This is a genomic window from Nocardia sp. CDC160 (genome assembly GCF_035818795.1).
GTDB lineage: Bacteria > Actinomycetota > Actinomycetes > Mycobacteriales > Mycobacteriaceae > Nocardia.
In genome coordinates, this window is the sequence record NZ_JAYKYT010000005.1 from 693,635 (window position 1) to 751,305 (window position 57,671).

At 68.2% G+C, this 57,671-nt stretch carries 47 protein-coding genes (2 of these 47 running past the window's edge); 16 read left to right on the plus strand and 31 right to left on the minus strand.

Annotated elements, in window-relative coordinates:
- Window positions 1–261: the 5' portion of a MarR family winged helix-turn-helix transcriptional regulator gene (locus VMT40_RS31030; RefSeq protein ID WP_326362678.1), read on the minus strand. Its footprint begins 225 nt before the window's first position; only the first 261 of its 486 coding nucleotides appear in the window; the start codon lies at window positions 259–261; the stop codon falls past the left edge of the window.
- Between the two features lie 85 nt (window positions 262–346).
- On the opposite strand from VMT40_RS31030, the gene VMT40_RS31035 reads away from it, so the two are divergent.
- Both VMT40_RS31035 and VMT40_RS31040 read left to right on the plus strand, forming a co-directional pair.
- Window positions 347–2,113, plus strand: a complete 1,767-nt coding sequence (locus VMT40_RS31035; RefSeq protein ID WP_326362679.1) for an ABC transporter ATP-binding protein — start codon at window positions 347–349, stop codon at window positions 2,111–2,113.
- Window positions 2,114–2,168: 55 nt separating this feature from the next.
- Entirely contained in the window at window positions 2,169–2,756 is a 588-nt protein-coding gene (locus VMT40_RS31040) for a hypothetical protein (RefSeq protein WP_326362680.1), read from the plus strand.
- 3 nt (window positions 2,757–2,759) lie between these two features.
- On the opposite strand, the gene VMT40_RS31045 is transcribed toward VMT40_RS31040, so the two are convergent.
- Window positions 2,760–4,817: a CocE/NonD family hydrolase gene (locus tag VMT40_RS31045; protein WP_326362682.1), complete on the minus strand. Its 2,058-nt coding sequence runs from the start codon at window positions 4,815–4,817 to the stop codon at window positions 2,760–2,762.
- A gap of 105 nt (window positions 4,818–4,922) precedes the next feature.
- Here VMT40_RS31045 and VMT40_RS31050 point away from each other — a divergent pair, with 105 nt between their 5' ends.
- Window positions 4,923–5,714: an SDR family NAD(P)-dependent oxidoreductase gene (locus tag VMT40_RS31050; RefSeq protein WP_326362683.1), complete on the plus strand. Its 792-nt coding sequence runs from the start codon at window positions 4,923–4,925 to the stop codon at window positions 5,712–5,714.
- A 137-nt stretch (window positions 5,715–5,851) separates the two neighbouring features.
- Window positions 5,852–6,634: a VOC family protein gene (locus VMT40_RS31055; protein ID WP_326362684.1), complete on the plus strand. Its 783-nt coding sequence runs from the start codon at window positions 5,852–5,854 to the stop codon at window positions 6,632–6,634.
- A 61-nt stretch (window positions 6,635–6,695) separates the two neighbouring features.
- Here VMT40_RS31055 and VMT40_RS31060 read toward each other — a convergent pair whose 3' ends face one another.
- Window positions 6,696–7,835 carry a lipase family protein gene (locus VMT40_RS31060; RefSeq protein ID WP_326362686.1) on the minus strand — a complete coding sequence of 380 codons (1,140 nt, stop codon included), beginning with the start codon at window positions 7,833–7,835 and terminating at the stop codon, window positions 6,696–6,698.
- Window positions 7,836–7,957: 122 nt separating this feature from the next.
- Here VMT40_RS31060 and VMT40_RS31065 point away from each other — a divergent pair, with 122 nt between their 5' ends.
- Entirely contained in the window at window positions 7,958–8,602 is a 645-nt protein-coding gene (locus tag VMT40_RS31065; protein WP_326362688.1) for a TetR family transcriptional regulator, read from the plus strand.
- A 66-nt stretch (window positions 8,603–8,668) separates the two neighbouring features.
- Here the strand turns inward: VMT40_RS31065 and VMT40_RS31070 are convergent, their stop codons facing one another.
- Window positions 8,669–9,820 (minus strand): erythromycin esterase family protein, encoded by a 1,152-nt coding sequence (locus tag VMT40_RS31070; RefSeq protein ID WP_326362690.1) that lies wholly within the window; start codon window positions 9,818–9,820, stop codon window positions 8,669–8,671.
- 92 nt (window positions 9,821–9,912) lie between these two features.
- Between VMT40_RS31070 and VMT40_RS31075 the strand changes: the two genes are divergently transcribed.
- On the plus strand, window positions 9,913–10,620 hold the full coding sequence (locus tag VMT40_RS31075; RefSeq protein WP_326362692.1) for a TioE family transcriptional regulator: 708 nt from the start codon (window positions 9,913–9,915) through the stop codon (window positions 10,618–10,620).
- On the opposite strand, the gene car is transcribed toward VMT40_RS31075, so the two are convergent.
- A complete protein-coding gene (car, locus tag VMT40_RS31080) occupies window positions 10,617–14,147 on the minus strand; it encodes a carboxylic acid reductase (protein WP_326362694.1) in 3,531 nt (1,176 codons plus the stop codon). The two genes, VMT40_RS31075 and car, sit on opposite strands and share 4 nt — an antisense overlap.
- A gap of 202 nt (window positions 14,148–14,349) precedes the next feature.
- A complete protein-coding gene (locus tag VMT40_RS31085; RefSeq protein WP_326362695.1) occupies window positions 14,350–15,384 on the minus strand; it encodes an alpha/beta hydrolase in 1,035 nt (344 codons plus the stop codon).
- Window positions 15,385–15,661: 277 nt separating this feature from the next.
- Here VMT40_RS31085 and VMT40_RS31090 point away from each other — a divergent pair, with 277 nt between their 5' ends.
- Window positions 15,662–16,966 carry an MFS transporter gene (locus VMT40_RS31090; RefSeq protein ID WP_326362696.1) on the plus strand — a complete coding sequence of 435 codons (1,305 nt, stop codon included), beginning with the start codon at window positions 15,662–15,664 and terminating at the stop codon, window positions 16,964–16,966.
- A 38-nt stretch (window positions 16,967–17,004) separates the two neighbouring features.
- Window positions 17,005–18,057 carry a tryptophan--tRNA ligase gene (gene trpS / locus VMT40_RS31095; protein WP_326362697.1) on the plus strand — a complete coding sequence of 351 codons (1,053 nt, stop codon included), beginning with the start codon at window positions 17,005–17,007 and terminating at the stop codon, window positions 18,055–18,057.
- A 14-nt stretch (window positions 18,058–18,071) separates the two neighbouring features.
- On the opposite strand, the gene VMT40_RS31100 is transcribed toward trpS, so the two are convergent.
- The 5 genes from VMT40_RS31100 to VMT40_RS31120 all read right to left on the minus strand — a co-directional run bounded on the left by VMT40_RS31100 (window position 18,072) and on the right by VMT40_RS31120 (window position 23,196).
- Window positions 18,072–19,283, minus strand: coding sequence for a serine hydrolase domain-containing protein (locus VMT40_RS31100; protein ID WP_326362698.1), 1,212 nt, complete (start codon window positions 19,281–19,283; stop codon window positions 18,072–18,074).
- A 186-nt stretch (window positions 19,284–19,469) separates the two neighbouring features.
- A complete protein-coding gene (locus VMT40_RS31105) occupies window positions 19,470–19,742 on the minus strand; it encodes a hypothetical protein (RefSeq protein WP_326362699.1) in 273 nt (90 codons plus the stop codon).
- 131 nt (window positions 19,743–19,873) lie between these two features.
- Entirely contained in the window at window positions 19,874–22,258 is a 2,385-nt protein-coding gene (locus tag VMT40_RS31110) for an excinuclease ABC subunit UvrA (RefSeq protein WP_326362700.1), read from the minus strand.
- A 69-nt stretch (window positions 22,259–22,327) separates the two neighbouring features.
- Entirely contained in the window at window positions 22,328–22,741 is a 414-nt protein-coding gene (locus VMT40_RS31115) for a VOC family protein (protein WP_326362701.1), read from the minus strand.
- 5 nt (window positions 22,742–22,746) lie between these two features.
- Entirely contained in the window at window positions 22,747–23,196 is a 450-nt protein-coding gene (locus VMT40_RS31120) for a helix-turn-helix transcriptional regulator (protein ID WP_326362702.1), read from the minus strand.
- A 195-nt stretch (window positions 23,197–23,391) separates the two neighbouring features.
- Here VMT40_RS31120 and VMT40_RS31125 point away from each other — a divergent pair, with 195 nt between their 5' ends.
- Window positions 23,392–24,414: an alpha/beta hydrolase gene (locus VMT40_RS31125; protein WP_326362703.1), complete on the plus strand. Its 1,023-nt coding sequence runs from the start codon at window positions 23,392–23,394 to the stop codon at window positions 24,412–24,414.
- 78 nt (window positions 24,415–24,492) lie between these two features.
- Here the strand turns inward: VMT40_RS31125 and VMT40_RS31130 are convergent, their stop codons facing one another.
- The 7 genes from VMT40_RS31130 to VMT40_RS31160 form a co-directional block, all read right to left on the minus strand.
- A complete protein-coding gene (locus tag VMT40_RS31130; RefSeq protein ID WP_326362704.1) occupies window positions 24,493–25,377 on the minus strand; it encodes a GNAT family N-acetyltransferase in 885 nt (294 codons plus the stop codon).
- Between the two features lie 59 nt (window positions 25,378–25,436).
- Complete coding sequence (locus tag VMT40_RS31135; protein WP_326362705.1) at window positions 25,437–26,546, minus strand: PrsW family glutamic-type intramembrane protease; 1,110 nt, start codon at window positions 26,544–26,546, stop codon at window positions 25,437–25,439.
- Window positions 26,543–27,112 (minus strand): hypothetical protein, encoded by a 570-nt coding sequence (locus tag VMT40_RS31140; protein WP_326362706.1) that lies wholly within the window; start codon window positions 27,110–27,112, stop codon window positions 26,543–26,545. The genes VMT40_RS31135 and VMT40_RS31140 overlap by 4 nt, the downstream gene beginning before the upstream one ends.
- Before the next feature lie 169 nt (window positions 27,113–27,281).
- Window positions 27,282–28,364 carry a polyprenyl synthetase family protein gene (locus tag VMT40_RS31145; protein WP_326362708.1) on the minus strand — a complete coding sequence of 361 codons (1,083 nt, stop codon included), beginning with the start codon at window positions 28,362–28,364 and terminating at the stop codon, window positions 27,282–27,284.
- Complete coding sequence (gene ispG, locus VMT40_RS31150; RefSeq protein WP_326362709.1) at window positions 28,361–29,497, minus strand: flavodoxin-dependent (E)-4-hydroxy-3-methylbut-2-enyl-diphosphate synthase; 1,137 nt, start codon at window positions 29,495–29,497, stop codon at window positions 28,361–28,363. Before ispG ends, VMT40_RS31145 begins: the two co-directional genes overlap by 4 nt.
- Before the next feature lie 215 nt (window positions 29,498–29,712).
- On the minus strand, window positions 29,713–30,795 hold the full coding sequence (locus tag VMT40_RS31155; protein WP_326362710.1) for a polyprenyl synthetase family protein: 1,083 nt from the start codon (window positions 30,793–30,795) through the stop codon (window positions 29,713–29,715).
- 342 nt (window positions 30,796–31,137) lie between these two features.
- Window positions 31,138–31,992 carry a lysophospholipid acyltransferase family protein gene (locus VMT40_RS31160; protein WP_326362711.1) on the minus strand — a complete coding sequence of 285 codons (855 nt, stop codon included), beginning with the start codon at window positions 31,990–31,992 and terminating at the stop codon, window positions 31,138–31,140.
- 623 nt (window positions 31,993–32,615) lie between these two features.
- On the opposite strand from VMT40_RS31160, the gene VMT40_RS31165 reads away from it, so the two are divergent.
- Window positions 32,616–34,046, plus strand: coding sequence for a DUF1254 domain-containing protein (locus VMT40_RS31165; RefSeq protein WP_442790081.1), 1,431 nt, complete (start codon window positions 32,616–32,618; stop codon window positions 34,044–34,046).
- Window positions 34,047–34,154: 108 nt separating this feature from the next.
- On the opposite strand, the gene VMT40_RS31170 is transcribed toward VMT40_RS31165, so the two are convergent.
- Entirely contained in the window at window positions 34,155–34,922 is a 768-nt protein-coding gene (locus VMT40_RS31170; protein ID WP_326362713.1) for an ABC transporter permease, read from the minus strand.
- Complete coding sequence (locus VMT40_RS31175; RefSeq protein ID WP_326362714.1) at window positions 34,919–35,872, minus strand: ATP-binding cassette domain-containing protein; 954 nt, start codon at window positions 35,870–35,872, stop codon at window positions 34,919–34,921. Before VMT40_RS31175 ends, VMT40_RS31170 begins: the two co-directional genes overlap by 4 nt.
- Window positions 35,873–35,976: 104 nt before the next feature.
- On the opposite strand from VMT40_RS31175, the gene VMT40_RS31180 reads away from it, so the two are divergent.
- The gene (locus VMT40_RS31180; RefSeq protein ID WP_326362716.1) at window positions 35,977–36,708 is read left to right on the plus strand and encodes a TetR/AcrR family transcriptional regulator; all 732 of its coding nucleotides are present in this window, start codon (window positions 35,977–35,979) and stop codon (window positions 36,706–36,708) included.
- A 306-nt stretch (window positions 36,709–37,014) separates the two neighbouring features.
- Here the strand turns inward: VMT40_RS31180 and VMT40_RS31185 are convergent, their stop codons facing one another.
- Entirely contained in the window at window positions 37,015–38,256 is a 1,242-nt protein-coding gene (locus VMT40_RS31185) for an MFS transporter (RefSeq protein ID WP_326362717.1), read from the minus strand.
- 118 nt (window positions 38,257–38,374) lie between these two features.
- Here VMT40_RS31185 and VMT40_RS31190 point away from each other — a divergent pair, with 118 nt between their 5' ends.
- Both VMT40_RS31190 and VMT40_RS31195 read left to right on the plus strand, forming a co-directional pair.
- Window positions 38,375–39,262 carry a LysR family transcriptional regulator gene (locus VMT40_RS31190; RefSeq protein WP_326362719.1) on the plus strand — a complete coding sequence of 296 codons (888 nt, stop codon included), beginning with the start codon at window positions 38,375–38,377 and terminating at the stop codon, window positions 39,260–39,262.
- Window positions 39,263–39,332: 70 nt separating this feature from the next.
- The gene (locus VMT40_RS31195; RefSeq protein ID WP_326362720.1) at window positions 39,333–40,616 is read left to right on the plus strand and encodes a hypothetical protein; all 1,284 of its coding nucleotides are present in this window, start codon (window positions 39,333–39,335) and stop codon (window positions 40,614–40,616) included.
- Here the strand turns inward: VMT40_RS31195 and VMT40_RS31200 are convergent.
- Window positions 40,613–42,871 carry a bifunctional serine/threonine-protein kinase/ABC transporter substrate-binding protein gene (locus VMT40_RS31200; RefSeq protein WP_326362721.1) on the minus strand — a complete coding sequence of 753 codons (2,259 nt, stop codon included), beginning with the start codon at window positions 42,869–42,871 and terminating at the stop codon, window positions 40,613–40,615. The two genes, VMT40_RS31195 and VMT40_RS31200, sit on opposite strands and share 4 nt — an antisense overlap.
- A 225-nt stretch (window positions 42,872–43,096) precedes the next feature.
- Here VMT40_RS31200 and VMT40_RS31205 point away from each other — a divergent pair, with 225 nt between their 5' ends.
- Window positions 43,097–44,302, plus strand: coding sequence for a glycoside hydrolase family 76 protein (locus VMT40_RS31205; protein ID WP_326362723.1), 1,206 nt, complete (start codon window positions 43,097–43,099; stop codon window positions 44,300–44,302).
- Between the two features lie 29 nt (window positions 44,303–44,331).
- On the opposite strand, the gene VMT40_RS31210 is transcribed toward VMT40_RS31205, so the two are convergent.
- From VMT40_RS31210 to VMT40_RS31245, 8 genes are all read right to left on the minus strand, one after another.
- Entirely contained in the window at window positions 44,332–44,559 is a 228-nt protein-coding gene (locus VMT40_RS31210) for a hypothetical protein (RefSeq protein ID WP_326362724.1), read from the minus strand.
- A gap of 130 nt (window positions 44,560–44,689) precedes the next feature.
- Window positions 44,690–46,105, minus strand: a complete 1,416-nt coding sequence (der, locus tag VMT40_RS31215; RefSeq protein ID WP_326362726.1) for a ribosome biogenesis GTPase Der — start codon at window positions 46,103–46,105, stop codon at window positions 44,690–44,692.
- Window positions 46,102–46,770, minus strand: a complete 669-nt coding sequence (cmk, locus tag VMT40_RS31220) for a (d)CMP kinase (RefSeq protein WP_326362809.1) — start codon at window positions 46,768–46,770, stop codon at window positions 46,102–46,104. The genes der and cmk overlap by 4 nt, the downstream gene beginning before the upstream one ends.
- 62 nt (window positions 46,771–46,832) lie before the next feature.
- Complete coding sequence (locus tag VMT40_RS39440) at window positions 46,833–48,389, minus strand: pseudouridine synthase (RefSeq protein ID WP_442790082.1); 1,557 nt, start codon at window positions 48,387–48,389, stop codon at window positions 46,833–46,835.
- Between the two features lie 11 nt (window positions 48,390–48,400).
- Window positions 48,401–49,081: an SMC-Scp complex subunit ScpB gene (gene scpB, locus VMT40_RS31230; protein ID WP_326362810.1), complete on the minus strand. Its 681-nt coding sequence runs from the start codon at window positions 49,079–49,081 to the stop codon at window positions 48,401–48,403.
- 476 nt (window positions 49,082–49,557) lie between these two features.
- Window positions 49,558–50,430, minus strand: coding sequence for a segregation and condensation protein A (locus VMT40_RS31235; RefSeq protein ID WP_326362811.1), 873 nt, complete (start codon window positions 50,428–50,430; stop codon window positions 49,558–49,560).
- Window positions 50,431–50,753: 323 nt separating this feature from the next.
- Complete coding sequence (locus tag VMT40_RS31240) at window positions 50,754–51,650, minus strand: ParA family protein (protein WP_326362812.1); 897 nt, start codon at window positions 51,648–51,650, stop codon at window positions 50,754–50,756.
- A 347-nt stretch (window positions 51,651–51,997) separates the two neighbouring features.
- Window positions 51,998–52,885 (minus strand): alpha/beta fold hydrolase, encoded by an 888-nt coding sequence (locus tag VMT40_RS31245; protein WP_326362728.1) that lies wholly within the window; start codon window positions 52,883–52,885, stop codon window positions 51,998–52,000.
- Window positions 52,886–53,042: 157 nt separating this feature from the next.
- Between VMT40_RS31245 and VMT40_RS31250 the strand changes: the two genes are divergently transcribed.
- Window positions 53,043–54,947, plus strand: a complete 1,905-nt coding sequence (locus VMT40_RS31250) for a CocE/NonD family hydrolase (RefSeq protein ID WP_326362730.1) — start codon at window positions 53,043–53,045, stop codon at window positions 54,945–54,947.
- Here VMT40_RS31250 and VMT40_RS31255 read toward each other — a convergent pair.
- Window positions 54,919–56,829, minus strand: coding sequence for a CocE/NonD family hydrolase (locus tag VMT40_RS31255; RefSeq protein ID WP_326362732.1), 1,911 nt, complete (start codon window positions 56,827–56,829; stop codon window positions 54,919–54,921). The genes VMT40_RS31250 and VMT40_RS31255 overlap by 29 nt on opposite strands.
- A gap of 331 nt (window positions 56,830–57,160) precedes the next feature.
- On the opposite strand from VMT40_RS31255, the gene VMT40_RS31260 reads away from it, so the two are divergent.
- Window positions 57,161–57,671: the 5' end (the start) of a lipase family protein gene (locus VMT40_RS31260; protein WP_326362734.1), read on the plus strand. 809 nt of this gene lie beyond the right edge of the window; only the first 511 of its 1,320 coding nucleotides appear in the window; its start codon is at window positions 57,161–57,163; its stop codon lies off the right edge, out of view.

Here is a 57,671-nt window from a genome sequence, read left to right on the forward strand (position 1 = left end):
GGCCGAGCGCGGGACGATGCCGAGGTGTTCGGCGAGAACGGACATGCGGAGTGGGGCGTCGGCGTGTTCGTCGGCGCGGCCGATGATGCGGAGGGCGCGGGCCTGGGCCGGGGTGAGGCCGAGCGGGGCGAGGCGGGCGGACTGGGTGCGGCGCAGGCGTTTGGTCGCACGGAAGAAGAGATCCGCGAGGTCGTCGTCGCCGCGATTGCCCGGGGCCGCGGCGGGTGTTGCGCGGGGGTCGTCGTGGGTGCTGCTCGGCATGATTTGGAGCATAGCTCATTGTCCTCGGAACAATTATGAGTCAAACTCAGTTATAGCGCGTGACTCCGTTCGAAAGGAGGCGCTTATGGCTTCAGAGCGAGAACTTGGCCGGATCGTCCGGCTCTTCAAGCCCTATCGAGGGCGATTGGCCCTGGTCGGGGCACTGGTGGGGTTGGCCTCGCTGGCAGGTTTGGCTTCCCCGTTCCTGCTGCGCGGCATCATCGATGACGCGTTGCCGCACGGTCGTACCGGGCTGTTGACGCTGCTGGCCGCGGGCATGATCGCCGTGGCGGCGCTCAACAGCGTGTTCGGCGTGTTGCAGACCTACATTTCCACCGCGGTCGGGCAGAACGTCATGCACGATCTGCGGTCGGCCGTCTATGCCCGGCTGCAATCCATGCCGCTGAGCTTCTTCACCACCACCCGCACCGGTGAGGTGCAGTCGCGCATCGCCAATGACATCGGCGGCATGCAGTCGACGGTCACCTCGACGATCACCTCGCTGGTCTCGAACTTCACTTCCGTGGTCGCGGCCGTGATCGCCATGGCCGCACTGGATTGGCGGCTCACCCTGGTGTCGCTGGCCATGCTGCCGCTGTTCGTGTGGATCAGCCGCAAGGTCGGCTCCGAGCGGCGGCGCATTACCGGGGAGCGGCAGCGCAAGCTGGCGGGCATGTCGGCGATCGTGGAGGAATCGCTGTCGGTGAGCGGAATCCTGTTGTCGCGCACCATGGGTCGATCCCCCGCGCTGGTGGACGACTTCACCCGGGAATCGCGCGGACTGGTGGATCTCGAGATTCGCTCCAGCATGGCCGGACGCTGGCGGCAGTCGACGATCTCGATTGTCATGGCCGCCATGCCCGCGGTGATCTACTGGGCCGCCGGAATGACCGTGGCCTCGGGGCATCCCATGGTGTCGATCGGCACCTTGGTCGCGTTCACGACCCTGCAGAGCGGGTTGCTGCGGCCGACCGTCATGCTGCTGTCCACCGGCGTGGACATCCAAAGCTCACTGGCATTGTTCGGGCGCATCTTCGAATACCTGGATCTGCGACCGGATATCGAGGAACCGACGCGGCCCACTCCCCTGCCGAAGCAGGTCTCGGGCGCGGTGCGCTTCGAGAACGTGGGATTCGCCTACGACTCGGATCGAGAGGTCTTGAGCGATATCGACATCGAAGTTCCCGCCGGGACGAGCCTGGCCATTGTGGGCGAAACCGGTTCCGGGAAAACGACTCTCGGATATCTGGTGGCGCGCCTCTACGACGTGACCTCGGGACGGGTGAGCGTCGACGGCATCGACGTGCGCGACCTGTCCTTCGCGGACCTATCCACCGCCGTCGGCGTCGTCTCCCAGGAGACCTACCTGTTCCACGCCTCGGTTGCCGACAACCTGCGCTTCGCCAAACCCGATGCGACAGAACAGGAATTGCACGCCGCCGCCCAGGCCGCTCAGATCCACGACCACATCATGTCCCTGCCCGACGGCTACGACACCCTCGTCGGCGAACGCGGCTACCGCTTCTCCGGCGGCGAGAAACAGCGCCTCGCGGTGGCCCGCGCCATCCTCCGCAATCCGCCGATCATGGTCCTGGATGAGGCGACCAGCGCGCTGGACACCCGGACCGAACGCGAAGTCCAGGCCGCCATCGACACCCTCTCGGCGAACCGCACCACCATCACCATCGCCCACCGGCTCTCGACCATCCGCGACGCCGACCAGATAGTGGTGCTCGACAACGGCCACGTCGTCGAACGCGGCACCCACCGCGAACTGGTGGAGCGCAACGGCTACTACGCGGCTCTCCTGGCCCGCGACGCCTTTGAAGATGTGGTCGGGGCCGCCGTCTGATAGACATTGGGCCCTACCCGGTCGGCACGTCCGGGTATCGGAGGGAGAATGCCACGTGACCAGCGAACAGTTCCCGGCTCAGCCGAATCCGTACCCCTACGATCCGTTCGGGGCGGGTTCGGGATACCCCGGCGGGCCGACGCCGGGTAAACCGCCCCGGCCGCAGACTGTCACCTACGCGTTCTACCTGATGCTCGCCGGTGCCGTGACCTCGCTCGTGAGTCTGGGCTACGGCAGCACGCAGTTCTCGAACGTGCGCGAGACGATGAAACACCGGAATCACCCAAACCTGACCGACAGCGATATCGACACGCTCGTCACCGTCACCATCGCGGTCTCCGTCGTGTTCTCGGTGATCGCCATCGGACTCTGGCTATGGATGGCGTTCGCCAATCGCGCCGGGAAGAACTGGGCCCGTGTCACCGCGACCGTCTTCTTCGGCTTGAACACACTCACCACGCTGTATTCGGTGGTGGCGGGCAAGTACCCGATCTCGGACGTCATCAACTTACTGACTTGGCTCATCGGGCTGGCGGCCGTGATCCTGTTGTGGCGCGGTCCCTCCAGCGCCTATTTCCGCCCGGCCCCGGTGTACGCGCCGTATCCGCACGGACCGTATCCCACCGGCCCCCAGGGCTTCTGATCCCTACCAGCCCGGATTGCCGCCGAGTGGAATGTTCACCCAGCTCGGCGCGTTCGGGTCGAGATCGAGATGCTGTGGGAGCAGCTCGCTTTCGTTCAACAGCGGGCGCAGGGGCAGGCCGCGGGGGAAGTTGAAGGCGAAGACGTCCACGCGCAGGCGGTGGCCCGGCTGCAGGACGGCGTCGGTGGCGGTCAGGCCCAGGTCGATGGTGGTGGGCTGGCCCGGGACGATCGGCTCCCGATCGGCGAGGGTCAGGACCGGGTACGGGTCGGTGTAATCGCCGTTCGGCGAGCGGGTTGCCTTGTCCTCATCCACTTTTCGCAGAGACGCCGTCAGCTGGCCCGAGGTGAGGACCGTGGAGCGGCCGTCGGGGGCGACGTCGTTCAGCGTCGCGGACCAGTAGCCGTCGGTGGCGTCCAGGACCGTGTTCAGGTGCACATTGATCGGACCCGAGATGAGGGTGGCGTCGGCGACGGGGCCGCTGGTGAAGGTCAGGCCATTGAGTTCCATCGGCCGCGCGTCCTTGGCGCAGGCGTCGAGGATCGCGGTGACGCCCGCCGTGATCTGCGCCGAGTCCCGCGAGCACAGGCTCATGATGCCGGGGGCGACCGTGAGTCGTTCCGGCCCAGCGGGATCCGCGGTCAGGCTGCCGTCGTGCACGCTGGTGGCGGTGGTGCCGCTGGGTGCGCCCGACAGGTACAGCCGCCGGTAATCGACGTCGCCGCGCGGGAATTCACCCGTCGTGGTCCAGGCACCGCCCTGCTGGAACAGCGTCACCGGGCCGTAGGAGTCGATGCCGTTGTCGATGCCCTTGAGCCACTTGTCGAACCAGGCCCGCTGCAGCACATCCAGGCGCGGCGGAGCACCGGGAGCGCCGAAACCGCTGCCCGGATCGGCGTGGTAGGTATCGCCCATGATCAGCTGTTTCTGCCCGGGCGGCAAAGCGATCGCGTTGTAGATGCGCGGTTCGGAGTAGGTGAAGATATCGTGCCAGCCGCCGTAGACCATGGTCGGCACGCGCACCCGGTCGGGGTGGCCGAGCCAGGCGCTGCGCAGGCCGCTGTCGGGTTCCAGGATGCTCTTCAGATTGTCCGGGATCTCCGGAATGCTCTGCACCGTGAGCGCCTGAATAATGTAGTCGAAGAACGTGAATGGGCTCTGGAGCCGGTCGGCCAGCCACTTCCAGTCGAAGGTGCCGAAGAAGATCGAGCTCAGGTCCGGGATGAGTTTGAGGCTGTCGACACCGAGCAACCACGGTGGGATGAAACCGAACCCGAGCGCACCGCCGGTGGCCAGGACATCGCGCACCAGATCACTGCCGGGCTCGACCGGGAAGATCGCCTTCAACGCCGCCGGTTGGTGTTCGGCGGCCTGCACCTGATTGATGGCCGAGTACGAGATGCCGGACATGCCGACCTTGCCGTTCGACCACGGCTGCCGTGCCGCCCAGTCGATGACCTCGACGCTGTCGAGCTGCTCGCGTTCCTGGAAGACCTGCCACACGCCCTCGGAGAATCCGGTGCCGCGCACATCGGCGACGACCTGGGTGTAGCCGGACTGCACCAGCTTTCGATCGGCGGTGAACACGCGGGCCGCACCGCCCGGAACCACCTTCACCAGGTCGGAGAGCCCACCGAGCCCGACACCCGAAAGGTCGAAGCCCTGCAGGAAATTCGACAGCACATCCGACAGCCCCGGAATCGACAGCGCCGAATCCGCGATCATGGACACGAGTTTCGTGTACGGGGTGAGGTTCACGATCGTCGGCAGCGGGGTGTCCACGATATGGCCCTCGGCGTCCATGGGCCGATACACATTGGCCTTCAGCACGGTGCCGTCGCTCATGGTGATCGGGACGTCCCAATCGATGTGCACGCCAGGGTATTTGGGCGACTCGTCCTCGGTCGCCGTCCAGGCCGCACCGAGCGCCCCGCCATCCGGCGTGGCCGTGGCTTCCGGTGTGGCCGTGGCCAGCGGTCGGACCAGCACACCGATGGTGACGGCGGTGGCGAACAGGGCGAACGCGCCCAGCGTGCGTCCCCTGAATTTCCTGAATGTCATCCCGACCCCGTGATGCGATGCAAGGAACCTCTGCGTACCCAACGGTCGGACTGTAATGGCCGCCACTGTCGATCGCAATCGTGTCGGGTGTCATATGTTGACCGGATGAGTGCAGCAGCAGGGGATCTGGCGGGACGCGTCGCACTGGTGACGGGCGGCGGGCGCGGCATCGGGCGGGCCATCAGTCGGGCGCTGGCCGCCCGCGGCGCCGCGGTCGCGGTGAACTGGGCGCGACACGAGGAACCGGCGAAAGAGACTGTGGCGGAACTGCATTCGACCGGAGCGACCGCGCTGGCCGTGCACGCGCCGGTCGACGATTCGACGGCCGTGGCGGCCATGGTCGAGCGCGTGCACGGCGAGCTCGGCCCGATCAGCATTCTCGTCCACAATGGCGGCATTGCCAGTCGCGGGCGCGCGGTCGCCGACACCGACTCCGCGGAAGTCGAACGCCTGCTGCGCATTCAGGCCATCGGCCCGCACTACCTGACCGGCCTGGTCCTGCCGGAGATGCGCACCTGCCCGCGCGGCGACATCATCATGATCAGCAGTGTTGCCGCGCATGCGCTGAACGCGAACGGCGCGCCCTACAACATGGCCAAGGCCGCCCTAGAGGCCCTGGCCCACACCCTCGCGAAAGAGGAATCGCCCCACGGCATCCACGTCAATATCGTCGCGCCCGGACTGGTCGCCTCCGACATGGGCGACCGTCTCACCGTCGCCCTCAGCGGCGGCACCCTCCGACAGGCCGCGGACCTGGACGACACCTCGCCCTTCGGCCACGTCTGCCGCCCCGAGGAGGTCGCCGAGGTGGTGGCCTTCCTGGTCTCCCCCGCCGCCGGTTATCTCACCGGCCAGCGCATCGTCGTCGACGGCGGCGCGTATCCCCACCGCGCCTGATTCAGGCTTCGGGAAACGTTCAGCATCAATTCACGGCGGGCCGGTATTCCGAGTCCGGATTGCCGGGAAGCGTGGTTAGCTGACCGGGTGCCTGCCCTCCGACAGGCCCACGACCGACCGTTTACGGGAGGATCCCCATGCCCACAACCGACAAAGCTTGGCCGCAAGGAACTCCGTGTTGGGTCGACTGCTCCGTCGACGATCCCGCCGCCGCGCGGGACTTCTACTCCCAGCTGCTGGGCTGGGAGGTGCTCGACAGTCCGCCGGAGGCGGGCGGATATCTGATGGCCATGCTCGACGGCAAACCCGCCGCGGGCATCGGGCCCAAAATGGGTGAGGCGGCCATGCCCTCGGTGTGGACCACCTACTTCGCCGCCGACAGTGCCGATGCCGTCGCGGGCTCGGTGCAGGCGGCGGGCGGCGCGGTGTTCATGCCGCCGTTCGACGTGATGGATGTGGGCCGCATGTTCATCGCGGCCGATCCGGCCGGGGCGGTGTTCGGGGTGTGGGAGGCCAAGGCGCACACCGGGGCCGGGATTTTCAACGAGCCGGGGGCCTACTGCTGGAACGACCTGCACACCAACGCCTACGCGTCGTCGCAGGATTTCTACGGGCAGGTGTTCGGGTGGAAGTTCGACGAGATCGGCAACGAGCAGATGCCGTACTCCACCTTCGCCGACGCGCACGGGCGGCCCATGGGCGGCATGGCCGACACCACCGGGCAGCCGGGCGACATGCCCAACTACTGGCTGACCTGGTTCCAGGTCGCGGGCACCGACGCATCTCTGGAGAAGGCCAAGCAGCTCGGCGCGACCGTGCTGATGGGTCCGGACGACAGCCCCTTCGGCCGGATGGGCATCGTGGCCGGACCGCAGGGTGAGGTGTTCGGGCTCATCGACACCACCGTCACCATTGGCTGACTAAAACACCTACGGAAAGGCCGAGTGGCACTGCGCCACTCGGCCTTTCGTTCGATTCGGATCAGGCGAATAGTCGAGCCACGAAGGGCACGCTGTCGGCCAGCGACGCCAGCATGGCACCGCTGTGGTCCTTGCCCGGATACACGTGCACCTCGGGATGCGTTCCGGCAGCGGTCATATCGGCCACCAGCTTGGCGGTCAGCGGGGCCGGGACGTCGGTGTCATTGGTGCCCTGGCCGAGGAACAGCGGGCGGTCGTAGCCGGTCAGCGGGACATCCATGACCGTGCGCGCGACCGACACGAAATCGCCCTCGGACAGCGGGCGAGACACCAACTGGTTCAACGAGATTCCGTTCAACCGATCCGCGAGCGGCTGGAAGCACAGGGTCTGCGCGTCGGCCACGGCCTGCTTGCCCAGCGGGGTCAGGTAGGAGTCCAGGTCGAAATCCGGGCGGGCGGCCTTCAGACCGTTGAACACATACGTCGCGTAGGCGGTGATGTGCGAGGACGGGATCGCCGGGGTGTTCGGGCCGATCAGCGTCGCGGCGTCGACGATATTGGAGGCCGGGCCGGTGGCGACCGCGCCGCGGTAATCCAGTTCGGGCGCATAGCGAGTCGCGAGCGAGGCGGTGAACACCGCCGCGCCGCCGCCCTGGGACTGGCCGATGGCCACCCACTTCGAGGCCAAGGCGTCGTCCACGGCGTGCGCGGCGCGGACCATGTCGATGGCGGCGTGCGCCTCGGCGCGACCGTCGAGGTAGGCGTGGATGCCCGGGGTGCCGAGACCGATGTAGTCGGTCGCGACGATGGCGTAGCCCTGCTTCATCCAGGTGGCGAGGAAGCCCATATCGCGGTCCGAGCGGCCCGCGACCGAGGGGGCGCAATCATCGCCGACGCCGACCGTGCCGTGCTCCCACGACAACACCGGCCAACCGCCCGGCGGCGGGGTGCCCGCCGGGGTGAAGACGACACCGGTGGACAGGGCGGGCCGATCGGAGGAATCCCGGGTCCAGTAGGTGAGCTTGCGGGCCGAACCGGCACCGTCGATCCACATCGACTGCGGCAGCGCCTCGTTCCCGATGACGGTGCCCGGGTCCGCGCTTTCGGTGTTTGCGGGCGGGTCGGCCAGGGCGGTACCGGCCAGCGGGCCGGTGGCCAGCAGGGCCGCGGAAACCAGGGAGATCACGCTGCGTCGGGTCATCGGGAGAGTCCTCTCGTACTCGTCTCGCTTTGGTGTCACAGTGAGACACTTCGCCCAGACTATCCTGAGAAGTGTCACAGTGAGACACCAGGGGTGGGCGACACGGGCGACGAGAGGACGGCATGACGGCACCGACCGGGCTGCGGGAACGGGAAAAGGCCAGGGTGCGGCGCGAATTGATCGACGCGGCCCTGATGCTCTTCGACCGGCGCGGCTTCGAGCAGACCACCGTGCAGGAGATCGCCGACGCCGCCCACGTGTCGCGGCGCACCTTCCATCGCCATTTCCCCTCCAAGACGGCCGTGGTGTTCGCGCACGAGGAGGACGTCATGGCCTACCTGCTCGCCGCCCTGGACCGCCGTCCGCCCCGAGAGGCGGTCTTCGTCGCCCTCCGCGCCGCGCTGCGCGACTTCCTCCTCGACGAGGCGGAGACGGACCTGCGCCGCCGCCAGGTCGACACCGCCCGCCGCGCCCGCTTGGTCCTGATCACCAATCCCCAACTGCGCCGGGAGAATTTCACCGGCACCTTCGGCCGACGCGATGCCCTGGCCCGCAACTTCGCCCGCCGCGCCGGTATCCCCGAGGACGACCTGCGCGCCGTCCTCGCCGCCACCACCTGCTTCTCGGCGTTCGGCGTTGGGTTGGATCACTGGGTAGCGCAACCGGATCCGACGGTCCGCGGCCTGTACGAGATCCTCGACACGACGGTCGCCGCCCTCCAGCACGGCCTCGAACTTCCGGCGGCGGGAAGCGACCCCAATCCCTGACCTCGGATCCTCTCCCCCGTCATTCCGGCATGCGGCTGGACGGAATCCATTGCGGAGTGCGGAAACTCAGCGATCGGCGGATCGGATCGGAGCCGCGCCTTCTCGAACATGCAGGATCGCGTCGGCGCGGTCCAGCAGGTCGGCGGTGAGGGGGAAATGGCCGTGCGGGATGGGGTCTGTGCGCGGGTGAGCGCCGGTGATCTCCGCGGCAGGGGTCAGGCTCCAGGTGTCGGTGCGGGTGTCCAGCAGGCCCTCGTAGCTGTCTGGATCGGGGGTGCCGAGGTCGAAAGCCCCACTGCGGCCGAGGCTTCCGGTGATGAAGGTGTAGTCGAGGACATCCAGGGCGTCGATGATCGAGGCGGCGTTGGACCAGGTGTAGGTCTGGTCGGGCAGGGGCATGGTGGTGGTGCCGCGCTGGAGGTGGAGGTTGTGGGCGCAGACCAGGGTGGGGCCGCGGCGGGCTTCGAGGCGGCGGATGGCGAGCAGGTTGTGGGCCATCAGGGTGTCGCGGGTGGCGATGAGCGGGGTCAGGCGCTCGTGCGGCGGGAGGGGTTCGGCGCATTGCGCGTGGTAGCGCAGCAGGCCCAGTGCGGCGGTGAGATGTGTTTCGGCGCTGAACCATTCGGCGCGGGAGGTGGTGGCGATGAGGTCGGCGGCGCGGCGGTAGAGGGTGAAGAGCATGTCCTCGCCGAGGTCGCGAAGCTGCTTGGCCTCGGGGGTCGCGCCCGGGGACATGGCGGGGTCCAGGACCGCTTCCTGACGGCTCCAACGGTGGTCGTCACCGGCGAGCGCCGCGATATCGTGGTCGAGTTTCAGGTAGTCGCGGGCGTATTCGAGGTAGGTGCGCGGGCTGGGGGCGCTGTAGTTCTCGGTGGGTGCGTCGAAGCCGTGGAAGGTCACCCGGTCCCGCGGGTGGGCGCGATTGTGGTCGCGGATCCAGGCGACGAGCTGCCGGTTGGGTTCGCGTTCGCCCCACTCGTGTGAGAAGCCCTCGCGGACTACCTCTTCCAGGGTTCCGGGTCCGCCTTGGACATAGTCGTTCACGTCGAGGGCGGCCACGCGATCGATCTCGAGGGCGATCGATCGAAAGCCGCGCTCGACCAAATGCGGGAAGAGTTCGTTGCGGATCAGCGCGAAGGCCGGTTCCTGGTGAGTCGGTTCCCCCAGCCCCAACAGGTCACAGGAGGCAGGGATGAAGTCTTGGATTTCCTGAGTCATGTAGGTGAATCGTATCGTTGAAACGACAGTTGATACTTGCCCTCGAATGACCTGCTCTAACTGGCGCAATTCCGCTGTAAAGTCTCAAACCAATGGACACCCTGCGCCCGGCCGACCTGGCCCGCGAACACGGCATCTCGACCCAGGCCGTGCGGAACTACGAGCAGGACGGCTTCCTGCCGCCCGCGCGGCGCACGGCCGCGGGCTACCGGATCTACACCGAGGTCCATGCCGCCGCCCTCGATGCCTATCTCGCGCTGGTGCGGGCCCACGGACACGCGGCCGCCGGGCGGATCATGACCGCGATTCACGAGGGTGAGCTCGAGACCGCGCTGCTGATCATCGACCACGGCCACGAACAGTCACTGCGCGACCGCGACACCCTCGACGCGGTCCGCAAAGCGGTGCGACATCTGACCGAGGAAAACGCTCCCGAGCCCATCTCGGGAACCGATTCCTGGACCATCGGCGAACTCGCGCATCACCTTCGAGTCACCGCCGCGACCCTGCGCAAGTGGGAGCGGGCCGGAATCCTGGTCCCGCCCAGGGAATCCGGCACCGGCTACCGTCGCTACGACGCGAACGACCGGCGCGACGCCGAACTCGCCCACCTGCTCCGACGCGGCGGCTATCCCCTCGATCGGATTGCCCTGGTGGTGCACCAGATTCGGGCGGCGGGCGGCACCGAGTCGCTGGCCGCCGCGCTGGCGGACTGGCGCGACCGGTTGACCGCGCAGAGCCTGGCGAGGCTCGACGCGGCCGGTCGGCTGAGCCACTATCTGCGGCTGCGTGAGGGCTAGAGCAGACCGCGCACCTTCAGGTCCGCGACATACTTGTCGATGAGTTCCTTTGTCAGATGCGGAATGTCGCCGTTGGGTCCGAGCCCGGCCGCCTGGACCGCGGACTGGAACCGCTTGGCGGGCAGCACCGACCCGGCAATCGGCGGCCCCGGATGCCGGTAGGCGTGCAGGAGCGGCTGGACCGAGACGGCGCGCTGATGCTCGGGCAGCGTGCGCAGGGCGGTCTCGAAGCGGGTGAACCAGTCGCCGTAGTCGTCGATGCGGTCGATGGCGTGCCCGGATTCGATGAGCCAGTCCACGAATTCGTCGAGGGAGATGCCGTCGTCGTGGGGGTTGAGGACGTCGTAGGTTTCGTAGCCCTCGCGCACCCGCGCGCCCAGGGTGGTGATGGCGGCGGCGGTGAAGTCCGCGGGCAGGCCGTCGTAGTGGGCGCGGCGGCGGTTGCCGTGGGAATCCAAGGCGTAGAACGACTTCGGCGCCAGACCGGTGGCGAGCACGCTGAGCAGCAGCCGGGTGAACATGTCGGGCAGATTGAGCTGACCGGCGAAATCGCTGTGCGCCAGGATCATGTCGGAGCGGAAGACCGCGACGGGCAGCCCGCACAGATCGTGGGCCTCGCGCAGCAGCACCTCACCGGCCCACTTGCTGTTGCCGTAACCGTTGGCGTACCCGTCGTCGAGCCCACGCACGGCGCTGATCTCGCGAATGTCGCCGTCCTCGGTGAAGACGGCCGGATCGATCTGGGCGGCCACCGCCACCGTGGACAGGTAGGTCACCGGCTTGAGCGTCGAGGTGAGGGCCAGGCGGATCACCTCGGCGGTGCCGACCACATTGGGGCCGAACAGCTGGTTGTAGGGCAGCACATGGTTGACCAGCGCCGCCGGATGCACGATGAGATCGACGGTGTCGGCGAGCTCCCGCCAATCCTCTTGCCTCAGACCGAAATTCGGCTGGCTGATATCCCCGGGCACCACCCGCAACCGGCGGTCGGCCAGCTCACGGTAGTGGCGCGGCAGGTCCGGATCGCCGCTGTCGAACACCTCGTCCAGTCGCCGCCGCGCCTCCTGGGCGTCGCGGCCGCGAATCACGCAGACCAGGGTGCCGTCGGTTTCGTCCAGGCGCCGCAGCCATTCCAGGCACAGGAAGCGGCCGAGATAGCCGTTTGCACCGGTCAGCAGCACGGTGCGCGGCGGGTGCTGGGCGTGCGGCAGGGTGGGCGCGAGCCGCAGGGTCTCGGCGTCGATGAACTTGTCCAGGGTGAGCTCGTCCGCGCGAATCTCGGTGCCGCCGTGGACGGTTGCCGCGGTGGGTTGCCCGCCGCCCGAGTTTCGCTCGCCGTCGATGTAGGCCGCGAGCCCGGCCAGGTTGGTGGCCGGGCCGACAATGACCCCGACCGGGACCTCGATATCGAAGATCTCCCGCAGCAGCGTCGAATACGACAGCGCCGACAGCGAATCCCCGCCCAGATCGGTGAAGTGGGCGTCGGGCTGCGGGTCGCCGCCGCCGAGGATGGCGCGGGCGGCCGCGCACACCGTCTCGAGCACCGGCCGGTCGGCGGCCCCGCGCCGCAGGGCCGCGAGCTCGTCCTCCTGCTGTCGGGCCAGCTCGGCGTACAGCTGGTCGAGCTGTTGCCCGTAACGCTCTTTCAGCTTGGGCCGCAGGAGTTTTCCGATTCCGGAGAGCAGACCGTTGTCCTGGGTGAAGGGCTCGGTCTCGAGCAGGAAGGCGCGCGGAATCTCATAGGATTCCAGCTCGGCCTCCTTGGCGATGCGCTGCATGGATTCGGTGATGGCCGCGGTCCGCTCGTCGGGATCCAGTGCCAGCGCGTCCGCGGTGGGCACGATCACGGCCAGCAGATGCGAGCGCTCGCTGGACCCGTGCACGAAGATCTGCGCGATGAGCGGACTGGTGGCGTACACGGCCTCGAGCTTGGCCACGGTCACGAACTCGCCCTGCGACAGCTTGAGCACGTTGTTGCGCCGGTCCACGTACACCAGGTGGTCGGGCCGGATCTCGGCGACGATATCGCCGGTGCGGTAGAAGCCGTCCTCGTCGAAGATCTCGGCGTTCAACTCGGGCCGCTGGAAATAGCCGGGGATCTGCTGCGTGGACTTCACCACGAATTCGCCACGCGGATACGGCTTGTCGGTGGAGAAGTAGCCGAGTTCGGGCACATCGACCAGCTTGTACTCGAGCACCGGTGGGCGGCGGACCTCATTGTCGATGAGCAGGCCGCCGCCCGCCTCGGTGGAGCCGTAGCCGTCGATAATGGGCTGCCCCATGACCGAGCCCATGAACTCCCGCATCTCCGCGGAGATGGGCGCGCTGCCGACCATGAGGCGCACGATGCGACCGCCCAGGAAGTCTTCCCGCAGCGTGGTTTTCACCGCGCGATCGGCCGCCTCGGCGGATTCACCGGCCGCGACGCGGCGCTGTACCTCGGCCTGATAGCGCTGGAACACCATGTCGCACACGCGTGGCACGAAGAACGCCTCGGTCGGGCGGGTGAGGGCGATGTCCTCGAACAGGGTGCTCATATCGCTGGAGGCGGCGAAATAAGCGGTGCCGCCGCGGGCGAAGGTGCCGGTCAGGATCATGCGTCCGGCCACGTGGCTCAGCGGCATGTAGCAGAAGTTGATGACCGGGGCCGGAATCACGGTGGGGCCCAGCCACATTACGGTGACCAGACGGTGCGGGTACATCGCGCCCTTCGGCGTGCCGGTGCTGCCGGAGGTGTAGATGAGCACGGCGAGTTCATCCTCGTCGGCGGGGACGTGCAGCGGCGCTTCGGGCAGCGTGGCTCCCCGCTCGGTGACGGCCGCCAGTGTTTCCAGGGTGATCCCGCGGCAGGATTCCTCGAGGCGGCGCTGTGCGGCGGCGAAGGTCTCGGCCTGTCCGTCGTCCTCTGGTTCATAATCGAAGACCACGATCGAGGTGACCGGTGTGCCGCTCAGCACGCATTCGACCGCGGGTGCGAGCAGTTCCAGACTCACCGCCAGGGTCCGGGATCCGGTCTCGGTAATGATCGAAAGCCACTGCGCCGCAGACCCACTCGACTGCAGGGGCACGGTCACCAGGCCCTGGCGGATCGCGGCGAGTTCCAGGGCGGTGAAATCACCGCTGGCAAAGCCGAGGATGGAGAGAAAATCCCCGGCGCGCAGGGGATTCCGCTCGTCGTGCTGCCAGCTCGCGGCAATGGCCCCGGCGCGCGACCACAGTTCGCCATAGCTCACGGTCCGGTATTCGGGCAGCAGGCGGCGGGTGCGCCGACCGTCGGGGCCGACCACGATCTCGGCCGCGCGCTCCCCGATGGCCGGACGCCCGGCATAGCCCTCCATGAGGACCGCCACCGCGCGCGCCAGCCCCAGCCCCGGCTGTCGGGCCGCCTCGCTCACCTCCGGCAGCGGCATGGCCGCGCGGATCTGCTCGTCGGCCATCAGTTCCTCGAAGCGCTTCGCGATCTCCGCCTGACCGAGCGGGTCCTCGAAACGCTGGGCCACTTCCTCGCGCACGGTGTCTTCGACCATCGACTGCCTCCCTGGATCCTCGCCCTCGTGCACCGCGAAACGGTTTCGGGCGACCGGATTTCACCATCGATTAGCTTTGCTAACTATTCCACGATGCGCGGATGGCGAGGGAAAGTCAAGAACCTCGCGGCGCATCCCTGCCAGGATGCGCCGCGACCGCGATCGGTGCCACCGGTGGCCGGACCGGCGACAACGGTCGGACCTAGCGCAGGTGCCGGTCCAGCCAGCGAATGGCGTGGGCGGCGGCCTCGCTCACATACGGGTCCTGGTCGTAGAGCTCGATGTGATTGTGGGTCTCGAGCCAGATCAACTCCTTGTCGCCGGAGGCGGCGTCGTAGACCTGCTGCGCGAATTCCGGCAGCAGCGCGGAATCGGTGGTGCCGTGGATGATTTGGAGCGGGGTCGGGGCCACCAGCGGGGCGTGGACCACGGAGTTGTAGAGGAAGTACGGCTCGAGCGAGTCGGCGGTCAGGGTGCGCGACCAGGTCGGCGCGTCGGCCTTGGAGGTGCGGTCGTAATAGCTGAACGCCTCCGGATTCGGCATGGCCACCACCGGATGCTCCTCCGACAGCGCCTCGGCGATGGTGGGAATGTAGGCGATCTCACCGGTCTCGTACTGGCGCTGGACCAGATCGTTGACCTGGCGATAGTAGGCGGCGAACCCGTCGACGCCGAAGAACTGCTGGAAGGTGCCGCCGATGTTGTAGCCACCGGCAATGCTGACCACGGCCTTCAGGCGTTTGTCGCGCGCGCCCACCGACACCGCGTACCCGCCACCCATGCAGACGCCCACGGCCGCAACACGTTCGGGATCGATGTCGGGGCGGGTCAGCAGATGGCTGATGGCGGCGGCGTAATCGGCGATCACCTGGTTGGGGTCGTAGCGGAAGCGCGGCTCGCCCTCGCTCTCACCGAAATTGCGCGGATCGAAGGTCAGCACGGTGTAGCCCGCGTCGCTCAGGCGCTCCGCGTAATGCGGGAGGGTCTGCTCCTTCACGCTGCTGATGGGCCCGCACATGACCACACCGGGCGTGCGAACCTCGGCGGCCACACCCGGCGGGCGGTACAGGTGACCGGCCAGCGTCGCCGTGCCGCTGGCGAATTTCACCGTGTCGCGCCGGGTCGGGTCGGCGTGCAGCAGATTCGCGGGGTCGGCGGGGACGTAGAAGCGGCTCGGGTCGCTCTCCTCGCCGACGGCGACGGTGGTCGGACGGATCCGGATCGAGTGGGCGGGCATGGGTGTCTCCTTGTTCCGCAAGGGATTCGCCTGGGACAGCGGTGTCACACCAGGACTTCGCCGGTGGCGGCGAGCATCGCGGGTCGCGCCGCGCGGGGTGCCGCTGACACCCACTGCGCCGCCGAAGGTTTCGTGGACAGTATGCGCCGTCGGGACGGCCCGGTCGGCGGGAATCGCGCGGTCGAGGCGGGTGTACGCCGCCAGCGAAGCGCCGCGCGCGGGGTGGCACTTTGCGTCACACTCGTACCGCACACGTCCGATGAATCTCCGAGGAATCATGCAGAACCTCCCCGACGACGCGCTGCGCGTCGAATCCTCAGCGCGCTACCGGATGTCGAACACCTCGGCGTTCTGGCTGCTGGCCGTCGCGCTGGGGCTGCTGCTGTTCGCGTCCGCGGCCCCCTCGCCGATGTATCCGGTGTACCAGCAGATGTGGCACTATTCGTCGCTGGTCTCGACCGCGGTGTACGCGGCGAATGCGATTGCGCTGCTGGTCACGCTGTTGTTCGCGGGCTCGCTGTCCGATCACATCGGGCGGCGGCCGGTGCTGGTGGCCGCCGTACTGGTCGAGTTGGCGGGCACGCTGGCCTTTGCCGAAGCCCGGTCGGTGGCTTGGCTTTTCACCGCGCGCATCGTGCAGGGCATTGCCACCGGGCTGGCCACCGGCGCGATCACCGCGACCCTCATCGACCTGCAGCCCGCCGAATCGCGGCTGGGCGCGCTGATGACGAATGTGGCCGCCGGTGGCGGGCTCGCGGTGGGTGCCATCAGTTCCGGGCTGCTGGTGGCCTACGCGCCCGCGCCGACGCGGCTGGTGTATTGGCTGCTGGCGGCGGCGTTCACGATCATTGTGATTGGCGTGCTGGTGATTCCGGAGACGGTGCGGCCGGACGGGCAGGGGTTGGCGTCGCTCAAACCCAAAGTGTCGGTGCCGCAACCGGTCCGGGCGGCGTTCTTTACGCTGGTCCCGTCGATCGCGGCGACCTGGGCGCTGGGCGGGCTGTATCTCGCGCTAGGCGGTGCGCTGATGAAGGGGCAGTTCCACGTGTCCACGCCGCTGGCGGGTGGGCTGGTGGTGGTCGCCCTGCAGGGCACCTCGGCGGTGACCGCGCTACTGGCCCGCGATTGGACCATCGATCAAGCGCTGCTGCGCGGTCCGATCCTGCTCATGACCGGTGTCGCGGTGGCGCTGCTCGGGGCGGCGACGCATTCGGTGTGGCTGTTCTTCGCGGCCAGCATTGTCGCGGGGATCGGGTTCGGGCCGTCGTTCTCGGGTGCGCTGCGCATGCTGACCGGTCTGTCGCCCGCGGAGAATCGGGCCGAGGTGGTGACCGCGATCTATGTCGTGTCCTACCTCTCGCTCAGCGTTCCCGCGGTGATCGCGGGCCTGTGCGTGCTGCGGTTCGGCCTGGCCGCGACCACCTACGGCTATGGCTTCACCGTCATCGTCCTGGAGGCCATCGCCATGGTCGGTTCGCTGCGCCATCGCAGCCCGCACACCGCGCTCGCCGGGCACCTGTGCCCCGCGCCCTGTCCCGGGTCGGTCGCGCCCATGCCGCGGGTGGTCTCGGCGCACCCCTGACCTGCGCACCCTCGCATCGGCTTGTTAACGTGCGTACGGTGAGTTCCCCTTCGGATTCGTTCTCCGCCACCCGTGACCGCAGCGACGAACTGGCCGCGGAGGTGAGTGCGCATCCCGAGCGATTCCGGGTCCTCACCGGCGAACGGCCCACGGGCAGACTGCATCTGGGCCACTACTTCGGCACCATTCGCGAACGGGTGCGGCTGCAGGGCCTGGGCGTGGACCTGTGGGTGATCCTGGCCGACTACCAGGTCATCACCGACCGCGACACCCTCGGGCAGGTGCGCGACAACGTCTACAGCGCGGTGCTGGACTACGCCGCCGCGGGCATCGACCTGAGCAGAGCGACCATCTTCACCCACTCCGCGGTGCCCGCCCTCAACCAGCTCATGCTGCCGTTCCTGAGCCTGGTCACCGAGGCCGAGCTGCACCGCAACCCGACAGTCAAGGCCGAATTGGCCGCCTCCGAACGCGCCCTGTCCGGCCTGATGCTGACCTATCCGGTGCATCAGGCCGCCGACATTCTGTTCTGCAAGGGCAATCTGGTCCCGGTCGGCAAGGACCAGCTGCCCCACCTCGAACTCACCCGCGTGATCGCGCGCCGCTTCAACGAGCGCTACGGCCGGGTCTTCCCCGAACCGCAGGCGCTGCTGACCTCGACCCCGGAGATCCCGGGCCTCGACGGTCGCAAGATGTCCAAGAGCTACGGCAATGCCATCTCACTGTCGATGACCGCCGACGAGACCGCCGCGCTCATCAAGCGCACCCCCACCGACTCCGACCGGAACATCACCTTCGATCCGGACAACCGCCCGGGCGTCTCCGCGCTGCTCACCACCGCCGCCCTGTGTCTCGGCAGTGACGAGCACACCCTGGCCGACAAGCTGGGCGACGGCGGCGGCGCGGCCTTGAAGAAACTCGCCACCGACGCGGTCAACGACTTCTTCGCACCGCATCGTGCCCGCCGCGCCGAACTGGCCGCCGACCCCGACTACGCGAGTGCCATTGTGCGAGAGGGCAACCGGCGGGCCAACGAGTTCGCCGAACGGACTCTCGACGAGGTCCGCTCGGCGATGGGCACGGTGTACTAAATAGGCACGGTGTACTAGTCCTCGAGGGCCGCGTAGACGGTGGTGAGGAAGTCGTCGCCGAGGGGGCTGCGCCATTCGGCGGCGATGATGATATTGGCCGATTGCACGAGCAGCAGGGCCACCAGGTCCTTGTCGGGATCGGCGTACCAGTCCGTGCCCAGGCCGCCGGGCCAGGAGAGGGTGCCGACACTGGGCACACCGGTGCCCGGCGCGGTCTGGATCTTCACGCCGTAGCCGAAACCCTGGTCGGCCCAGATGGTTTGACCCAGGGGCGGATTGAACGGCGGGGCGGCGTGCTGCTCCGGGGTGAGGTAGTCGGTGCCGAGCGCCGCGACCAGCTCGGCCGACAGGACGCGGACGCCGTCGAGTTCACCGCCGTTCAGGAGCATGCGGGCGAAGCGGGCGTAGTCGTCGGCGGTGGAGACCAATCCGGCACCGCCGGAAGGGAACAGCGGCTGCCGCCCCCAACCGGTGGTGGCGGGCCGATCGAGTTCGGTGAAATCGGGGCCGTAGAGGACGCTGAGCCGGTCCCGCTTCGATTCGGGGACAACGAATCCGGTGTCGGTCATGCCCAGCGGGGTCAGAACCCGTTCCCGGAGAGCGGTTTCCAGCGGCTGGCCGGTCACACGGCTGATCAGGATGCCGAGGATGTCGGAGGCGGTGTGGTAGCGCCACAGGGTGCCGGGCTGGGCGATGAGCGGCAGCTCGCCCACCCTGCGCAGCCACTCGTCGGGGGTGAGCTGTTCGGTGTTCGCGACGCCGATGGCGCTGGCGATGGGATCGGCGGTGAGAGCGAACAATTGGGGTGCGAGGCTGGAGCGGCCCCAGCCCAGGCCGAGGCGGTAGGTGAGCAGATCCTCGAGGGTGATCGGGCGTTCCGCGGGCACCACGTCGTCGGGCGACCCGTCGATGTCGCGCAGGACCTTGCGATCGGCCAGCTCCGGCAACCACCTGTCGATGGGGTCGTGCAGGCCGATCAGCCCCTCGTCCACCAGGGTCAGGGCGGCCACCGCGGTAATGGGCTTGGTCATGGAGGCGATCCGGAACAGCGTGTCGCGCTGCATGGGCAGTTGCGCCGCGCGGTCCCGCCAGCCGACCGCGTCCGCATGGGCCAACTCGCCGTGACGGTAGAGCAGGGCCACCGCGCCCGCTACCTCCCCGCGTTCGACATACCCCGCGAGGACCTCACTGACCTTCGCCAACCCCTCGGCTGAAAAACCGCTCATCACAACCACTCCGTCCACATCGGCTGACCGACATCAACCGAGGACGGCCCCCGATATTCCCGTCGGGTCGGAGCATTCGCGGAAGGCAAACACCATTCCCGGAGGGCCGCAACCATTCCGGAAGGCCGAAGCCATTCCGGAGGGCTGGAGCCTATTCCCCAAGGGCCGACGCCTTTTTGGGGGGAGCTAGGGCGCGGCGGAGCAGAAGGGCTGACAGGTCGAGGGCGGGGCGGGGGCGGTTTGGGCGGGCTCGTGGAATTTCGCGTGCACGACCAGCAGTGCGAGGCTCACCGCGAGCATGAGGACGAAGGCGGCGGCGAGCCACGCCACGGCCCAGTTCTGGCGGCGCACGGTCACCAGGATGGTGCCGTCCTCACCGACCAGCACGGTGCCCAGCGGCGGGCCGGACAGGGGCCCGAAGAACGAACTGTTCCAGTCGAATTTGAGCGTGGGAGGCATCGACGAACCCCTCTCTGAGCCGCACCGGTCATGACACTCAGCGGCTCAGAGTACGCCTCGGGCAAACTTATAGCTATAGGCCATTCGGGCAGATTATCGGGCGTTTCTCCCGATATGTCCGAGCTATTCCGTTACCGGGCACCGACATACGAGGCCAGGTGCTCACCGGTGAGGGTCGAGCGGGCCGCGACCAGGTCGGCGGGGGTGCCCTCGAAGACGATGCGGCCGCCATCGTGACCGGCCCCGGGGCCCAGATCGATGATCCAGTCCGCGTGCGCCATGACGGCCTGGTGATGCTCGATGACAATGACCGATTTGCCGGAATCCACCAGGCGGTCCAGCAATCCGAGCAGATTCTCCACATCGGCCAGGTGCAGACCGGTGGTGGGCTCGTCGAGGACGTAGATCCCGCCCTTCTCCCCCATGTGGGTGGCCAGCTTCAGCCGCTGCCGCTCACCGCCGGACAGGGTGGTCAGCGGCTGCCCGAGGCTCAGATAGCCCAGTCCCACCTCCGAGAGGTGCTGCACGATCTTGTGCGCGGCAGGGATTTTCGATTCGCCGGTGTCGAAGTAGTCCAGGGCCTCGCTGACCGGCATGGCCAGCACCTCGCTGATATCGCGTCCGCCCAGCTTGTATTCGAGCACCGCGGCCTGAAAACGCTTGCCCTCGCACTCCTCACAGACGGTGGCGACCCCGGCCATCATGGCCAGGTCGGTGTAGATGACGCCCGCGCCATTGCAGGTCGGGCACGCGCCCTCCGAATTCGCGCTGAACAGTGCGGGTTTCACGCCATTGGCCTTGGCGAAGGCCTTGCGCACGGGCTCGAGCAGTCCGGTGTAGGTGGCCGGATTGCTGCGCCGCGAACCGCGAATCGCGCCCTGGTCGATGGAGATCACGCCCTCCCCCGCCGGAATCGACCCGTGGACAAGGGAACTCTTGCCCGACCCGGCGACACCGGTGATGACGGTCAGCACCCCGAGCGGGATATCGACGTCCACCTTCTGCAGGTTGTTGGCCGAGGCACCGCGAATCTTCAACGCGCCGTTGGACTTCCGCACCGACTTTTTCAGCGCCGCGCGATCGTCGAAGTGGCGGCCGGTGATGGTGCCGCTCTTGCGCAGCCCTTCGACGCTGCCCTCGAAACACACCGTGCCGCCGCCGGATCCGGCACCGGGGCCGATATCGACGACGTGGTCGGCGATGGCGATGGTCTCGGGCTTGTGCTCGACCACCAGCACCGTATTGCCCTTGTCCCGCAACCGCAGCAGCAGATCGTTCATGCGCGCGATATCGTGCGGGTGCAGCCCCACGGTCGGCTCGTCGAACACGTAGGTCACATCGGTGAGCGCCGAGCCGAGATGCCGAATCATCTTGACGCGCTGGGCCTCTCCGCCCGACAGCGTGCTGGACGCCCGATCCAGGCTCAGATACCCCAGCCCGATCTCCACGAACGAATCCAGTACGCCCTGTAGCGATTCCAGCAGCGACGCGACCGACGGCTCCTTCAGCGCGCGCACCCACTCGGCCAGATCGCTGATCTGCATGGCGCACACGTCGGCGATGCTGAGCTTCTTGATCTTCGAGGAGCGCGCCAGCTCACTGAGCCGCGTCCCGCCGCATTCGGGGCAGACCTGGAAGGTCACCGCGCGCTCGACGAACGCCCGCACATGCGGCTGCATCGAGTCGATGTCCTTGGACAGCATGGATTTGCGGATCTTGGGGATGAGCCCCTCGTAGGTCAGGTTGATGCCCTCGACCTTGATCTTGGTCGGCTCCTTGTAGAGCAGATCGTTGAGCTCGCGCTTGTTGTACTTCTTGATCGGCTTGTCCGGATCGAAGAAGCCGCTGCCGATGAAGATCCGCCCGAACCAGCCGTCCATGCTGTAGCCGGGAATCGTGAACGGCCCCTCGTTGAGCGACTTGCTGTCGTCGTAGAGCTGGGCCAGATCGATGTCGTTGACCGCGCCGCGCCCTTCACACCGCGCGCACATACCGCCGGTAATGCTGAAGCTGCGCCGCTCCTTGACCTGCTTGCCGCCCTTCTCCACGGTCACCGCGCCCGCGCCGCTGATCGAGGCCACATTGAACGAGAACGCCTGCGGCGACCCGATGTGCGGCTTGCCCAGGCGGCTGAACAGAATCCGCAGCATGGCATTGGCGTCGGTGGCGGTGCCGACCGTCGAGCGTGGATCACCGCCCATGCGCTGCTGATCCACGCTGATCGCGGTGGTCAGGCCCTCGAGGACATCGACCTCGGGCCGCGCCAGATTCGGCATGAATCCCTGCACGAACGCGCTGTAGGTCTCGTTGATCAGCCGCTGGGATTCCGCGGCGATGGTGTCGAACACCAGCGAGCTCTTGCCCGACCCGGACACGCCCGTGAAGACCGTGAGCCGCCGCTTGGGCAGCTCGACCGAGACGTCCTTGAGGTTGTTGACCCGCGCCCCGACCACGCGAATCAGGTCGTGGCTGTCGGCGGCGGGCAGGGCGGTCGGCGTGGACTTCGGCTTGGCCATGCGGGTCTCCATCTGTGCGGGCGGTCCGGATTTGTGCGGGCGGTCCGGTCGGGGCGGCTCGAGGCCGGATCAGGCGATCTGCTGGATGCGGACGAGGTTGCCCGCGGGGTCGCGCAGCGCGAAGTCGCGCACGCCGTAGGGCTGGTCGGTCGGTTCCTGCACGACCTCGACAATGTCATTGCCCTGCAACTTCTCGAAGGTGGCGTCGACATCCTTGGTGGCGAGCAGGATCGCGCCGTAGGTGCCCTTGGCCATCATTTCGACAATGAGCTTGCGCTCGTCCTCGGTGATGCCGGGATCCACGGCGGGCGGGGTCAGCACGATCGAGGTCCCGGGCTGATCGGCCGGGCCGACGGTCAGCCAGCGCAGCCCGTTGTATCCGACATCCTTGCGAAGTTCGAAGCCGAGCGCGTCGCGGTAGAAGGCCAGGGCGGCCTCGGCGTCATTGTGCGGGAGGAAACTCGCGTTGATGGTGATATCCATGCTGATCAGGCTAGTTGCGCGGAGCTTGCCCGGGCTTCTCGATTCCTGATCGGTCTGGTGACTTGTTTCTCCACGCACGACGGCATGCCCTCGGGCGCGTCGGCCATCTCCTGCTTGTAGGCGCTCGGCGGCATGCCGACCAGTTCGGTGAATCGGGTGCTGAAGGTGCCCAGCGAGGAACAGCCGACCGCGAAACACACCTCGGTGACGCTCAGCTCGCCGATTCGCAGCAGCGCCATGGCCCGCTCGATGCGCCGCGTCATCAGATAGGCGTACACCGATTCCCCGTACGCGGCCTTGAACTGCCTGCTCAAATGCCCCGCCGACAGGTGCGCGTCGCGCGCGAGCGCCTCCACGTCCAGCGGCTGAGCGTACTCCCGATCGATGCGATCGCGTACGCGCCGCAGCCGCTTCAGATCACTGAGGCGCTGTTCCTCGGCGGGTTTGCTGCTCACCCGACGATGGTCGCACGCTGCACCGACACCCCGGTGACGGCGTGCCCGGTGTTTTCGGGCTACCCTGCAAACGTTTTGTCAGGTAACAGTTTTGCCTTGACACAAGACATACGGGGGACCGGTTCGTCCGGAAGACCGACAGACACACCTGATGATGTGGCCGAGCGTGGCCCGAGGACTGGAATCAACTGATCGATGAAGCTCTCTGCACTACGTAACAGGACCGCCCTGCGGACCGCCGCCGTCGCCCTCACCGGCGCCCTGTCCGTGGCCCTGGCCGCGGGCTCCGGCTCGGCGGACCCGGCGGACAAGCCCTCGGCCATCAGCTCGATCCAGAAGGACGGGCGCACCTGGCATCTGAAGGTCTACTCGGCGGCCATGGGCAAGGACATCCCGGTCGACGTCCAGCGTCCGGTCGACGAATCCCAGCCCGCCCCGAACCTGTGGATGCTCAATGGCCTCGACGGCGGCGAGGGCACGGCCAGCTGGAACGCCCAGACCAATGCCCTGGGCTTCCTGGCCGACAAGCAGGTCAATGTGATCCAGCCGATCGGCGGCCGCGGCTCCTACTACACCGACTGGATCAAGGACGACCCGCAGCTCGGGCGCAACAAGTGGACGACGTTCTTCACCGAGGAACTGCCGCCGCTGCTCGACGCCGCGCTGGGCTCGACCGGTCTGAACTCGCTGGCGGGCCTGTCCACCTCCGGCACGTCGGTGCTGCAGCTGGCCGAGGCCAAGCCGGGCCTGTGGAAGTCGGTGGCCGCCTACTCCGGCTGCGCGCAGATCGCCGACCCGATGGGCAAGCAGTTCCTGAAGTTCGCCGTGGAGACCTGGGCGGGCGGCAACACCCAGAACATGTACGGCCCCGACGACAGCCCGCTGTGGGCCGCCAATGACCCGGTCATCAATGCCGAGAAGCTGCGCGGCACCCAGCTCTACATCTCCAGCGGCAGCGGCATCCCGGTGATGAAGGACGTGGAGTACTACACCAAGTCCGCGCCCGGCCCGCAGGGTGACATCAACCTGGCGCTGGGCATGATCATCGAGGGTGGTGTGGACTCGTGCACCCACAACCTCAAGGCCAAGCTGGACTCGATCGATATCCCGGCGACCTACCAGTTCGATCCGGTCGGCACCCACTACTGGCCGTACTGGGAGACCGCCCTGCACAACTCGTGGCCGATGCTGGCCTCGGGCATGGGGATCTCCGCCTGACGGACTGCTGACACGCGACAGCGCCGCATTGCCTTCGGGCGGTGCGGCGCTGTCGTTTTCGCTGCGGCGCTGTCGTTTTCAGTGCGCGGCGCGGTCCGGGATGCTGAACGGGCTGCGGGCGATGCGGCCGCCGAGGCGTTCATTGACCGCGAAGCCGTGGCGGCGACACCACTGGGCCAGGATGGGCACCGCGGAGGCATCGTCGCGGAAGGTCGGGACGAGCTGGCCGACGATGTAGAGGTGGTGGGCGTCCGCGGCGCGGCAGAGGTGTTGCAGCACGGCCGTGCCCAGGCCGGTGCCGCGCAATTCCGGATGCACGGTGATGTTGTCGAGTTTGACGGTGTCGGCGTAGATGTCGAAGACCACCTCGACCAGCGGGTCCGACCGGCGCAGGGCCTCGATGTCGAACGGGACCGGTCGCAGCACGCCGGGCAGATGGTCCGAAAGCCGTTGGCGCGCCGCCTCGTCGGGCGCGATGCGGGTGAGGTCGAGGAGTTCCTCGGTGAGGTCGGCGACCACGGCGCGATCGCCCACGGCGGCCAGCGGGCGGGCCTGTTCGGCGGCTCGGGCGAGGGCGTGCAGGCGGCGGGTCCAGGACGCGTCGGTGCCCGCGTAGCGCGGAATGAGCTCGGCGAGTGTGTCTTCCAAGCACAGGGCGGTGCCGAGACTGCGCAGGTACGCGCCGGAGAGCACACCCCAACGGTGGTCGTCGGCCCCGACACCGTGCACGGCCAGATCGCGCACCAGGGCGTCGCGGCGGGCGGTGGCGCGGGTGACCGGCGAGCGGGGCAGCCGTTGTATCCAGCTCCAGCGCTGCCAGCCGGTCAGATTGGCGCGGATGCGGGTGGTGGCGATGTCGGCGCTCGCGTCGAGATAGTTGCACAGCGCTTGCTGGCGGCGCTGTAGCAACTCACCGGCGCGATCGGGCACCGGCTGATCCGGTGGCGTCTGATCCTCGCTCATAGCGACCTAGGCTAGCGTCCAGTTAACTCCGTGCTGGTCATCGGCGCGCAGAAATTGCGCTACCAGCGGAAGTGGGCACCGGCACCGTCGGGAACGCCACCGGGTCCGGGGCCGAATCCCTGCGGAAAGAAAGTTTGCTGAGGCGGAGCCAGATCCAGATCCACCACTCGATCCAGCAGCCCGCGCTCGTAGCGGGCCGCCTGTTTGCGCGTCCATCCGGTCGAATGGCGCAGCGCGGCACGGGCTTTGCGGCGGCGGTGATAGGTGAGCAACGGGGCCAGCCCGGCCTCGGTGCCGACGGCGCGGGCCTGCGGGCGGGCGATGAGGTCGCGGAACCAGCGGCGCTCGGTGGTCAGCACCCAGGCGTAGGCGATGGCGAAGATGAGCAGATCGATGAGGATCGGCAGGTAGGTCGACAGCAGGGCCGGGCCGGGCGGGCGCGGTGCGTCGAAGAGGAAGTGCATGGTGAAGGCCAGCGCGTAGAAGAGCGCGAAAACGCCGAGCCGCCAACCCCACGACCGGTCGGTCCGGATCAAGAGCACGACGATGCCGACCCCGGCGAGCGCCGACATGGCCCAGTGCGAGGTGAGGGCGGTGATCAGGCGCAGCACCGCCACCAGCAGCACGTCCACCACCGGATCCTGCGGGGAGGAGAGCGCGGTCTGGGTGCTGTAGAGGCAGTCCTCGGCGATCTGCGCGCCCAGGCCGACCGACGCGCCGAGCAGCAGCCCGTGCATGGGCCGGGTGAGCCGGGCCCGGAACAGCAGCGCCACCACCGCGATACCGATGGCCTTGATGTACTCCTCGTCGATGGGTGCGGTGATGGCCGCGCTCCAGCTGATGGCGAACCGGTCGCCGAAGGCGTTGGTGATCGCGCGACTGAGATGGTCGTTGGCCCACATGGCCAGGCCGGTCCACACCGTGGCACCCCAGATCGCGCCCATGACCATCGGCGCGACCAGGTGACGGCGGGCCCGGAAGGGGTCCAGCGCGAACAGGATTCGACCGATGATCAGCAACGTCACTGCGGTGATGGGCAGGGCGGCCAGGGCGGGCACGCCCGCGAACCACACCTGCCCGGCGGCCTGCAGCAGGAACAGCAGGGGCCCGATCATGACGGCCAGGCAGTAGACCCAGAACAGCAGCGAGCGCGGCTGGAACCAACTCATGCCTGCACCGCCTTGCTCGAGTTCAGCACGTCCGCGATCATGCGGAACCCGGCTTCCCGGGTGGGTCCGGTGACCGTGATGGTGACCGCGACGTCGCCGCTGTTGGCCACCGCGCACACCCCGCCCGCGGTGTCGGGCAGCACGCAGGTCAGGCCGTGCCAGTCCCCCGCGTACACCTCTTGCCCGTCGAATCGCACGGTGACACCGGCGGCCTGCAGTGGGAGCAGCATTCGCGGTGCGGCCGTGGCGAAGTCGGTGATGCCGTCCACCACCGACACCGACAGCCGCTGCTCGCCGTTCTCGGATTTCAATACCGCGATGGATTCGTCGCCGGTGGCCAGCCGCCGCATTCGCTCGGGCACCTGGAAGGTCACGGCATTGGCCGGGTCCGGCCCGCCGTGCACGGCCCCGATCCCGGTGGCGGTCAGCGTGATGCTGGTGCCCGCCGCCACCTCGGTCTCCCTGGTCGGCACCGCGGCCGACAGCAGCGGCGGCACGATCAGGGCGACGCTCAGCGCACCCACCGCCGCGATCGCGGGCCCTACCGAATACACAAGGCGCACCATGGTTTCCACCCTCTCGGCTCCCTGACCCAACGTCCGGGGACGCGGCGGCGTTCCGGACGCCCGAATCAGAGCCCGGGCACCGCCCGCCTGACGCTTGCCGCGAGTTAACCACACCGGCCGGGAGGAGGCGGTCCGCAGCGCCGTGGCGGTGCCGGGGTGTGACCGGTGGTTACGAGGTTCTGGCGATGACGGCGTCGGCGATGCTGCGCAGTCCGGCGACCGCGTCGGGTGGGAAGGGGGCGCGGGCCAGGGTGCGCTGGACCTGGAGCCAGCGGTCGCGGATCATGCGTTCGACCTCGGGACGGGCGGTGGCGGAGAGGATTTCGCGGCAGCGCGCCGCGCCGCGGGCGTCGAGGCGGGGGTTGCCGACGAGGGTGTCGAGTTGGGCGCGGTGTTCGGGGTCGGCGTCGCGCAGGGCCAGGGCGAGCAGGACCGTGTGTTTGCCCTCGCGCAGGTCGTCGAGGGTGGATTTGCCGGTGCGGGTGGGGTCGCCGAACACGCCGAGCAGGTCGTCCTGGAGTTGGAAGGCCTCGCCGAGGGGCACGCCGTAGCCGGACAGGGCCGCGAGCACCTCGGGGCCCGCGCCCGCCAGGGCCGCGCCGAGTTGCAGCGGGCGCTGCACGGTGTAGGCGGCGGTCTTGTAGCGGATGATCTCGAGGGCCTGGTCGAGGTCGCGGGTGGGGCGTCCGGTGGTGAGCAGGTCCAGGTACTGGCCGTAGTTCACCTCGGTGCGCATGGCGTCGAGAATCGGTGCGGCGGCGGCGTTCTGGGTCGGGGTCAGGCCCGCGGTGTGCAGCAGTTCCTGGGACCAGACCAGCCCGAAGTCACCGATCAGCAGGGCCGCGTGGGTGCCGAAGCGGGCGGCGGCACAGCGGTCGTGGAGGGTGCGTTTGCGGTCGGCGACCGCGCGGTGCACGGTGGGCCGATCGCGGCGGGTGTCGCTGTCGTCGATGATGTCGTCGTGGATGAGCACCGCGGCGTGGAACAGCTCCACCGCGGCGGCCACCCGCACCACCGGGTCGGGCAGCTCCGCGCCGCCACCGGCGTACCAGCCGAGCACGCAGAACAGCGGGCGAATGCGTTTGCCGCCCGCGAACAGGAACGAGCGCACCGCGTCGACCACGTCGGCGGGCAGTCCGGCCGCGGCGGCGGATTCGGCCTTGTGGCCGAGGAATTCGTAGAGGGCGGCTTCCACTCGCACCCGTATGGCGGTGCGGTCCATCGGTGTCACGTCGATCGTGGGGGTACTCATGGGGTGTCCTCCGATCCGGTGTTCTCTGCGGTGGTCTGCGCCCGCGCCAGTGCGGCGGCCTCCTCCAGCAGCGCCTCGACGATCTGGTGTTCGGCGACGGTGCGCACCACCTGTCCCCGAACGAAGATCTGCCCCTTGCCCTTTCCGGAGGAGACGCCGAGATCGGCTTCGCGGGCCTCGCCGGGCCCGTTCACCACGCAGCCCATGACGGCGACCCGCAGCGGATGCGGGAAGCCCTCGAAGGCGGCCTCGACCCGCTGGGCCAGCCGGTGGATGTCGACCTGCACCCGCCCGCATCCCGGGCAGGAGACGATCTCGAGCTGGCGGGGTCGCAGGCCCAGCGATTGCAGAATGTGGTTGGCCGCCTTGACCTGTTCCACCGGCGGCGCGGAGATGGAGACGCGGATGGTGTCGCCGATGCCCTCGTCGAGCAGGATGCCGAAGGCGACCGCGGATTTGATCGTGCCCTGCACGAGCGGCCCGGCCTCGGTGACCCCGAGGTGGATCGGATAGTCGCAGCGCCGGGCCAGCAGCCGGTTGGCGGCGATCATGGTGCGCGGATCATGGTGTTTCACCGCGATTTTCAGATCGCGGAACCCGTGTTCCTCGAACAGCGCCGCCTCGTGCAACGCCGAGTCGACCAGGGCCGCGGCGGTGGCGGCCCCGTGTTTGCTGAGCATGCGCGGGTCCAGCGAGCCCGCATTGACCCCGACCCGGATCGGAATCCCGGCGGCCGCGGCGGCCTTGGCGATCTCGCCGACGCGGTCGTCGAATTGTTTGATATTGCCGGGGTTCACGCGCACGGCCGCGCATCCGGCGTCGATGGCGGCGAAGACGTAGCGGGGTTGGAAGTGGATGTCGGCGATGATGGGCAGCGGCGATCGGCGCACCAGCGCGGGCAGGGCGGCGGCGTCCTCGGGTGTGGGCACCGCGACGCGCACGATATCGCATCCGGCCGCGGTGACTTCCGCGATCTGGCGCAGGGTGGCGTCGATATCGCGGGTGGGCGTGGTGGTCATGGTCTGTACGGAGATCGGCGCGCCGCCGCCGACGGGTACGCGGCCGATCCGAATGCGGCGGCTGCGGTGGCGAATTCGTGAGGGTGGCTCGATCTCGAGCCGGGTGGTGGTCATGAGTGAACCCCAAACGCATTGACGGGCAAGCATTTTCGACAGGGTCGAGAAAGAGCGAAAAGATCCACGCCGCCCGACGACCGGAGGACCGGTCGCAAGAGGGATCGAGAGTTCTTGCGCGACAGGTGAATACGGGCGGCAACTCTATGCGGCACCGATCGGGCTCGCGTGATACCGAGCACTGCGGGTGCGCTGATGTAGTCGAATTGTACCGTTCAGCCGTCGGAGTTCGTGAGCTGTTCGGCGAGCTCCCGCAGGACCGCGCGCGCCGGTGCGGCCACTTGCATATCGTCCACGGCCCGCAGCGCGTGCGCGCGGCGCTCGGTGATCATGCGCTCGATCTCCGCGCGCGCACCGACTTCGGTCATGATGTCGCGGCACAGGGTCGCGCCGCTCAGGTCCAGGCCCGGATTGCCCAGCAGCGCACGCAATTCGACGGCGGTCGCGCCGACCGCGCGGTCGAGGGCGGAGGCCACCAGGGCGGTGTGCTTACCGGCGCGCAGATCCTCGAGTCGGCTGCCGACCCCGGCGCGATCGCCGTAGACCCGGTGCAGATCCTCGGCCAGGTGCACGGCCTCGCCGAGCGCACGGGCGTAAACCGACAGTGCGGCAAGGGTATTCTCGTCGGTCCCGGCCAGCCGCGCGCCCAGTTGCAGCGGCCGTTCACAGGTGTAGCCGACGGTCTTGTAGCGGATGATCTCGAGCGCGCGCTCGAGGTCGGCGGCCGGTTCACCGGCCGCGCGCAGGTCCAGATAGTGGCCGTAGATGACCTCGCCGCGCATGGCCGACAGGGCCGCACAGGCCGCCGTGCGCTGGCGGGCGCTCAGGTGCGCGGAGAACAGCAGCTCGTCCGACCAGACCAGGGCCAGATCACCCACGAGCACGGCGGCGTGGCGCCCGCGGCGGTCCCGGTCGGGCTGGTGCGCGAAGCGCGCCGCCATGGCGCACGCCAGGGTCGGGAATCCGCGTCGGGTGAGCCGCCGTTCGATGACATCGCGGTGAATGAGCACCGCGGCGTGTTGCAGTTCCAGGGCCGCGGCCACGCGGATCACGGCCAGCGGCAGCCGTTCGCTGCCGCCCGCGGCAAACCAGCCCAGCACGCACAGCAGGGGCCGGATGCGTTTGCCGCCGCCGAAGACGAACGAGTGCAGGGCATCGACCAGATCGGCCGGTAATCGTTCCCGATCGCCGCGACGCGCCTTGTCGGCCAGGAAGCCCTCGAGCACGGCGTCCACCCGCTCCCGCACCCCGGCCAGCTCCCCAGGGACGGTCCATTCCGCGCACGCGATCTCGGCCATCTCTTTCGCCTTTCGCTGCAACAGATCTCGCCGATCGAAGCGTTACGCCACTGCTGTTGTACGCCACCGCGTTTCGACACTGCTGCGACGGCCTACGCCGTAGATCCCCAGCGCGCAGTGGATCCCGTTAGTCCTCAGCCAATGAGTAAAAAGCAACCTGAACCGAGAAAAGTGTAATACGGATGATCGCCGACGGTAAAGCGTTACCTCTCAGCATCTCTGCGCATCAGGTGTCGAAAAAGGGACCAAGGCCGCCGCGCGCGAGCATGATCCTCGCACCCGACGGCCTCGGTGGCCCGATTGCCGAAATCCGCTGTCCCCCAACAGAGATCCGGCACGCACCTACAGCAGCTCGGCCAGCCCCTTCAGCGGTCCGGGCAGCCCGGCCACATGCTTCTTGATGCCCGCGGCGACCGGGTGCGGCGTCTCGGCGCGCAGCCGGTCCAGCTCGGCCTGCATGGTCTCCACGGTGCTGGTGTAGTAGCCGTCCACCAGGTCGGCGTCCTCCGGGTCGCCCGGCTGGGTCGACCAGTCCAGGGCCGGAAGGAAGCTGACGGTCACCGAGGCGGGCAACGGGATCTGCGGCAGGATCGGCGCGATGCCGAAGGGCAGACCCACGGTGTACGGAAACACCTTGGCGCGCACCAGCTTGTCCAGTTGCAGCAGGCGCGCGGTGCGCTCACCGCGGCTGAGCACGAAGATCGAGTCGTGGCCGCCATTGGCCACCGCCGGAATCACCGGAACCCCCAGTTCCAGGGCCAGGCGGATGAAGCCCTTGCGGTCGGCGAAGTCGATCTTGCCGCGATCGGTCCACGGGCGGCACGCCTCCCAGTCGCCGCCGGGGTAGACCATGACCGCGCCGCCGTCCTTGAGCCCCTTGGCCGCGGCCTCGCGCGAGGCCGGAATGACGCCGAACTGGCGCAGGCTCTCGCCGAGAATCGGTGCGCGCAAAAGGATGTCGTGCGCGACGCCGTAGCTCGGTTCGCCGGGGCGGCGGTCCATCATGGCCATGAAGGTGATCCACACCTCCGGGGCCCAGTAGATGGAGGAGTGATTGCCGATCACCAGGGCCGGTCCGGTCGCGGGCAGATTCTCCACGCCGGTGACGGTGGGGGTGAAGTAGTCGGTGTAGGCGCGCGCCAGCGGCAGCAGCGGGTGGTTCGGGTCGGGCATTGCCGTCTTTTCGGTATCGGTCATGAGCCATTCCTGTCGATTGCTTTGCCGGGGACGGGCGGCACGCAACGACACCTCACGACGAATCAACGTCGGGCCGAATTGAATTGCCCCCGGGTCACATCCCCATTGATAGCTCCGACGGCCGCGCATGCGCGGTCCGGTTCAGCGTACGGACGTCGCTGCGTTGCGACAGATGCCCGTCACCGTCCTCCTGCACCATCGACGGTACCAACCCCAAGCGCTTGCTTGGTAGAGAGTGTGCGGAATCCAACATTCGTCCCACTACTCCGGTGCGACGCGCGGACAGCGCCCTAGGATGGCCGATTCCCTTGCCCGCAGGCGAGATCGGATCGACCATGGCGGGATGCCGATACTGCTGGCGGATCCGGTTCCGGACTACAGCCATACCTCGATCTGGGTGGGCACGGCCATCCTGCTGATCGCCCTGGCGGCCCTGCTGGTGTTCATCCTGCGGCGGCGCTAGCCCGTGCCGTCGACAGCGGACGTCGCGGCGACGGGCGCCGCGCAATCCCGGGCCCGAGACATACCGTGCGGCATAATTGTTGCCCGTAATCAGCCAGCGCTGTCTCGGTGAGTTTGCATCACGATCCTCCCGCTCCTCCATGGTCACAGTGGCGAAGGGAATGCGTGTGCGCGACAACGGGTTCGACGACATCTTCAATCGCAGGACCGTGCTCGGACTGGGCCTGGCGGCCCTGGCGGCCGCCGCCGTGCCGGGTTGCTCGAAGTCCTCGTCCTCCGGCGGCAATTCCGCCACGACGGCAGATCCCGACGATCCCAAGGCCATTGCCGCCGACGCCTACATCTTCGGCTACCCGCTGGTCCTGATGGACGTCACCCGGGTCGCGGCGGGCGGATCGAATCGCTTCACACACGCCCAGAACCTGCCCACCAGCGGCGATCGCTCGGTCGTGCGAATGAACCTGGACACGCTCTATTCCAGCGCGTGGCTCGACCTCGGGCCCGAGCCGATGGTGTTGCAGGTGCCAGCCATGCCGGGCGGTCGGTACTGGCTCATGCAGGTCATGGATGCCTGGTCGAATACCGCGCACGACCCGAGCAGCACCAATCCCCAACTGGCCGAGCATCGGTCGGGGCCGCCGTTCACCTACGTCCTCACCGGCCCGGGCTGGACCGGAACGCTGCCCGACGACCTCACCCACCTGCCCATGCCGACGCCGACCGCCTGGCTCATCGGACGCATCCAGGTCAATGGCGAGGACGACCTACCCGCGGTGCATCTGCTGCAGCAGCAACTGAAGCTGATGCCGTTGAGCGCCTGGATCGCTGGCACACCCGTCAACCAGGACAGCCTGCCGCGGCCGCAGGGCGATCCGCCGCCCGAGCAGGTGGCGGCCATGGACGCCAAGACCTTCTTCGATCGGATGTGCGCGGTGCTGGCCGTGAATCCGGCCGCGCCCGCGGACAATCCGATGCTGACCCGCATCGCCACGCTCGGCATCACCCCGGGCGGGAATGTCGACACCCAGCCCGCCGACCTACTGGCCGCGGCGGTCAAGGACGCCCAGCACCGGATCGTCACCTACAAGGATCCCGAGGCCAAGGACGTCAACGGCTGGAAGTTCGCCACCAATCTCGGCAGCTACGGCATCGACTACCTGCTGCGGGCCAATGTGGCGACCACCGCGCTGGGCGCGACCCTGGCCCGGGACGCCCTGTACCCCACCATTGCCGAGGACGCGACCGAGAACGGCAATCCGCGTCGGTTTCGCTTGAAGTTTCCGGCCGGGCAACTGCCGCCCGCCGAGGCGTTCTGGTCGCTGACCGCCTACACCGCCGACAGCTACCTGGTCGAGAACGACGCCGACATCTACTCGGTCGGCCACGCGGTGCCGGTGGTGCCCGGGCCCGACGGCTCGGTCGAGCTCGCCATTCAGCACGACGACCCGGGACCGGCTGTGCCCAAAGGCAATTGGCTGCCGATCCCGGACGCCGGTCGGTTCTCGCTCACCCTGCGGCTCTACGCCCCGACCCAGGAGGCCCTCGACGGCACCTGGCGGCCGCCGGGGCTGACCACGGTCCCCGCGAGCTGACCCGAATGCTCGAAGGCCCCGAGAGGCATGGCTTCTCGGGGCCTTCTTCTGCACACTTGGACATACCGAACTTTCATGTCTTAATGCGCATATCGGCGTAAAGGTATGTCAAGCATTCGATCGTCGGCTGAACAGCATGCCCGCGGCCAGGTATCCCGCCAGGGCGATGCCGACACACCAGGCCAGCGCGGTCGGCGCGGAGTCACCCACCGGGGTGTCCATGAGCAGGCCGCGGACCGTCTCGGCGATCGAGGTGACCGGTTGATGCTGGGCGAAACCGCGCATCCAACTCGGGAGCGTGTGCACGGGGACGAAGGCGCTGCTGACGTAGGGCAGGAACATGAAGAAGAACATGAACCCGTTGGCCGCTTCGGGATTCGCGACCAGCGCGCCCGCCGCCGCGGCCAGCCACGACAGGGCGAGGACGAACAGTGCGATCACACCCGCCGCCGCGAGCCAGCGCAGCGGATCGGCGGTCGGTCGGAACCCGATGGCCACCGCGACCGCGATCACCAGACCGGTGGTGATCAGATTGCGCAGCACGCTCTCGATCACGTGCCCGGTGAGCACCGCGGTCCGCGAGACCGCCATGGCGCGAAAGCGGTCGACAATGCCGGTGTGCATATCGGAGGCCACCGTGACCGCGGTGCCGCCGGAGCCGAAACCCGCGCACAGCAGCAGGATTCCGGGCACCACGTAGTCGATGAAGGACCCGCCCACGTTCATCGCGCCCCCGAAGACGTAGACGAACATGAGCAGAATGGACACCGGGACGGCGAAGGTCATGATCATGGTGTCCGGGCTGCGCAGGGTGTGGCGCAGATTGCGGCCGACCATGGACACCGAATCCTGAGCGGCATGGGTGAGAGTGCTCATCGCGCGGCCTCTTTCGCGGTAGCGCCGGTCAGGGCGAAGAAGACATCGTCGAGATCCGGTGTGTGAATGGACAATTGGTCGATGGTCACGGCGTGGTCGTCGAAATGGTCGAGCAGCTTGCGCAGGTCGCCGACACTGCCGTCCGAGGGCACCTGCAGGGCCAGTTGCTCGGTATCCACCTCGGCCACCGGGACCGCCCGCGCGGCGGCCGCCAGACCGTCCTCGTCGGCGAAACCGATGCGGATGTGGCCGCCCGGCACCAGCCGTTTGAGCTCGTCCGCACTGCCCTCGGCGACAATCCGTCCGCCGTCGAGAACGGCTATGCGATCGGCCAATTGGTCGGCCTCCTCCAGGTACTGGGTGGTGAGGAAGATGGTCACGCCGTCGGCGACCAGATCCCGGATGACCCGCCAGAGCTCGCGGCGGCTGCGCGGATCGAGGCCGGTGGTGGGCTCGTCGAGGAACACGATCCGCGGCTGACCCATCAGGCTCATGGCGATGTCCAGGCGGCGACGCATGCCACCGGAGTACGCGCCCGCCCGCTTGTCCGCGGCGTCGGCGAGTTCGAACTGTTCCAGCAATCGCGCTGCGCGCCTGCTTGTTTCGGTCCGCCCCAGGTGCAGCAGGCGACCCATGAGCCGCAGATTCTCCGCGCCGGTGAGGATTTCGTCGACCGCGGCGAACTGCCCGGTGACGCCGATGAGCGCGCGCACCGCGTCCGGCTCGCGCACCGGATCGTGGCCGCCGACGCGCACCGCTCCCCCATCGGGCCGAGTCAGGGTGGTGAGGATGCGGACCATGGTGGTCTTGCCCGCGCCGTTCGGCCCGAGCAGGGAGAAGACCGTGCCCGCGGGCACGGCGGCGTCGATGCCGCGCAGCACCGGCTGGTCGCCGAAGGATTTGGTGAGCCCGGTGACCTCGATGGCGAGGCCGGGTCCGGATGTGGTCATGGGAACCCCGATTCAGAAACTGTGTATGCCATACACTCTGTTTATAGGCTACGCAGTTTCCGGGATGGCGCAAGATGGAACCCGAAACCACGACGGGAGGTCAGATGAAGCCGGAGGACGAGCCAGTCCTGCCGAAGTCGGTGAAACTGCTGTGGGATCTCGACAGCGCGGGCAGTCGCGGACCCAAACGCGGGCTGAGCCTGGAACAGATCCTGTCCGCCGCCACGGCCATCGCCGACGCCGAGGGCTATGCCGCGCTGTCCATGGCGCGGGTGGCCAAGGAGCTCGGCTTCACCACCATGTCGCTCTACCGGTATGTCGACAGCAAGGACACCCTGGTGGAACTGCTGCACGACAGCATCTTCGACGGGCCGCCGGAACTACCCCGCGGCGACTGGCGCGCCGCGCTCGAGGCCTGGGCGTGGGCCGAGTTTCACGCCATCCGCTCCCACGACTGGTGGCTGGACATCCCCATGACCGGACCGCCCCTGGGCCCCAAGAACATGATGTGGCTCGAGGCGGGCATGGCCGCGCTGTCCACGGTGCCGATCCCGGAAGCTCTCAAACTCCAACTGCTGGTGAATCTTTCCATCTACGTGATCGGCCGCACTCGCTTCCTGCGCGACAGCCTCAAGCAGGCCAAGCAGGACGCGGACTACACCGGCATCCTCACCGCGGTGCTGGATCCCGAGCGCTTCCCGGCGGTGACCCACGCTCTGACCAATCGCGCCTTCGACGACGACGATATGCATTGGGAGGAAGCCGATTTCACCTTCGCCCTGGCCCGGCTACTGGACGGTTATCAGGTCTTCATCGACGCCCGCTCCGGCGGCTGAACCCGTCTCGGCAATCACGCTGGCCGGTAACGGAATCGGTCTCGGGATCAACCCTGCGTAAACACTGCGAAACACCACGCCGTTCGCCTTGACCTGCGATGTCGGGGCGCGCCACCATGGGCTCAGGGCCACCCGATCGGGCGCCGAAGAGACGGCGAAGTCGGTTTTCGCAACTCCGTGGCGTACGAAAGCTGGTGCGGTGGCCGCTTTTTCATCGAGGAGTTTGGCCATGGCCGTCGTCGTTCGCTCCGGCCTCGCCGCCGGGGCCATGGTGTTGCTGCTGGGTGTGATGACGGTGGCGTTCGTCTACGGCGCGGTACCGGTCGGTGTCGGCACCGCCGGACCCGAGTCCCGACCGGCGAACGTCAAGGCCCCGACCAGTATCGCGGCCAGCCCGAAGAGCAGCGATACGCAGGCCACCAACCCGCTCCAGCCGCCCGCCGCGTACGCGATCCCCGCGCCGCTGCCGATCACCGCGCTGCCCAGGTAGTACGCGAACATGTAGAGAGACGATGCCGCGCCGCGGTTTTCGGCCAGGGTGCCGACCCAGGCGCTGGCCACCGTGTGCGCGCCGAAGAACCCGGTGGTGAACAGCAGCACGCCGATCAGCACCGTGCTCAGATGATCCGGGATGGTGACGAGCACGCCGAGTGCCATGAGCGCGAGCGCGGCGATCAGGATGCGGTGGTGCCCCCGCCGGTCGGCGAGGCGGCCCGCGTAGGCGGAGGCCACCGTGCCCGCGAGGTAGAGCACGAACACCGATCCGGCCACGGCGGCGGGCAAGTCGAAGGGGCGGTGGGTGAGTCGGTAGCCCAGATAGTTGTAGAGCGAGACGAAACTGCCCATCAGCAGGAAAGCCAGGCCGAACAGCGAGAGCAGTCCGCGATGGCGCAGCTGACGGCCCAGGTCGCCGAGGAGCGTGCCGAATCCGGCCGGGCGCGCGGTGAATCCCCGCGACGGCGGCAGGGCCCGCGCGAACCACACCGTGCACAGCATGGCCGCCACCGACACCGCCAATTCGGCCCAGCGCCAAGAGGTCACGCCCAGGGCGAGGGAGGGAATCAACCGACCCGCCAGTCCGCCGATGGTGGTTCCGGCGATATAGACGCCCATGGCCGCGCCCAGCCCCGCCGACCCGATCTCCTCGGCCAGATACGCCATGGCCACCGCCGGGACACCGGCCAGCGCGACGCCCTGCACGGCCCGCAGCGCCAGCAGGATGTTCAAGGTCGGGGCCAAGGGCAGCAGCAGGCCCAGGACCGAAGCCAGGACGGCCGAGCCGATCATGACCCTGGTTCGACCGATTCGGGCCGACAGCACACCGGCCGGGATGATGGCCAGCGCGAGCAAACCCGTGGTCAGCGAGACGGCCAGGGCGGCGTGCGCGGGCGGGACGTCGAAGGCGGCGGACAGGCTCGGCAGTAGCGACTGAGTGCTGTACATGGCCGCGAAGGTGGTGAGTCCGGCCGCGAAAAGGGCCAGGGTGACGCGCTTTTCGTGAGTGGCGGCCGGTCGGTCGAGGGCGGTACGTCCCTGAACGCTGGTCATCGGATCCTCTCTCGAACAACGCGGTATGCGCATTCCAGAGTGCGACGCTGGCCTTTAGAACGAAAATGCATGATGATCGATCTGCTCATGCGTCAGCCACATAAAGACAGGAGGCGGGGTGCTCGGCGCGGATCTGGAGTGGTTCACGACACTCGCGGAAACGGAGAATGTCAGCGTCGCCGCCGCCCGGCTGCATCTGGCCCAGCCCACCCTCTCGCGCATGCTCGCCCGGTTGGAGCAGCGACTCGGGGTGCCGCTGTTCGACCGGCACGGCAAGCGGATTCGGCTCAACGATTACGGCCGTCTCTACTACGAGCACGCCCGCCGCGCGCGGGCCGAACTGCACGCGGGTGAGCAGGCCGTCGCCGATCGCGTCAATCCGGCCAAGGGTGTGGTGCGGCTATCGTTCCTGCACTCCTTCGGCGGCGGGCTGGTGCCGCAGCTGATCGGTGAGTTCCGCAGGGGTTCGGGTCGCATCGATTTCACGTTGTTCCAGGGCGCGGCCGAGGTCATCACCCGACAGGTGCTCGACGGCGAGGCCGATCTGGCCTTGGTCTCACCGCGCCCGGGTGAACCGGGTATCGGTTGGCGCACCCTGTTGAATCAGCCTGTGGTGCTGGCGGTTCCGGCCGATCACCGGCTGGCGGGCCAGCGGCAGATTCGGCTGGCCGAGCTCGCCGACGCCGAATTCATAGCCATGCACCCGGGTTTCGGCATGCGCCGGATCTTCGACGAGCTGTGCGCGGCCGCCGGGATGCAACCGCGCATCGCCTTCGAAACCAGCGACCTGGTGACGGTCTGCGGATTGGTGGCGGCCGGGCTCGGCATCGGGGTGGTGCCGCTGGAGGAATCCATGCCGCCGGGCATTGCCGTCGTGCCGCTCTCGGACGCGGAGGCCTCCCGCGATGTCGGTCTGATCTGGTCGGCCACGGCCACGCCGCCCGAAGCCGTTCGGCGGTTTCGGGATTTCGCCATCGAATGGGCGGCCCGCCGTCATGCCTGGTGAGGACAAATCCGACACGCTGTTACGGTGACTGACAGGTAACCGACCCATTGCCGACCCAGGGAGTCGTCCGGTGCAGCGCTGTCGTCCGGTCCTCGGCACGGCCGCCGCGGCCCTGGCCGCCGCGGTCGCCTGCCTCGCGCTCATCGTGCCGGTCGACACCGGTTGCGCCGACACGGCGTCGTCGGCGCTGCAGATGACACTGCTGACCATCACCGTGCCCCGGGCCACCGCGGCGGGGGCGGTGGTCGCGGTGCTGGTCGCGGTGGTGGTCGCCATGTTCGGCGCGCGGACGGCCTGGGCCACCGCGACCGTCGCGGCATTGATCCTGGCCACCGACCATTTACTGGTGACGGGCGCGTCCGCGAGCCTGGCCACCGCCAACTTCGTCGACTCGCTCGCGGCGGGCATGCTGCTGGGCGCGGTCGGGGCGGTGGCGCTCGAAAACCGGCCACCGGCAATCGGATACCTGCTCGGCGCGCTGACCGGCATCCTGGTCGGCGACCACCTCGAGAACGCGACCGAGATCGGCAGCCGCTCCCTCCTCGAGCGCGCCTACGTGGACCTGCCGCCGAGCTGGCTGACCATACCCACGGCGGTCTTGCTGGCCGTTTGCTTCCTGGTGTGGCAGCGGCCGGGTACGGCGGCCTATCCCACCACGTTGAATCTGCCGTTCGGGCCGGTGCTGGGTGCGGCCGTGTTGATCACGACGATCACCGTCGCGGCCGAACGGTTCGCGGACACGGGGGCGAACCCGGCGGCTATGGCGGTCGGCGTGTTGGTCACGCTCGCGGCGGCGCTCGTCGCCGTGCTGCTGCTGCCCGGGCGCGACGGGACGCTCACCCTGCTCATGGTGGCGCTGGCGGCCGGTGGCAGCGCGATTACCTATGGGGCACGCCAACATTGGCAGGTCGCGCCGATGCTGATCGTCATGACGGCGTGCTTCGTCCTCGGCCGGGTCCGACCCGCGCCGCTCGCGGCGGCCACCGCGATCCTGGCGCTCGGGGTCTTCGACATGCTCACCTCGACCGCCGAGCAATCGGATTGGCTGCTCTCGCTCATCGGCTCCTGCGCGGTATCCGGAATCGCCGGATACGGTTTCGGCGCGGTGGCCACCCGCACCGCCGCCGGAACCGTGCTGCCCCTCGGTCTGCTGCTGATTCCCTCCGCCGTCCTCACCCTGGAGTTCCGCGGCTGCGGGCCGACACCGTGGCATCACCACGACAATGTCCTCGGCGATCGACCGGCGTGGTTCGCGCTCGGGCTCGGATTCGGCTGTCTGCTCGGCATTCTCGCGCTGCGCCGATGGCGGCCCGGATACGAGGAAGGGGACCCCGGATACGAGGACGGGGCCTAGGACAGCCGGTAGAGCCAGATCCGGGGGTCGGCGGGCTCGCCCGCGGCGGTCCAGGCGTAGGAGTGGGCGATGCCGTCGGCGTGGTAGGCGTGCAGGTACTCGCGCAGGTCGGTGCGCTTGGTGTGGCCGGAGACGATGCCGCGCAGGACGATCGCGGTCAGGTCGTAGGCCTCAACGATATTGGCGGTGGCCGACTTGCCGGTGGCGGCGCGGTAATCGGTGAGCAGGCGGTCGGTCGCGGGGCCGCAGCCGCAGGTCACCACGGTTCCTGCGGCCAGCGCTCCGGCGGTGTCGCGGAACAGCGGGTCGAAGCTGCCGTCGCCGAGCACGAAAGTCGCTGTGACACCGGCGCTTCGGAGCTTGGAGAGCAGGGCGGCCGCGTCTCTGGGATAGCCCGCGTAGAACACCGCGTCCGGACGCGCGGCGGCGACGGTCGCGATCGCGTCGGTGAGATCGCCGCCCATATCGATGCTGAGCTTGCATTCCGGTACCGCGGCCGCGCCCAGACCGTCGATGACCGCGGTCGACAGCGGTCCCTCGTAACCACCGCCGGTGTCGCGCAGCGCGCAGACGCGGGAGAAGGCCGCGGTGGTCGCCAGATAGCGGCCCAGGGCCGGGCCCTGCACATTGTCATTGGCCAGGCCGCGGAAGAAGCCCGACCAACCCGACTGCGCCAGTACCGGGTTCGTCGCCACGGGGCTCAGGAACGGCAGGCCGGAGTCCTCCAGGGTTTGGCCCGCGCCCATCACCTCCGGGGACATGGCCGGTCCGATGACGGCCACGATCGACTTGTCGGCGGCAATGCGCTGGGCGGTTTGGGCGGCCTTGGCCTGATCGCCACCGGTGTCGAACTCCTTGATCGTCACGGGACAGACCTGGTTGCCGCCCTGGACGAATTGCGAGACGGCCAGCCGCACCGCGCCGAGCAGGCTCTCGCCCAGGTCGGAGTTCTTGCCCGACAAGGGAAGTGCCGCCGCTATCGAGACGGGAGCGCACGGCAGGCGGCCGTCATTGGCGGGGTCCTCCACCGAGGTGGGTGCGGGGGTGCGCCTGCCTTGCGCGTCGATCTGGAGGAAGGGGCCGAAACCGGGATAGACACCGGCCTGCGGACCCTCGACCACGACCGCCGGGCCGGAGGGGTTGGCCGGTCCGTGATCCTTTGTAGCCCAGAGGATTCCGACCGCGGCCGTCACCACCGCCGCCAGTGCCGCCGCACCCGCGGCCACCCAGCGGGCGCGTTTCGGTTTCGACGGCGAATTCGCCGGGAGCGACGTGGTATCCGAGACGGTCGGACCTTCCGACGCCGGGAGGGTCGCGAGGGCCGACGTGGCACCGGCGCGCCCGCCGATCACGTCTCCAGCGGAAGTCACTGCACGCGCCGCGTCGCTCACCTCCGGAATCGGCGTCACTGTGGATTCGGAGACCGCCAACAGTGCCTGCGCGGCAGCGTCGGCGAAGGCTCGGCAGGATTCGAATCGGTCCTCGGGTCGTTTGGCCAGGCCGCGCGCCAGCACGGCGTCGAGTGCGGCGGGCAGCTCGGGTCGACGGTCGCTCACCTTCGGCACCGGATGCTGGAGGTGTCCGGCGACGACCGCCGCGACCGTGTCGGCCTGGAACGGCGTCGAGCCGGTCAGGAGCCGAAACAGCGTGCACGCCAGCGAATACTGGTCCGAGCGGTAATCGGGCGCGGCACCGGAGAGCTGTTCCGGCGAGGCGTAGGTGATGGTCGCGGCCAGCACACCGGATCGGGTGATCTGCGCCGAATCGTCGCGCAGGCGGCCGATACCGAAGTCGGTCAACAGGATTCGGCGTTCCTGGCCCAGGAGCGGGCGGGTCAGCAGGATGTTCGCGGGCTTCACATCCCGGTGGATCACCCCGCGCACATGCGCGTAGTCCAGGGCCTTGGCCGTCTCGGCAATGATGTGCACCGCCTCCGCGGGCGGCAGCGTGAACGGATCCAGGCTGGCGGCGTCACCGCCGTCCACGTACTGCATGGCGATCCACAGTCGCCCGTCCGCCACACCGCGGTCGTGCACGGTCACGATATTCGGGTGATCCAGCCGCGCGATCAGCTCGGCCTCACGCTCGAAGCGGGCGCGGGTCTCCGGCTGCGAGGCCAACTCCCGAGCCAGCAGCTTGATCGCGATCAAACGCGGCAGACGCGGGTGCCGGGCCAGGAAGACCTCCCCCATCCCGCCTCCGCCGAGCCGTCGCTCGATCAGAAATCCCGCGAATTCCTCGCCCGCACGCACCATTCGGCCCCTCGCACACAAAAACCCTTCGCACCCTATCGTTTCCGACGCGCATCCCGCTCTCCCCACACGGCGAGATACCCGAACCGGGGATGTCCTCGAAGTAACGAACAACTAGCCGACGCATGACTTTCCCGCCGCCGCGACGCCGCGGTCATCGCAGGATAGGCTGTAACTGAACGGTTTCCAGCTCGGTGATCGTTTGTCAGCACCGGGGAGCCCGAGCGCATGGATCGCCGCAATACAGGCATCAGCCGCCGCCGACTCCTGGCGGCCGGTACCACCGTCGCCGTCACCGCCCTCACCCAGCCCACCCAGGCCCAGACCATCACGCGGAACGTGAGCCCCTATCGGGCCGGGCTCGAGGGTTGCGTCGAGCGGGCGAACCTGGCCGAACAGGCCATTGTGCGGCGGCATGTGCGCACGCTGTGGGGACAGCGCGGGAAACAGTTGGGTGCGCTGGCGTGGCCGTCGTCGCTGTTCGATCAGTCGCTGGTGAAGTGGTGCTACTGGTGGCAGGCCCACCTGCTGGACTGTGCGGTGGATGCCGCTCATCGGGACCGCACACCCGAACGCCTCGATCGGGTCGTCGCCCTCGCCCGGGGGATTCGGGCCCGCAATCTCACCGGCTGGACCAATCGCTACTACGACGACATGGCCTGGCTCGCCCTCGCTCTCGAACGTGCCGACCGCCTGCTCGGCCTCCGCTTCGGCACGGCCCTCGACGATCTGCGTTCGGCGCTGCTGTCCGGCTGGAGTCCGGAGTTCGGCGCGGTGCCCTGGCGAACCGGCGACCACTACTACAACACCCCTGCCATCGGCCCGACCGGAATCGCTCTGGCGCGCCTGGGCGATCTCGACCATGCCCGCCGACTCGCCGACTTCCTGCACACCCGCCTGCGTGACCCCGACACCGATCTGACCCTCGACGGCGTCCACGAACCCGGCGGCGAGGTGAACACCACCGTCCTCACCTACTGTCAGGGCGTCGCGATCGGCTTGGAAACCGAATTGGCCCTCCGCACCGGCGATTCCACCCACCGCGACCGCGCGACGGCCCTCATCGCCGCCACCGAGACCCACCTCGCCCGCGCCGGGGTGATCGCCGGTTCCGCCGACGACGACTCCGGCCTGTTCATGGGCATCCTCGCCCGCTACCTCGCCGAAGCCGCACTGTCCCTGGACAATTCGACGGCCGCCAGCCTCGTCCACACCTCCGCCCGCGCCGCCTGGACCAACCGCGCCGAGTCCAATGGCCTACCGCTGTTCGGCATGTCCTGGTCCCGCCCCATCGGACTCCCCCACCACCCCCAGGTCTTCACCCAACTCACCACCCCCACCCTCGCCGACAACCTCAGCCCCGACCTTTCGGTCCAACTCAGCGCCTGGCTACTCCTGGAAGCCGATCACCGGCTCACCGTGGCGGGCCGATGATCGGGTACTTCCGACGGGCGAACCGGGATTCAGATCTGGCAGGTCGGGCCGGGGTGGAGGAGCCAGCAGATGATGGAACCCGGTCCGGCGGAACCGGAGTCGGCCGAGCCGGTGGTCCCGGTACCGATCGGGGAGGCGGCCTGCGGTGCCGAGTTCGTCTCCGGGGACGCGGAGGCGGTCGCGGCGGTGGCGAAGAGGGACGCACTGATCGCGGCGGTGGCGAAGACCGCGCGCATTGGGGTGATAGTGAGGTTCACGCCAACGAATCTAGGGACGACACCTACCGGGCAATATCCGACGAATGCCCTAATTCCGAACCTTGCACAACGAAAACACCCGGGCAACAGGGGAATCCGTTGCCCGGGCGTTGACAGGTGGTCGGTGCCGCTACTTCTTACGTTCGCGCTTTTCGCGGACGCGGACGTTCACGCGGACCGGGGAGCCGTCGAAGTTGAACTCCTCGCGCAGTTTTCGCTCGATGAAGCGGCGGTAGCCCGCCTCGAGGAAGCCGGTGGTGAAGAGCACGAACGTCGGGGGCCGGGTGGACGCCTGGGTGGCGAACAGGACGCGGGGGAGGCGGCCGCCGCGCATGGGGGGCGGGGTGGCGGCGATGACCTCCTTGAGCCAGTTGTTCAGGCGGCCGGTCGGGATGCGCTTGTCCCAGGACTCCAGCGCGGTTTCCATGGCCGGAACCAGCTTCTGGACGGCGCGGCCGGTCTGGGCGGAGATGTTGACGCGCTGCGCCCAGCGGACCTGGACCATTTCGCGGTCGATCTCGCGCTCGAGCATCTCGCGGCGGTCCTCGTCGACCAGATCCCACTTGTTGTAGGCGATCACCAGGGCGCGACCGGTCTCGGCGACCATGGAGATCACGCGCAGGTCCTGCTCGGTGATCGGCTGCGAGGCGTCGATGAGCATGACCGCCACCTCGGCGGCCTCGATGGCGCCCTTGGTGCGCAGCGAGGCGTAGAACTCGTGGCCCGAGGCATTGGCGACCTTGCGGCGCAGACCCGCGGTGTCCACGAAACGCCAAGGCTTGCCGCCCAATTCGACCAGCGAGTCGACCGGGTCGACGGTGGTGCCCGCGATATTGTGAACCACCGAGCGCTCCTCGCCCGCCAGGCGGTTGAGCAGCGAGGACTTACCGACATTCGGCTTACCGACCAGCGCCACACGACGCGGGCCACCGGTGAGACCCGTTCCCTCGCGGGGAGTTTCGGGCAGCACCGCCAGAATCTCGTCCAGCAGATCGCCGGTACCGCGGCCGTGCGCGGCCGAGATCATGCGCGGCTCGCCCAAACCCATGGACCACAGCTCGGCGGCGTCGGCCTCGAGCTTCTGATTGTCGACCTTGTTGGCGACCAGGATGACGGGAGTCTTGCTGCGGCGCAGCGTCTTCGCCACCGCCTCGTCGGCCGAGGTCGCGCCGACGGTGGCATCCACCACCACGACAATCGCGTCCGCGGTGCGCATGGCGACCTCGGCCTGCCGGGCCACCGACTGCTGCAGGCCCTTGGCGTCGGGCTCCCAACCGCCGGTGTCCTGCACCAGGAATCGGCGTCCGGCCCAGGTGGCCTCGTAGGAGATGCGGTCGCGGGTGACGCCCGGAATATCCTCGACCACCGCCTCGCGGCGGCCCAGAATGCGGTTCACCAGCGTGGATTTGCCGACATTCGGGCGGCCCACAATGGCGACCGTGGGCAGCGGAATGTGCTCGGCGTCCTGCTCGCCCTCGAATTCGGCGATATCCCAGTCGGATTCGTCCGACCAGATGCCGTCACCGGCGAAGGTGTCCTGCGTCACTGCGCGCCTCCCGCCGAAATCCGTTCGGCCACCACGCGATACAGCTCGTCGATGACCTCGTCCTTGTTCAGATCGCTGGTGTCCACCAGCACGGCGTCCTCGGCCGGACGCAGCGGCGACACCTTGCGGGTCGAATCCAGGGTGTCGCGGCGCTGGACATCGGCCAGCACGGCCTCGTAGTCGTCGCCGCGACCCTCGGCGATGTTCTGGGCATTGCGGCGGAACGCGCGCGCCTCGGCCGAGGCGGTGAGGTAGATCTTCACATCCGCCTCGGGCAGCACCACGGTGCCGATATCGCGGCCCTCCACCACGATTCGACCGGCGGACACGGTGATCTCACGCTGCAGGGCCACGAGCTGCTCACGCACCTCGGGCACCGCCGACACCGCCGACACGGCCTTGGTCACCGCATTGCCGCGGATCTCGTTGGACACATCCTCGCCGTCGAGCAGGATGACCTCCCGGCTCGGATCGGTGCCGATGGTCAGCGGCAGCTCCTTGACCGCCACCGCGATGGCCGCGGCATCGTCGAGGTCAACGCCGCTGCGCAGCACGCGCAGCGTCGCCACCCGGTACATCGCCCCGGTATCGAGGTAGCGGGCCTCGAGCCGGGTCGCCAGCTGGCGCGACACGCTCGACTTGCCGGTACCGGACGGGCCGTCCATGGCGACGACCAGCTGCGCCGACCCGGTCAGCGCGCCGGTCTCGATCAGACTTCCCACACCGTTCACAACGACACCGCCTCGTAGAGCTTCCCGATTTCGTCCCGGCCCAGTACACGCAGCGTGCCCGGCCGTTGATCGCCCAGTGCGACCGGTCCAATGTGGGTGCGCACCAGCGCGGTCACCGGGTGGCCGACCTCGGCCAGCAGGCGGCGCACGATGTGCTTGCGGCCCTCGTGCAGCACCACCTTCACCAGCGACCTACCCTGGCCGACCTCGAGCACCTGGAAGCGGTCCACCTTGGCGGGGCCGTCCTCGAGCTCGACGCCGTCCTTGAGCAGCTTGCCGACCTCGCGGTTCTTGACCTCGCCATTGACCGTGGCCAGGTAGGTCTTCTGCACCTCGAAGGACGGGTGCATGAGGCGGTGGGCCAGATCGCCGTCATTGGTGAGTAGCAGCAGGCCCTCGGTGTCGGCGTCGAGACGGCCGACGTGGAACAGGCGCTGCCCGGCCGCGATCCGCTCGGCGACGAGATCGCCGACGCAGGGGCGGCCCATCTCGTCGGACATGGTGGACTGCCAGCCCTTCGGCTTGTTCAGGGCCAGATACACCTGCTCGTCGCGAACGACCACGCGCACACCATCGACACGGACCACCGCGGTCTGCGGATCGATGCGCAGGCCCTGCTCGCGCACGATCTTGCCGTCGACCTCGATGCGACCGGCCTCGATCATCTCCTCGGCGGCGCGGCGCGAGGCCACACCGGCCTTGGCCAGCACCTTCTGCAGCCGCTCGCCCTCGCCCCACGGGAGCTTCTTCGGGCCGCGCTCGGCCAGATCCACGTGCTGGTGACGCGCGGGCTTGGCATTGCTGATCAGCACGGGCGCGACGATCTTGCGCTCCGGCTTGGGGGACTTCTTCTTGGCGGGAGTGTTCGGGGAGGTGTGCGGGGCCAGCGGGCTGCCGCCGCCGATGCGGCCGCGCGCGGCATTGCGGTCCTGGCCGAAACCGGAACGGTCGGAACCGAATCCGGTGCGCTGGCCGCCACGGCTGTCGCCGCGTCCGCCACGCTCGGAACCCCAATCACCGCGAGACTGGTTGCCGCGCGCGGAGTTTCCGTAGGACGAGCCACCACGCGAGGGTGCGCCACCACGGGAACCGCCACCACCCCACTGGCTTTCACCACGCGAGCCGTAGCCGTCACGCGAGCTCGACGCGCCGCGCGAACCATACGAACCGCCACGCGAAGCGCCGGGGCGGGAATCGCCGTAGCCCGACCCGCCGCGCGAGGAACCGCCGCGCGAGTCGCCGTAGCCGCCGCGGGCCGAGCCGCCGCGAGAATCGCCATACGAGCCGCCGCGGGATCCGCCGGAGCGCGAGTCGTACGAGCCGCCGCGGGAATCACCGCGGGAATTTCCGCCCCACGAGGGCGAGTCACCGCGCGAGCCGCCGCGATTCGCGGAGCCGCCGCGGGAATTGGCGGAGCCTCCGCCGTAAGAGCCGCCGCCTCGCGCGGACCGGTCGTCTCCGGTCCGGCCGCGGGCGGCGCGGGAACCGCCGGGCGGTTCGCTGCCACGTTTTCTACGATCCGGTGTGCCATCTCGGCGAGCGGGTGTATTCACGTTGTCCTATTTCATTCATCGGTACCGAGGTCGATATCGGCCTCGGCCGGTTTCTTCAGCCTGGTGTACCGGGGATCGGTGTCCAGGCTCTCATTGATCTCGTCGATCAGATCGACGCCCGGGAGCAGCGGAGCCAGCGGCGGCAGATCCGCCAGTGACGCGAGTCCGATCCGTTCCAGGAACAGCTCGGTGGTGATGTACAGAGTGCCGTTGGTCTCCGGGTCCGCTCCGGCCTCCGCGATCAGCCCCCGCGCCAGCAGGGTCCTGATCACGCCATCCACGTTGACACCGCGCACCGCGCTCACGCGTGCTCGGGTAACCGGTTGACGGTACGCGATCACCGCCAGAGTTTCCAAAGCGGCGCGTGTGAGCTTCGACCGTGCGCCGTCCAACAGCATACGTTCCACATAGGGAGCGAATTCCGTCCGCGTGTAGTAACGCCACCCATCCCCCACAAACCTGAGATCCATCCCACTCCGCCGCGCCGTCAACTCCCCCGCCATCTCCCGCAACGCCGTCTCCACCCGAATCGGATGATCCCGCAACGCCGACGCCAACAACTCCACCGGCGCAGGCGCATCCACCACAAGCAACATCGCCTCCAACGCCGCCCTGAACTCCTCCTCCCCCAACTCCTCTTCATCCTCGTCGAGGTCGGCGTCACCCTCTCCCGCAGCGGAGACATCGGCCACATCCGCGCCCGCCGGGAGTTCCACCGCGGTCCCGCCGGACGCGAGGCCCGAACCCGCCGAGTCGGTTTCGAGCTGCGCCGAGTCGTTCGCCGAGTCCGCTTCGCGTTCGCGACCCGCTGCCGCATCACGCAGCTGGTCTGTCGGGTCCGGCACAGCCCGGCTTGCGTCCTGTCCCGTCGAGGACCCAACACCGTTGGCGGGGTCGGACATTTCAGACGAGACGATCAAATCGGGCGCAGGTGCGTCGGTCGGATCCTCCTCGTCGACCTCGGCATGGTCGGATCGGGCGGAATCCTGCGCCACGACGTCAAGGTGTCCGGCGGCGGGGGGCTGCGCTGCGGCGGCCGACCGGGCCGCGTGGGCCTTCGCCGCGGCGGCCGCTTCGGCGATGATCCGTTGGGCCGGGGTCAGTTCGGGCGCGGGCTGGTTGTCGGCGGTCGGATCGTGCACGTCGTCTCCCAGGTCCTGCACCTCGGTCATCCGTAATCCTCTTCGATCGTTACCGGTTGGGCGGGTTGGTCTGCGAGCTCGCCGATCCAGCTGATGGACAGCGGGCCCAGAGGGTCGGGCTGGTCGAACTCGATGGTCTTGCCTCGGTAGAGCTCGAGCAGCGCGAGGAAGCGGGCCACGATCTGGATCGGCAGCTCGCAGTCGGCGCAGAGTTCGTGGAAGGTCGTCCAACCGCCCGCGCCCGCGTTCTTCAGCATTTCCAGGACCAGGGCGGCCTGTTCGGCAATCGAAATCGCGTGGGCGTGGATGTGATCCAGCCCCACCCGGGGTTTCGGACGCGGCCGGAACACCGTGGCGGCGACCTCCGCGAATTCCGCGGCGTCCACCCCCAGCGTAACCTCCGGCAACAGCTCCAGATACCGCTCCTCGAGCGACACCGCGCGCGGATACCGTTGCAGCGCCGCCGCCTCCAACTCCCCGAGCAATTCGGCGACCTGCTTGAAGGCGCGATACTGCAGCAGCCGCGCGAAGAGCAGGTCCCGCGCCTCCAGCAGTTCCAGATCCTCCTCGTCGGCCACCTCACCCGAGGGCAGCAACCGAGCCGCCTTGAGATCGAGCAGAGTAGCCGCGATGACAAGAAACTCGGTCGTCTGATCCAGAATCTTGTCCGCCCGCAGCCCCTGCTCCTCGGACAAACTCGCGGTCAACGCCTTGGTATACGCGATGAACTCATCCGTCACCTTGTGCAGCGCAATCTCGGTGACATCCAACCGCCGCGAACTGATCAGCTGCAACAACAGATCGAACGGCCCCTGAAAGTTGGCCAACTTCAGGTGAAATTTGCCGCCTTTGCCCGAATCATCCCCTGCCGCAGCCTCGCCCGAAGCGCCGCCGGGAATCTCCGCCGCGCTGGCGGAAGTGCCCGCCACCTTGTCCGGGGTCGCCGCCGCGGCACCCGCCTTCGCGGCCGATCCGGCGATGTCCGCCACGATCGTGGACGCGCGGGGCTCATCGGGCGTTATTGCACCGGCGGCCTCGTGGGACTGCTCGAAGTCTGCACCTGCGGCAAGGCCCTCGTCTCCACCGGCGGCGATATCCGCGAGGAGTGAAAAGTCCGAATCGTCCGAAGGCATGGCAGTGCCCGGGGACGGCGAATCGTCGCCGGGCAGGTCGAATTCCGCGTCCGTCGGGTGGTGCTCGGACGCTGGGTCGAGAGGATCGCTCAACGGCCCGACCGTTGGATGACTTCCCGGGCCATGGCCCGATAGGCTTCCGCGCCACCGGATTTCGGAGCCCAGGTGGTGATCGGCTCACCCGCGACGCTGGCGTCGGGGAAGCGGACGGTGCGCGAGATGACCGTGTCGTACACGAGGTCGCCGAACACCTCGACCACGCGCGTCATGACCTGACGCGAATGCAATAGGCGGGCATCGAACATGGTGACCACGATGCCGTACAGCACCAGCTCGGGATTCAGCCGGTCCCGCACCTTCTCCACGGTGTCGTTGAGCAGGGCGAGCCCGCGCAGCGAGAAGTACTCGCATTCCATGGGAATGATGACGCCGTCGGCGCAGGCCAGGGCGTTGACGGTGAGCAGGCCCAGCGACGGCTGGCAGTCGATGAGGATGTAGTCGTAGCGGTTGCGCAGCGGCGCGAGCGCGCGGCCCAGCGTCTGCTCGCGGCCGACCTCGTTGACCAGCTGGATCTCCGCCGCCGACAGGTCGATATTGGACGGCAGCAGATCCATCCCGTCGACCTTGGTGTTCATCAGCACGTCGTCGACATTGACCTTGCCGGGCCCGACCAGCAGGTTGTGCACGGTCACGTCCAGATCGTGGTGCGCCACACCGAGACCCGCCGACAGCGCGCCCTGCGGGTCCAGGTCCACCAGCAGCACCTTGCGCCCGTACTCGGCCAGCGCCGCACCGAGATTGATGGTCGAGGTGGTCTTGCCGACCCCGCCCTTCTGATTGCACATGGCGACGATCAGCGCCGGAGCGGTGTGGTCCGGCTCGGGTGGCAGCGGGATCTCGCGCAGCGGGCGGCCGGTGGGGCCGACCTGCTTGGCGTCGTGCACCACATCGGGTGCCTCCCACAGTGTTTGCGCGGCGGTTTCGATCCGCTGGCCCGCACCACCGGTAGTCGTCACGTCCGCTGCTCCTTCGACGTTCCTGCCCTTGCCTCGCCCACCGATCCGTCGTGCGCGACGCGCCCGGCCGCGTGTGCGTCCGGGTCCCCTCTAGACGCTACCGCCTGTTCGCGCAAGACCATCGCTCGGACACGCACCCTAAACCTGCACTTCAGACCGGGTACAGCCGACCGAGCCCGGCGTGTCGACCGGTCGCGGACCATCTTCCTACTGTGGCACAGCAGGTTACGGCCTGTCGGCGGTCTGCCACGCCGGAAGCAGCGGATAAATCGGAATCGACGGAATTGTCGGGCAGACGACACGGCGCAACTGCGCCATCAGGATTGCGAGGCGTGTCGCTGGATCAGGTCGTAGACGCGTTGGGGGTCCTCGAGTTGCGGGTAGTGGCCCAGACCGGGGAGGCGGGTGAGGGCGGCGTGCGGGCGCAGTGCCAGCACCGCCCGCAGCACGGCTTCGGTGCAGATCGGGTCCAGCTCGGCCCAGCCCAGTTCGAGTCGGCCGGGCCAGTCGCGTAATGCGTTGTGCCAGCGGTCGGAGGTGGGCGGGGTGACGCGTTCGCGGTTGTAGTGGATCAGCTTGTCGAGTAGGCGGTGGCCGTCATTGTGGGTCAGCAACGCCCACTGGTCCGCTGCCTCGTCGGGCGTGAGCGGATGAGACGGCGAGAAGATGCTGGCAAACGAACGCAAGAAGGTGGGCTTGTTGGTCAGCCGGGCGAGCACCGGTCCGAATCGGCTCAGCAGCAGCTTCTGGGTGATCAGCAGACTGGCCTGCTCGCGAACCATGCTGGCGTTGAACAGCAGCGCCGACGCGAGGGTGAACGACAGCTTGCCGTCGATATCCCGGGCCAGCAGCTCGGTCGCGACCGAACTGCCCATGTCGTGGGCGATCAGCACGACGGGCGCACCGTCGAACCGGCGCGCCACCTCCTCGGCGATATCGGCCTGAATCCGCAAGGAGTACAACTCGTCTCGCGGCTTGTCCGACAGCCCGAACCCGAGGAAATCGAACACGACCAGCCGATGGCCCGCGATCCGGTCGAATGCCTCGCGCCAGTCGTAGGAACTCGACGGATACCCGTGCAGGAACAGCAGCGGCGGCAGATTCGGATCCCCGTCGCGTTCCCGCACGAAAATCCGATGCCCGCCAATCGTTTCGCGGGTCCCCGCCCGCTGCCAGTCCGCGACCCGCGAGGTCAACCGAGTCATGCATTTCTCCCGAGGGTCGCAGGAACGTTCGCGCGATCGACGGTATTCACCGCGCGCCCATCAGGCAATCAATCCGCCTCGTCGACATGGTGCGTCAAGTGTCCCAGACAATGTAAGGTATATCCAGCACCGACATCGACGTCGCCGAAGGAACACGATGGCCGAACCGTTGACCACCGCCCTGCCCGCCGAGATCTCCGCTCCCCCGGACACCCGCTTCGATATTGGGCCGGTTCGCTATCGGAAATTGTTCGCGCACAATACGATCCCCATCAGGATGTCGGACGGTGCGATCCTCACCGCCGATGTGCTGCGACCGGGCGACGCCAAGGGGCCGACTACCGAGCCGCTCCCGGCGATCATCAACTTCACGCCCTACAACAAAATGCTCAACCGCCACACCATGCGGCTGAACACGGTGGCGCGCCGACTCGCCGGACGGGTCCACGCCTCGGACCGAACCCGCATGACCGCGCGGGATGTGGTGCGCACTCCCGCGGGCGGGGTACTCGAACCGTTCGCGATCAACCGCACCGCGGTGGCACGCGGCTACGTCGGCCTCATGGTCGATGTGCGCGGCACCGGAACCTCCACCGGCGCTTGGGATTTCTTCAGCCCGCGCGAGCAGCTCGACTACGTCGAGGTACTGCGCTGGGCACGCGAACAGCCCTGGTGCAACGGCGATGTCGCCGTCATGGGCCTGTCCTACGGGGCGATCTCGGCGCTGCACACCGCGGCCCAGCGGCCGGAGGGCCTCAAGGCCGTCTTCGCCATCGAAGCCGGGGAGAACCCGCCGCGCGAGCTCGGTCTGACCGGCGGCGCGCTGACCCCGGGCATGCTGGTCTGGATCCTGGGGGTCAACGGCGCCAAGTGGATTCCGGCCTGGCCCGGTCTGCTGCGTGAGGGCCTGGCCGGAACCTTCCTGCGCGACCGGCTGACCCACCGCTCGGGCTGGATCGGGCACGCCCTGCGCATCGCCCTCGACACCGATCACCCCGACGGATACCTCAACGACATGTGGGCGACCAAACTGCCGCGCCTGGAACAGATCGAGGTGCCCACCTGGATTCACGGCGGCTGGCACGACGTCTACAACCGATCCAATTTCATTATGTACGAACGTATTCCGGTACCGGCCGGTGAAAAACAGCTGCTGATCGACGATTCCTACCATCTGACACCCGGTTCCGGCTTCGGGGATGCGGGCAACCCGCAGGCGCTCGACGAATTGCAGACGGCATTCTTCGACCGCTGGGTCAAGGGCATCGACAATGGCATCGACCACTACGGCCCGATCACGCTGCGCCGCCAAGGCGATGGCAACTGGCTCAGTCACATCCAGTACCCGCCCGCCGACGCCCGGGTCCAACGGCTGTATCTCAGTGGTGAATGCTCCGGTGCCGCCGAGCACGCGACTACGGATGCCGCACTGTCCCCGACACCGTGCGCCACCGAGACGCGGCTGCCCCTACCCGCTGGCCGAGTCAGCGCCGCCTCCAACAACACCGCCGTCATGACCATGGGCATCAGCGTGCTGTTCGGCACCGAGCACGGTAATGACGACCGCCGCAACGAGGCCACCGCCGTCACCTTCACCGGGGCACCGCTGGAGGCGGATCTGATCCTCACCGGACCGATGAACCTGCACCTGCGTGCCGTTGCGAACGGCACCGACGCGTTCTGGTCGGTCACCGTCTGCGATGTGCATCCCGACGGAACGTCGGTGCCGATCACCCGCGGTGCGCTGTTGTCCTCGCTGCGACACACCGACTCCGAGGCCAGCTACTACGTCGACGGCGAGCTGCTGTTCCCGATGCATCCGCTCACCGCCGACTCCGCCCGGCCCGTGCGACCGGGCGAGCCCTTCGACATCGACATCGAGATCAACCCGACCGAAGCACTGCTGCGCGCCGGACACCGACTGCGAATCGCGGTGAGCCGCACCAGCTTCCCGCGACATCTCATCGCACCATGGCGCAGACGCCACATCGCCTCCCAGGCGGTGCTGATCGATCCGGAGCACCCGAGCTACCTCAGCTTCCAGGCTCGTCGACCCGAATGACATCGACGGTCCCCGCCTCGGCGGCCCGCAGTCCCACGGCCGTGAAGGCGAGATAGCCGGGATGCCGTGGGTCGAGGATGATGGCCTGGCCCTTGACCTTTCGACGCTGCGGCAGACTCAACGCGTGCCGGGGAAACCCGGAGGCGCTGACCGCGAGGCGGAGTCGATGTCCCGCGCGCAATACCGCCTCGGTGGGATTGATCTCGATATCGATGTCGAAGGGTTCGCCGGGCGTCACCGGGAGCACCGACTCGGCCGTGAACGGATGCTCGGGAACGACCAATTCGCCATCGACATAACCGCTTCGGGCCGCGTCGACGGCACGCAGCGAGGACAGCAGCGCACCCCGGGTGATGGCCACCGACGCTCCGTCCGGTCCGACGTCGGTCAGGGTGACCGACCAGAAGGCGTCGGTGCCGTCGGCCTCGACCCGCAAGCGCAGGCACATCGGACCGGACACCAGGACATCCGAGCCGAATGGCGCGGTCGTGAAGGTGATCGCGGTCGCTTCGGCCACCCGGTCGTCGGACCCGTAGCGCGTGCCCAACAGGGTGGAGATGCCCATCGAGATGACCGCGGTGTTATTGGAGGCCAGGCTCGGCCGCCGCGTCGGCACGGGCAATCGCCGACGGCTTCGAGGAGCCGAGTCGGACAGTGTGGCACCGGATTTCGTGCGGCTGGTCGGATACAGCCGATGCAGTCTCGCGGACGGATGTGGGTACCGGTCGCGAGCGACCCACGCGCCGCCGAGCTGACGCAGGGTGACCGGCCCGTAGCGCTCGATGCCATTGTCGATGCCCTTGACCCAGCGGTCGAACCACGCGCACTGCAGTTCGTCGAGCCGCGGCGGAGCGCCGTCGAGTCCGTGGCCGCAGCCGGGCGTGACATGGTAGCTCTCGTCGACGACCAACTGCTTGCGACCCGGAGGCATCGAAAGACGGTCGTACATCCGGAAATTGGATCGGTTGTAGACGTCGTGCCAGCCGCCGTGCAGCCAGGTCGGTGCCTGAATCCGTTCCAGGCGCGGCAGTCTCGCCGCGTACCCGGGATTGAGATAGCCGTCCGGGTGTTCGGTGAACGCGATGGCGAGCGCCCGGCACATCCAGCTGATCGGATCGGCGATTCGATCCCGCAGGTACTGCCGCAGCGCTCCGGCGGCCAGCAGCCCACCGATCGACGGAACCCATTTGAACCCGTTCACCACCGCTATCCACGCGGCCATTCCCGGTGACGGCACACCGCCGGTCAGACCCAGTTCGCGAATGGGATCCTCCCCGGCCTCGACGGCGAAGACCGCCGCCAGCCCCTCGGGCCGCAGACCGGCCGCCACCAGCGCGGCAATGGCGTTGTAGGAGATGCCGGTCAGCGCGAGCCGCCCATCACACCACGGTTGTTCGCGCACCCAGCGCAGCACTTCGAGGTAATCCCGCTGTTCGTCCGCGCTGAAGAAATCCCAACGGCCGGTCGAGCTTCCGGTGCCGCGGACATCCACCATCAGATACGCGTAGCCGCGCTTGACCAGGGTCGGGCTCGCCGCGAGCACATCGAACAGCCCGCCCGCGGGGGTGTGCAGCAGATCCCGCCCGGTGAAGCGCCGCCGATCCGACGGCCCGATCCAGCGACCGATGGCCCGGGGCAGCGGGCCGCCGCTGCCTCGAAAGAAGATCTTGTTGTAGGGCGTGAAGTTGACGACCACCGGCAGCGGTGCGGGCTCGGGGCCGGTCCGATCGCCCGGCCGGGTCAGATCGGCCGAGAGCACGACTCCGTCGCGCATGCGAATCGCGATGTCGGACAACCGGTGTGAGTGCCGGTAGAGCTCGGGTCCGATGTCGAAGCGGGCATCGGGGGGCAGGGGTTCCAACGGCGGCATCGGATCGGCCATGGCAGCGCATACCTCCGGCTTCGCTGAATCGCTCGGTTTCTAGGAACATAAGCGTTCCGCACAGCGGAGTCCAGCTGCAGTTGTTATGAAATACAGTGGTACACAACATTTTCCGTGTTGCAGACACCCCTATGAACCCCCTATTCATCGTCTTTGCCCCACAGTCGCCAGGGCAGCCGCGTGCCGTGTCCGCCGATCGCAACCGCACCACCGAGCCGATAGCTGCGCCCAATGCCCTTGGCGCTGTTGACGACTCGAGCGCGCGGCCGGACCCCGCGCCGTTGTTACCGTGTGAGGCCATTCGACCGGCTCGACGGCAGGAGGGGTGTTCGTGAGTATCGACATCGAGGATTCCGCAGAGGTGGTACCGCCGCGGCCGGACCTTCGCATCGAATCGTCGCGGGGAGCGCCGGTGCTGCCCGAGGCCGACCCGTTCTACCGCCCACCGGCGGACCTGGCCGCGCTCACGCCCGGCACCATCATCCGAGCCCGCCGGGTCGAACTCGGACTGCTCGGGGTGATTCCGCAGCGAATCTCCGCCTGGCAGTTGCTCTACCGCACCACCGACGTGCACGGGGAACCGGAGGCGGTGGTGACGACCGTGGCCCAGCCCACGGACGCCGATCCCGCGGGCCCCAAACGGCTCGTGTCCTATCAGTGCGCCATCGACGCGGTCGTCGCGCGCGGCCTGCCCTCGTACTGCTTGCGTCGGGGCGCCAACGCCTTCGGCTCGTTCCCACAGTTCGAGATGGTGATCTTCGCCAATGCCCTGGCGCGCGGCTGGACGCTCTCGATTCCCGACCATGTCGGCACCGACGGCCATTTCGGCGTCCCGCGCGAAC

Excerpts from the sequence above, each read along its gene's own strand:
- VMT40_RS31035 (WP_326362679.1), top strand. The coding sequence starts at position 347 with ATGGCTTCAGAGCGAGAACTTGGCCGGATCGTCCGGCTCTTCAAGCCC.
- VMT40_RS31045 (WP_326362682.1), bottom strand. The coding sequence starts at position 4,817 with ATGACATTCAGGAAATTCAGGGGACGCACGCTGGGCGCGTTCGCCCTG.
- VMT40_RS31050 (WP_326362683.1), top strand. The coding sequence starts at position 4,923 with ATGAGTGCAGCAGCAGGGGATCTGGCGGGACGCGTCGCACTGGTGACG.
- VMT40_RS31055 (WP_326362684.1), top strand. The coding sequence starts at position 5,852 with ATGCCCACAACCGACAAAGCTTGGCCGCAAGGAACTCCGTGTTGGGTC.
- VMT40_RS31060 (WP_326362686.1), bottom strand. The coding sequence starts at position 7,835 with ATGACCCGACGCAGCGTGATCTCCCTGGTTTCCGCGGCCCTGCTGGCC.
- VMT40_RS31065 (WP_326362688.1), top strand. The coding sequence starts at position 7,958 with ATGACGGCACCGACCGGGCTGCGGGAACGGGAAAAGGCCAGGGTGCGG.
- VMT40_RS31070 (WP_326362690.1), bottom strand. The coding sequence starts at position 9,820 with ATGACTCAGGAAATCCAAGACTTCATCCCTGCCTCCTGTGACCTGTTG.
- VMT40_RS31075 (WP_326362692.1), top strand. The coding sequence starts at position 9,913 with ATGGACACCCTGCGCCCGGCCGACCTGGCCCGCGAACACGGCATCTCG.
- car (WP_326362694.1), bottom strand. The coding sequence starts at position 14,147 with ATGGTCGAAGACACCGTGCGCGAGGAAGTGGCCCAGCGTTTCGAGGAC.
- VMT40_RS31085 (WP_326362695.1), bottom strand. The coding sequence starts at position 15,384 with ATGCCCGCCCACTCGATCCGGATCCGTCCGACCACCGTCGCCGTCGGC.
- VMT40_RS31090 (WP_326362696.1), top strand. The coding sequence starts at position 15,662 with ATGCAGAACCTCCCCGACGACGCGCTGCGCGTCGAATCCTCAGCGCGC.
- VMT40_RS31100 (WP_326362698.1), bottom strand. The coding sequence starts at position 19,283 with ATGAGCGGTTTTTCAGCCGAGGGGTTGGCGAAGGTCAGTGAGGTCCTC.
- VMT40_RS31105 (WP_326362699.1), bottom strand. The coding sequence starts at position 19,742 with ATGCCTCCCACGCTCAAATTCGACTGGAACAGTTCGTTCTTCGGGCCC.
- VMT40_RS31110 (WP_326362700.1), bottom strand. The coding sequence starts at position 22,258 with ATGGCCAAGCCGAAGTCCACGCCGACCGCCCTGCCCGCCGCCGACAGC.
- VMT40_RS31115 (WP_326362701.1), bottom strand. The coding sequence starts at position 22,741 with ATGGATATCACCATCAACGCGAGTTTCCTCCCGCACAATGACGCCGAG.
- VMT40_RS31125 (WP_326362703.1), top strand. The coding sequence starts at position 23,392 with ATGAAGCTCTCTGCACTACGTAACAGGACCGCCCTGCGGACCGCCGCC.
- VMT40_RS31130 (WP_326362704.1), bottom strand. The coding sequence starts at position 25,377 with ATGAGCGAGGATCAGACGCCACCGGATCAGCCGGTGCCCGATCGCGCC.
- VMT40_RS31135 (WP_326362705.1), bottom strand. The coding sequence starts at position 26,546 with ATGAGTTGGTTCCAGCCGCGCTCGCTGCTGTTCTGGGTCTACTGCCTG.
- VMT40_RS31140 (WP_326362706.1), bottom strand. The coding sequence starts at position 27,112 with ATGGTGCGCCTTGTGTATTCGGTAGGGCCCGCGATCGCGGCGGTGGGT.
- VMT40_RS31145 (WP_326362708.1), bottom strand. The coding sequence starts at position 28,364 with ATGAGTACCCCCACGATCGACGTGACACCGATGGACCGCACCGCCATA.
- ispG (WP_326362709.1), bottom strand. The coding sequence starts at position 29,497 with ATGACCACCACCCGGCTCGAGATCGAGCCACCCTCACGAATTCGCCAC.
- VMT40_RS31155 (WP_326362710.1), bottom strand. The coding sequence starts at position 30,795 with ATGGCCGAGATCGCGTGCGCGGAATGGACCGTCCCTGGGGAGCTGGCC.
- VMT40_RS31160 (WP_326362711.1), bottom strand. The coding sequence starts at position 31,992 with ATGACCGATACCGAAAAGACGGCAATGCCCGACCCGAACCACCCGCTG.
- VMT40_RS31165 (WP_442790081.1), top strand. The coding sequence starts at position 32,616 with ATGCGTGTGCGCGACAACGGGTTCGACGACATCTTCAATCGCAGGACC.
- VMT40_RS31170 (WP_326362713.1), bottom strand. The coding sequence starts at position 34,922 with ATGAGCACTCTCACCCATGCCGCTCAGGATTCGGTGTCCATGGTCGGC.
- VMT40_RS31175 (WP_326362714.1), bottom strand. The coding sequence starts at position 35,872 with ATGACCACATCCGGACCCGGCCTCGCCATCGAGGTCACCGGGCTCACC.
- VMT40_RS31180 (WP_326362716.1), top strand. The coding sequence starts at position 35,977 with ATGAAGCCGGAGGACGAGCCAGTCCTGCCGAAGTCGGTGAAACTGCTG.
- VMT40_RS31185 (WP_326362717.1), bottom strand. The coding sequence starts at position 38,256 with ATGACCAGCGTTCAGGGACGTACCGCCCTCGACCGACCGGCCGCCACT.
- VMT40_RS31200 (WP_326362721.1), bottom strand. The coding sequence starts at position 42,871 with ATGGTGCGTGCGGGCGAGGAATTCGCGGGATTTCTGATCGAGCGACGG.
- VMT40_RS31205 (WP_326362723.1), top strand. The coding sequence starts at position 43,097 with ATGGATCGCCGCAATACAGGCATCAGCCGCCGCCGACTCCTGGCGGCC.
- cmk (WP_326362809.1), bottom strand. The coding sequence starts at position 46,770 with ATGGACGGCCCGTCCGGTACCGGCAAGTCGAGCGTGTCGCGCCAGCTG.
- VMT40_RS31245 (WP_326362728.1), bottom strand. The coding sequence starts at position 52,885 with ATGACTCGGTTGACCTCGCGGGTCGCGGACTGGCAGCGGGCGGGGACC.
- VMT40_RS31250 (WP_326362730.1), top strand. The coding sequence starts at position 53,043 with ATGGCCGAACCGTTGACCACCGCCCTGCCCGCCGAGATCTCCGCTCCC.
- VMT40_RS31255 (WP_326362732.1), bottom strand. The coding sequence starts at position 56,829 with ATGGCCGATCCGATGCCGCCGTTGGAACCCCTGCCCCCCGATGCCCGC.